This window comes from Muricoccus roseus, from assembly GCF_900141905.1.
GTDB classification, from domain to species: domain Bacteria; phylum Pseudomonadota; class Alphaproteobacteria; order Acetobacterales; family Acetobacteraceae; genus Roseomonas; species Roseomonas rosea.
Genome location: NZ_FQZF01000009.1, coordinates 1 through 55045, shown reverse-complemented (window position 1 = coordinate 55045; position 55045 = coordinate 1). Strand labels below are relative to the sequence as shown.

The following is a 55045-nucleotide window of genomic DNA, read 5'->3' as shown; positions in this document are numbered from 1 at the left end:
CATCTCGGCGAGCGCACCGTGCGCACCATCGCCATGGACACGACCGACGGCCTGGTCCGCGGCACCGAGGTGGTGGACACGGGCAAGGGCATCGCCGTGCCCGTCGGCGAGGGCACGCTGGGTCGCATCGTGAACGTCATCGGCGAGCCGATCGACGAGCGCGGCCCGGTCCCGCACGACAAGACCTACACCATCCACCGCGAGGCCCCCTCCTTCGAGGACCAGGCCACCGCGGCCGAAATCCTGGTGACGGGCATCAAGGTGGTGGACCTGCTCGCCCCCTACCTGAAGGGCGGCAAGATCGGCCTGTTCGGCGGCGCCGGCGTCGGCAAGACCGTGACGATCCAGGAGCTGATCAACAACATCGCCAAGGGGCATGGCGGCGTGTCCGTCTTCGCCGGCGTGGGCGAGCGCACCCGCGAGGGCAACGACCTCTATCACGAGATGATCGACGCCGGCGTCATCAAGCTCGGCGAGAACGGCGGCACCGAGGGTTCCAAGGTGGCGCTGGTCTATGGCCAGATGAACGAGCCGCCGGGCGCGCGCGCGCGCGTCGCCCTCTCCGGCCTGTCCATGGCGGAGTACTTCCGCGATGAGCAGGGCCAGGACGTGCTCTTCTTCATCGACAACATCTTCCGCTTCACCCAGGCGGGCGCCGAGGTGTCCGCGCTGCTCGGCCGCATCCCCTCCGCGGTGGGCTATCAGCCGACCCTGTCCACCGACATGGGCGCGCTGCAGGAGCGCATCACCTCCACGAAGAAGGGCTCGATCACCTCGGTGCAGGCCATCTATGTGCCCGCCGACGACCTGACCGACCCGGCCCCGGCCACCTCCTTCGCCCACCTGGACGCGACGACGGTGCTGAACCGCTCCATCGCCGAGCTGGGCATCTTCCCGGCCGTGGACCCGCTGGACTCCACCTCCCGCGCGCTCGACCCGCGCGTGGTGGGCGAGGAGCACTACCGCGTGGCCCGCGAGGTGCAGCGCGTCCTGCAGACCTACAAGTCGCTGCAGGACATCATCGCCATCCTGGGCATGGACGAGCTCTCGGAAGAGGACAAGCTGATCGTGGCGCGCGCGCGCAAGATCCAGCGCTTCCTCTCCCAGCCCTTCCATGTGGCCGAGGTGTTCACCGGCACGCCGGGCGTCTTCTGCAAGCTCGAGGATACGATCCGCTCCTTCGCGGGCATCGTGGCCGGCGAGTACGACCACCTCCCAGAGGCCGCCTTCTACATGGTCGGCACCATCGAGGAGGCCGTGAAGAAGGCCGAGACGCTGAAGGTTTCGGCGTAAGATCATGGCGACCTTCGACCTCGAGCTGGTGAGCCCGGAGCGCCTGCTCCTCTCGCGTCCCGTCGAGATGGCCGTCATCCCGGCGGTCGAAGGCGATATGGGCGTGCTGCCGAACCATGCCCCGATGATCGTCGCCCTCAAGGGCGGCGTGATCCGGGTGACGGAGGGCGGGCGGGAGACCGAGCGCCTCTTCATCATGGGCGGCTTCGCCGAGATCACCCCGACCCGCGTGACGGTGCTGGCGGATGAGGCGACCCCGGTCGCCACCCTCTCCCGCGCCGCCGCAACCCAGCGCGTCGCCGAGGCGGAGGCCGCTCTGGCCGCCGCCACGAATGACGCGCCGGAGATCCGGGAGAAGGCCATGGACCGCGTGATGGCCGCCCGCGCCATGCAAGAGGCGGCCCAAGCCGCCTGAGGAGGCGGCCCAGGCCGCCTGAACCGGCCCGGCGGGTGGTTGAAACCGCCCGCTCGTGCCGCGAGATGTGTCACGTGCCTGTCATGCCCGACGGGGCGGCCTGACCTCGGGCCGCCCCGTTGCGCTATGATGGGCCGCAGGAATCGCGCTGAAGGCCGGGAAGCACATGAAGCACTGGACCCTCGACCAGATCGCCTGGGACAGCTTCGACCCGTCGAAGGTAGACCCCGAGATCATCCCGCTGGTGAAGGCTGCCGCCCTCGTCGAGAAGAACGGCGTCGATTACGCGGTCTACCTCAACAACGTCTTCGTCGGGGATCCCGACTTCCGCCAGGCCGCCGACAACTGGGCGGTGGAGGAGGTCCAGCATGGCGACGCGCTGGGCAAGTGGGGCGAACTGGCCGATCCCGGCTGGTCTTTCGACGAGGCGTTCAGCCGCTACCGGGCCGGCTACAAGATCGACGTGAAGGCGGACGCCTCCATCCGCGGCTCCCGCACGGGCGAGCTGATCGCCCGCTGCATGGTCGAGACTGGTACGTCCTCCTACTACACCGCGCTGGGCGACAGCACCGAGGAGCCGGTGCTGAAGCAGGTTTGTCGCCTGATCGCGGCAGACGAGTACCGGCACTTCAAGCTCTTCTACGACCATATGAAGCGCTACCTGGCCCGCGAGAAGCTCTCCTTCCCCAAGCGCCTGCGCGTCGCCGCCGGCCGGATCGGGGAATCCGAGGATGACGAGCTGGCCTTTGCCTATCACTGCGGCAACGAGACCGCGGACACGCCCTACAGCCATGACCGCTGCATCACGGGCTATATGGGCCGGGCGATGGCCTTCTACCGCTTCCGCCATATCGAGCGCGGGATGGGCATGATCTTCAAATCCATCGGGCTGGAGCCGCGCGGGCGGCTTTCCGACATGGCGGCCAAGGGGGCCTGGAAGCTGCTGCAATGGCGGCGGGAGAAGTACCGGCAGGCGCTGATCAAGGCCGCCAACGAGAACGCCCCCGCCCGGGGGGCGGCCGCCTGAGATGTCGCGCTCCCCGTCCTCCCCGGCGGGGAGCACGTCGCGGCGCATGATCCTCGGCTCGGCCATGGCGGCCGGGATGAGCGGCTGCGCCCGCGCCCAGCCCGGCAGCCCGGATCTGAACCCTCCGCCCGGCCTGTGGCAGATTGCGCGCGATCGCGGCTTCTCCTTCGGTGCGGCGGTGCAGGCGAACCTCCTGGCCACCGACCCGCTCTATGCCGCCGCCTTCGAGCGGGAGGCCGGCATCCTGGTGCCGGAATTCGAGGGGAAGTGGTCCACCCTTCAGCCGCGCGAGGGCGAGTTCGACTTCGCCGGGCTCGACGCCATCCTCAACTGGGGGCAGGCACGGGGCCGGACGGTGCGCGGCCATGCGCTGGTCTGGCACGACTCCTTCCCCGACTGGGCCGTGGCCGCCATGGGCGAGGGGCAGACGCGCGCCCGTGGCGTGATGGCGGCGCATATCGCGCGCGTGCTGTCCACGACGCGGTTGCGCATCCGGGACTGGGACGTGGTGAACGAGCCCATTGCGGACCCGCCGGGCAGCGACACGCCACAGGCCGAAGGCGAGTTCCGCAACTCCCCGTTCTTCCGCGCCCTCGGGCCCGGCTACATCGAGACTGCCTTCCGCCTCGCGCGGGAGCAGGATGCGACGCTGCGGCTGGTGCTGAACGACTACGGGGTGGAGGAGGACACGCCCTGGGCGGAGGAGAAGCGCCGCCGCCTTCTGAAGCTGGTGCGGGACCTCGTGCGCCGTCGGGTGCCGATCGACGCGGTAGGCATCCAGGCGCATCTGCAGATGAACCGGCCCTTCAACCCCGATGTCTTCGCCCGCTTCATCCGCGACATCCGGGCCGAAGGCCTCTCCGTGCTCGTGACGGAGCTGGACATCCGGGAGGCCAATGCGATCCCCGAGGGCTTCCCGGCCCGGGACGCGCTAGTGGCCGAGCGCGCCGGCGCCTTCATGGCGGCGGCGATCGGCGCGGGAGTGAAGAGCTTCCTCACCTGGGGTTTGGTGGACCGCTACTCCTGGCTGGTCACCGACCCGGCGGTGGCCCGGCCCGACGGCAAGCTGCATCGGGGCCTGCCGCTGGACTGGGAATACAACCGTAAGGAGATGTGGCGGGTCATGGCCCGCGCCTTCGCTGGGTGAGGTCCCGGCCTTCGCGGGCTCCCCGGAGAGGGCGCTGCCCTCTCCGGACCTCACCCGCCAAGGGCCTTAGGCCCTTGGAACCCCGTCTGACTGCCGTGGATAGTCCGGATCCGTGGGGTCTCTGGTTGGCGGGCGCCTGTTCCTGCCTTTGCAGTCGCCTCGGGTCGTGGACCCGAGGCGCACCGTCAGCCGAGCGAATTCAAACTCGAAGAAAAAGATGATGGTGAGGGGTCCGGGGAGAGGAAGAATTCTTTCTTCCTCTCCCCGGGACAGACCGACGGCCCAGAACAGAGGCGCGCCTTCAGCCCGGGATGGCGTAGCGGGCGAAGTCCCGGGCCAGCCGCTCATAGATCGGGCGGCGGAAGGGCACGGCGATGCTGGGCAGCTCAGCGAGCGGGAGCCAGCGCCAGGCGTCGAATTCCTGGTGGGCGTCGGCGTCGAGGCGGATGTCGGAATCCTCGCCCAGGAAGCGCAGGGCGAACCACATCTGGGTCTGGCCACGATACTTCCCGCCCAGCGCCTTGCCGATGAGATGGGCGGGCAGGTCGTAATCCAGCCATTCGGCCATGCGCCCCATCACGGTGGCATTGCGCGTGCCGATCTCCTCGGAGAGCTCGCGCAGCACGGCGCGTTCCGGGTCCTCGCCGGGGTCCAGCCCGCCCTGGGGGAGCTGCCATACGCCGGACCGAGCCTCGCCGGAGGGCTGGTCGGCGCGGCGGGCGACCAGCACCAGGCCTTCGCGGTTGAACAGGCAGGCGCCGACATTCGGGCGCAGGGGCAGTTGGGTCATCTCGGTTCCGGGGTCAGTTCCGGGGAAGGTCCTCGGGGCGGCGGACGAGTGCGGTCACGGGGGCCATGACCAGCCCGCGCTCCCCCAGCCCGGCGGCCCAGGCGGCCACGCGGTCCACCAGCACGGGGGAGACATCGGCGGCAAGGCCGAGGGCCGAGCCACGCTCCCGCGCGATCCGCTCCAGCTCCGCCAGGCGGCGGTCGATCTCGCTGCGCGTGGCGGGCTCGTCCACAACCAGGTCCACGCTGCGGCCCCAGGCGCGGGGCGGGTTGGGCACGCCGGGGCGGGGATCGATGTAGAGGAGCCCGTGCTGCCGCAGCACGTCCTGCACGCCGCCGATGGATTCCGGCAGCGCGGCGAAGCGCTCCCCCCGCATAGGGCCCAGCGCACCGATGGCGCCCACCTGGCCACCGATGCGGGACAGAACCCAGGCCAGCCGGTCGGCATTCTCGGCCAGGGGCAGGGTGGTTAGCAGGGCGCGGTCGCCGGGGTCGTTCATCGGGTAGTTGGCGGGCTCCAGCGGCAGGGCGCTGAGCACCTCCATGCCCCGGGCACGGGCGCGTTCGAGCAGCGGGGCGGGGCGGCTCCCATAGGGCGAGAAGGCAAGGCCGGCTTCCGGCGGCAACCGGCGGATCGCCTCTTCGGAGAGGGCGGCGGAAAGGCCGAGATTGCCCACCACCAGCCCGATCCTGGGGCGGCTTTCCGCCCGGTCAAAGGGACGCGCGTAGTAGCGGATGGAGGTGCGGCCCTCCGGCCCGAGCCGTGGGATGGGCCCGTGGCGGGAGGGTTCCTGCAGGCTGGGATCGGGCGGCGGGATGGGGCGGTCGGCCGGCGCCTCGGCCCGGGTGGCGGGCGCAGGCAGTGGGGGCGGCTCCGGCGCGCTCGGCGGCGCTTCCAACACGGGGGCGGAAGGGGGAGCCGCGACCGGCGGGGCGGGCGGCGGCGCCGCCGGCGGGGCGGCCGGCAGCACCGAAGCAGGAGACGGCGCCGGCGGTGGCGCCGGGGTTGGCGTGGCAGGTGCAGGCGCGGTGGGCGCGGGTGCCGGTGCGGTGGGCGCTGGTGTGGTGGGCGCTGGCGCGGCGGCGGCGGCCCGGGCAGGCGGGGGCGGGCGGGCCGGGGTGGGGTCTGGCGCGGACGCAGCCGGGGGCGGCACGGGCTCCGGCGGCTCTGGCGGCCTGACGGGCGCGGGTGGGGCGTTGTCGTTCGCCGCCTGGGGCGGCGGTGGGATGGGTGCGACAGGATCGCCCGGCGGCGGCGGGGCCGGCGCGGGCGGCGTTCCGGCATTGTCGTTGGCGGCCACGCCGCCATCCGCCGCGCGGGTGAGGGAGGCGGGAATCCCGCCCTCGGGCGGGCCCGCCCGGTGCAGGGCGTAGGCCCCGGCGCCGAGAGCAGCCAGCACGACCAGCCAGAAGACGCCGAGGGCCTTCATGATGGGCTTCGGCGTCTCCGGCGATCAGCGGCTGGCGCGGCGCTGCGGCTGGCCGGCCGCCATGTTGCGCAGCAGCCCGAGCGCCTGCTGGAGCTGGTGGTCCGTCTCCGGCTTGGTCGGGTCGAAGGCGGGGGCGCCCTCGGCCGGGAGGCGCTGGACGGCCTGCACCACGCCCGCAGGCAGGTTCAGCGGCGGCAGCGGCGCAGGCGGGCGGGCATTGGCGCCGGTGGCGCTGCTGTCGTTCCGCAGGGCACGATTCAGATCGGCCTCGCGGTCCCGCTCCCGGTTCTGCTGGGCGTCCTCGCGCTGCGCCAGCACCTCGATGTCGGGCTGGATGCCGGTGGCCTGGATGGAGCGGCCGGAGGGCGTGTAGTAGCGCGCCGTGGTCAGGCGGATGGCGCCGTTGCCCGGCAGGGGCATGACGGTCTGGACCGAGCCCTTGCCGAAGCTCTTCACGCCCATGACGATGGCGCGGCGATGGTCCTGCAGGGCCCCGGCGACGATCTCGCTGGCCGAGGCGGAGCCGGCATTCACCAGCACCACCACGGGCAGGCCGGCGCTGATGTCGCCGCCGCGGGCGTTCCAGCGCTGCGCGTCCTCGGGCCGGCGGGCACGGGTGGAGACGATCTCGCCCTGGTCCAGGAAATCATCCGAGACCTGGATCGCCTGGTCCAGCAGCCCGCCCGGGTTGTTCCGCAGATCGAGGACGATGCCCTTCAGCCCGTTGCTGCCGGCCTGGCTGCGCAGGTTGGACAGGGCGCGGCGGAGGCCGACCTCGGTCTGCTCGTTGAAGGAGGTGAGGCGGATATAGGCGATGTCGTTGCCCTCGAGCCGCGCGCGCACCACCTGCGGGCGGATCGTCTCGCGGGTGAGGGAGAGCTCGATGGGGGTCGCGGTGCCCTCGCGCCGGATGGTCAGGCGGATGGAGGTGCCGCGCTCGCCGCGCATCTGCTCCACCGCCTCCTGCAGGGTCAGGCCCTGGGTGGTCTTCTCGTTGATGTGGGTGATCAGGTCGCCCGGCTTCACGCCGGCCCGCGCCGCGGGCGTCTCGTCGATCGGCGAGATGACCTTCACATAGCCGGCCTCCTGGCTGACCTCGATGCCGAGGCCGCCGAACTCGCCGCGGGTCTGCACCTGCATGTCGCGGAAATTGCGGAGGTTCATGTAGGAGGAGTGCGGGTCCAGCCCCTGCAGCATCCCGTTGATCGCGTTCTCGATGACCTCGCGGTCATTCACCGGCTCCACATATTCGGCGCGCACGCGCTCGAACACGTCGCCGAAGAGGTTGAGGAGGCGGTACGTCTCGGCCCGCGAGCCGTCCTGTGCCCAGGCCGTGACCACGGGCCCGGCGATGGCGCCGGCGGTGAAGGCCGCGGCGACCGAGGCCAGCGCCCGCAAGCGGAAGCGCGGCTTGGACGACACTCCAGCAGGATCACGCATCCGTCACACCCCTCTCGCCGCGGCAGGCCACGGCGCTTCACGATTTTGCCGCGGGGCATCCTGCCCAGCGGTTAAGAATTCCGCCCCGGCCGGCCGGATCGCCCCGGTCGGGTCAACCCCGGCCGGTCCAGCCTGCCGGGTCCACGGCGCGGCCGCCGCGCCGCAATTCAAGGTAGAGCGACGCGCGACCCCCGCCAGACCCCCCGGCGTTACCAAGTGTTCCCACCGCCTCGCCCGCCAGGACGCGCTGCCCGGGCTCCGCGTCCAGCCGGTCGAGCCCGGCGAGGACGAAATGGTATCCGCCGCCGCAATCCACAATCAACATCTGCCCGTAACTTCTGAACGGGCCGGCGAAAACGACACGCCCGCCGCAGGGGCTGACCACCCGGGCGCCTGGCGGGGCGGACCAGGTCTGGCCGTTCGCGCCGCCCTGGCCGAAGGCCTTCTGGATGGACCCGGCCACCGGCGCCCCGCGGGAGGGCGAGGGCTGGCTGGCCGAGGCTTCCCGCGTGCGTTCGCGGGCGGCATCGGCGCTGTCCCGGGCGGCCTCCGCCTCGCGCTCGGCGTCGCGGGCGGCGCGGGCCGCCGCATCCCGGGCCTCGCGCGCCTCGGCCGTGCGGGAGCGGGTCTCGGCCTCGCGGCGCCGGGCCTCGGCGGCACGCTCCCGCGCCTCGGCCTCGCGTTCGCGCGCCGCGGCTTCGGCGCGTTCCCGGGCCTCCCGCGCGCGGGCCTCGCGCTCCAGGCGCTCCACGGCGCCGCGGAGGTCGCGGGCCTGGGCGGCGGCGGCGGCGGCGCGGCGGGTGGCGGCGGCCTCGGCGTCCCGGGCGGCCTCACGGCGATCGCGGGCCTCGGCCAGGGCGGCCTCCACCGCCTCGGCGGCCTCCCGCGCGGCGACGCGGGCGGCGACGAGGCGGGTTCGTTCCGCGGCCAGCGCCGCGGTCGCGCGGGCGGCCTCCTCGCGGGCCCCGCGGTACTCGGCCGCCTCCCGGGCCAGGCGCCGGGCGACGCCGCGCAGGATCAGCGCGCCGCGCAGGGCTTCCTCGGGCGGCGCGGGGACGACGAGGAGCGTCTCGGCCGGCCAGAGGCCGAGGCGGCGCATGGCCGGAATCATCGGCGCCAGGGTCTCGGCGCGGCGGGTCAGGTTCGCCTCGGCTTCGTCGCGGGCGGCCTGGGCGGCCTCCAGCCTTGCCTCGGCCTCCACCACCGCCTCCTCGGCCGCCACGGCGCGGCGCCCGGCCTCGGCCCTTCGCTGTGCCAGGGCGCGTTCGGCCGCCTCGGCGCTGCGGGCCTCGCGGGCGACGGCGGCGGCTTCCCCGCGCGCGCTGCGGGCCTCGCGCTCGGCCTCTCCCAGGCTCTGCCGGTCCGCCTGTGCCTGGGCGCGTGGCACGGGAAGCGCAGGCAGGAGCGCGAGCAGCGCGAGGGCCGGCAGGCCCAGGCGGCGCGCCGGCGCCCGCTTGGCGGGGGCGGTCGGGGCGGCGCGGCGGCCGCGCGGCGTCACCCCGGGCCCGCTTCCATCAGGCTGCGGCCCGTCATGGCGGCCGGCTGCGGCAGGCCGAGCAGGGCGAGCAGGGTCGGGGCGAGGTCGGCCAGCCGGCCGTCATGCAGCGCGGCGCCGGCAGGGCCGCCGAAGAGCACGACGGGCACGGGGTTCAGCGTATGTGCCGTATGCGGGCCGCCGGTGACGGGGTCGCGCATCATCTCGGCATTGCCATGGTCGGCCGTGACGAGGAGGGCGCCCCCCATGTCGCGGATGGCGGACAGGATCCGGCCGAGCCCCGCATCCACCGCCTCGCAGGCCTTGATGGCCGCCTGGAGGCTGCCGGTATGGCCGACCATGTCCGCATTGGCGAAGTTCAGCACGATCAGGTCGTAGCGGCCGGAGCGGATGGCGGCCTCGGCCTTCGCGGACAGCTCGGGCGCCGACATCTCGGGCTGCAGGTCGTAGGTCGCGACCTTGGGGGAGGGGACCATGATGCGGTCCTCGCCGGGATAGGGCGTCTCCTCTCCGCCGTTCAGGAAGTAGGTGACGTGCGGGTACTTCTCCGTCTCCGCCATGCGAAGCTGGGTCATGCCGGCCGCGGAGACGGTGGGGCCGAGCAGGTCGGCCATGGATTGCGGCGGGAAGATCGTGCCGAGGAAGGGCTTCAGCGCCTCCGAATACTCGGTCATGCCCAGGGCGCCGCAGAGGGCGGGGTCGCGGGGGCGCTCGAAGCCCTTGAAATTCGGGTCTACCAGCGCGGCGAGGATTTCCCGCACCCGGTCGGCGCGGAAGTTGAAGCAGAGCACGGCGTCGCCGTCCCTCATGCCGGCATAGCCGGGCAGGACGGTGGCGGGGATGAACTCGTCGGTCTTGCCGGCGGCATGGGCGGCCTGGACGGCCTCGGTCGCGCTGGCGGCGCCGGGCCAGTCGGGCGCGCCCTCGGCCATCACCATCGCGCGCCAGGCCTGGGAGACGCGCTCCCAACGGTTGTCGCGGTCCATGGCGAAGTAGCGGCCGGTGACGGTGGCGATGCGTGCCCCCGGGGGCAGGGCGGCCTCGAAGGTGGGAAGGGTGAAGGCGGCGTCCTTCGGGCCGGTGTCGCGCCCATCGGTCCAGCAATGCACGGCGACCCGAATGCCCTTGACCGTGAAGATCCGGGCCAGGGCGAGGGCGTGGTCCTGGTGCGCGTGCACGCCGCCGGGGGAGGTGAGGCCGCAGAGATGCAGCGTGCCGCCCGTGGCGCGCAGCTTCTCGCCCAGCTCCACCACGCCGGGCAGCCCGGCGATGGAGCCATCGGCGATGGCGGCGCCGATGCGGGGTAGGTCCTGCATGACGATCCGGCCGGCGCCGATATTCAGGTGGCCGACCTCGGAATTTCCCATCTGCCCCTCCGGCAGGCCCACATCGGGGCCGCAGGTGCGCAGGAAGGCATGGGGGCAGCTGGCCCAGATCCGGTCGAAATTCGGCGTGCTCGCCTGGGCCACGGCATTGTCGGCCCGCTCCTCCCGCCAACCCCACCCATCCAGGATGGCGAGCATGACAGGCTTGGGATGCGGCATGGGAACGGCCTCTGCTTGCGCGGCGGTGCCTGCCATAGCGCCGGGGCGGGGGGCTTGACCAGCCGGGGGGGCGAAAGCCACCCCTTCAGGCGCGGGCGGTATAGGCCCGGAAGACCTCCAGCTCGGTCGTGCAGGCGGCATTCGTGAAGCCGGCCTTGCCCAGGGCGCCCAGGATGGTCTCGGCCGGCACGCAGGCCTCGATGGTTTCCCAATAATACTTCATCAGCTCACCCGAGCGGTGGCGCGGGGCGGCCACCCAGCACAGGGCGGGGATGACGGCGCCCATGTAGAAGCGCTCGACCAGATGGGCCAGGCGGCTTTCGGGGCGGCCGATCTCCAGCAGCAGCACCGTGCCGCCCGGCTTCAGCACGCGCCGGTACTCCGCGAAGGCGGCGCCGAGATCGGCCACGTGGCGCAGCGCGTAGCCCATGGAGAGGAAATCCACGCTGTGGTCCGGCAGCGGGATCCGCTCGGCCCGGCCCTGGATGAGGGTGACGCCGGGCAGGACGCGCCGCGCCTCGACCAGCATGCCCTCGCTGGGGTCCAGCCCGGTGACGAGGGCGGGGTTGCCCGTGATGGCCACGGCCTGCCGCGCCACCAGCCCCGTGCCCACTGCCACGTCCAGCACCCGCATGCCTGGCCGCAGCCCGGCGTCCCGCAGGGCGCGGCGGCGGTAGCCCGGGCCGGTGCCGAGGGAGAAGATGCGGTCGATGCGGTCGTAATGCGGGGCCGTGGCATCGAAGAGCGCGCGGACGAAGCCCTCCCGCTCCTCGGCCCTGGTGTAGCGATGGGCCAGGACGGGATGCGGGGCGGTGCCGGCCGTCGGGCCATCGCGTTGCGTCATGCGGGACCCCTTCCGGCCGCTGGAATCCCGAAGGGATCGCAAGCCCGGCCCCTGCATGCAAGGGCCCGGCGCGTCTCAGGGCGGGAGGGCCGGAACCCCGAAGGCCAGGGGGTGGAAATGGAGCACCGCAGCCCAGGCGAGGGTGCCCACCAGGGCCGGCGCCGCCAGTTCCCGCCAGACCAGCCGGTTCCGCCCCGCCACCACCGCGCCGAAGGGCAGGATGGAGGTGCGGGCCGCGAAGCCGGCCCAGGCGGCGGGGTCGCGCGCCGCGACCTTCGCGTCGATCGAGGGCATGCCGAGCAGCGCGGTGAGGAGGAAAGCGCCGAAGAAGACCAGCCCGGCGCTGTCGCCATTCCCCACGACATGCACGGCGGCCCAGAGGGCGAAGGCCCAGAGCATGGGATGCCGCGTGATCCGCAGCATGCCCTGCGGCTCGGCCGAAAGCGCCTCGCCCTGGCCGACGGCGGTCGGGTTCCGGGCCATGAGACTGCCGGCGAAGAGAATGAAGGCCAGGAGCATCACGGGCACCAGCGCCCAGCCCAATGGGCGGGGCGGAACCCAGAGCAACGCGCCCGGAGCGCCGCGCCAGGCAAGGATGAGCAGGGTGATGGCGATGGCGGAGGCGAGGGAAAAAGTCGCGCGGAAGCCGCTCTCGCCAAGCCGGGACACCAGGGCCGCGCGGGCCGAGGTGCCGGCGATGCCGAGATGAAGCCCGATCCAGATCAGCGCGGCGAGGACAAGGGCGAGCATTCCCCAAGCCTGCTCCGAAAAACGCCTGATCGCAATGATTTTACTTTTTTTACAGTCCGGGGACACCTGCCGGCAGGCATTCAGCCCGGCCGCCAGGCCCGGTGATAGGGATGGTTCGCGCGGATGCATTGCGCGCGGAACAAGGCCTCGGCCAGCAGGCCGCGGACGAGCATGTGCGGCCAGGTGAGGCGGCCGAGGGAGATGCGCTGGTCGGCGCGGGCGAGCACCGATTCGTCCAGCCCTTCCGCTCCGCCGATGATGAAGGCGAGGGGGCGGGCGGCCTCGGCCCATTTCCCCGTCAGCACAGCCAACCGCTCGCTGTCCGGCATCTCCCCGCCGAGGTCGAGGGCGATGGCGAGCGCCCCTTCAGGCAGGGCGGCGAGGATGGCCGCGCCCTCCCGCCGCCGGATCTCGGCGGGGGAGCCGCGGCCCTCGGGCAGTTCGCGCAGCGCCAGGGCGGGGCGCAGGCGGGCGTTGTGATGCTCGAAGAGCGCCGCCTCCGGCCCGCCGCGGGCACGGCCCACGGCGAGGAGAAGGGGCGGCGCCATGCGGACTAGTCCTGGTCCTCGTCTTCCTCCGCGGCCCCGTCGCCGTCGCCGTCGCCGTCGGCATCCGCGTCGGTGAGGTCGTCCCCGTCGTTCCACACCTCATCGATCGAGCGCAGCTCGCTATCGCCCTCCTCGTCCCCGGTGGCGCCGGCGGTGCCGGGCTCGGGCATGGAGGATTCCTCGGGCGCGGGACTGTCAGGGCCCCACATGCGCTCCAGCGCGTAGTTGGCGCGGGCCTCGGGCTTGAAGAGGTGGATCACCACGTCGCCGGCATCGAGCAGCACCCAATCCGGGGAGGCCTCGGTGCGCAGGCGGCGGATGCCGTGCTCGGCGAGCGCCTCCTCCACATGCCGGGCCATCGCCTCGATCTGCCGCTCGGCGAGGCCGGTGGCCACGATCATGCGGTCCGCGAAGGCGGAACGGGTGGCGACGTCCAGCACCACCACGTTCTCGGCCTTGTCGTCCTCAAGGCTGGCGACGGCGGCGCGCACGATCTGCTCCAGCCGGTCCGGGCTGGGGGCGATGCGGGGCGCGGCCTTGGCGCCCTTGCGCTTCTTCGGCCCCTCGGCGGCGGCGCGCTTGCGCGGGGTGGGGGCGGAATCCGCCTCTAGCTCCGCGATGCGGGCGGCGTTGGGGTCGGGCGCGGCCTCCGGCGCGCGGCGGGCGCGGGTGGGGCGCGGCGCGGGCTCGGCGGCGCGGCTGCGGGTGGCGGGGCGGGGTGGCGCCTTGGGGGTTGCGGCGCGAGGGGCCGGCGCTGCGCTCCGGGCGGCCGGCTTCGCGCTGCGCGCGGCCGGTGCCTTGCTCGCCGGTGCCTTGCTCGCCGGTGCCTTGCTCGCCGGTGCCTTGCTTGCCGTTGCCCTGGTCGCCGGTGCCTTGCTGGCGGGTGCCTTGGCCGCCGCTGCCTTGTTCACCGGTGCCCTGGTCGCCGTACCGGCGGAGCGGCTGGCCGCCGCCCGCGGCGCCTTGGTCTCGCTGGCCTTGGGCGCGGCGCTGCGGGTGGCGCGGGCGGGTGCTGCGGGCTTGGCGCGGCTCGTGCTGGCCGGGCGGGTGCTCGCCCTCGTTCCGTTCGCGCGGCTCGCGGGTGCCGCGGCCTTGGCGCGGGGGGCCGGCGCGGGGGCGCGGCTCGGCGCACCGGGCTTGGCACGGCTCGGCGCCGCGGAGGTTGCACGGCTGGGCGCCGCGGGCTTCGCGCGGCTGGCGGGTGCGGCGGCCTTGCGCGGAGCGGGCGCGGCCTTGGCGCGGGACGCGGGGGCCGCGGCCTTCGTTCGGGCGGGAGCCGCCACCTTCGGGCGCGCCGGCGCCGCCGCAGCCTTGCGCGCGGGCGCTGCCGGAGTCTTGGCGCGGCTCGGCGCCGGGGTCTTCGCCCGGCTCGGAGCCGGGGCCTTCGCGCGCGTCGCGGCCGGCTTGTCCGCGCGGGCCGCCGGCTTGGCCGGTCTGGCTGCCGGGCGGCTGGTGGTTGCCTTGCCCGCGCCGGTGGTGCCGCGCGTGGGGCGGGAGGGTGTCTTCGGGGTGCGGGCCATGGCTCGCTCCTGTTCTTCGTGGCGCCTCTCGGCGCGAGGTTCAGCCTGTTTCGGCCGGCGCGCCAGAGGCGGGCGCCGGACGGTTCTGGGTTGAATGGTCGGGGCCCGCCGCGGTTGCGCGGGCCAGAAGGGCCCGCTTGGCCCGCAGCGCGCGGATGGCGGTCGCGCTGGCCGGGTGCTCGCGGGCGGGCACCATGCACCAGGGAGCGTGGCCGCCTTTCCCGTTGGATGCATCGGCCAGCAGCGCGCGGCAAGGCCTGCGATGATGCCGCAGCGCCGCGGCCGCCGCGCCGTCCAGCGCACGCCGCGTGTAGCCGGGGCGGGGCAGGACCGCCATGGGGGTGCCGCGGGCCAGCTTCCGCCAGCGCCGCCAGCGGGGCAGCTGGATCATGTTGTCGGCGCCCATGATCCAGACGAAGCGCGCGCGGGGGAAGAGCTGCTTCAGCCGGCCGAGGGTGCGCTCGGTTTCCCGCAGGCCCAGCCGGGCCTCGACATCGGCGGCGATGACGCGGCGGCCGTCGGCGATGCGGCGGGCGGAATCCAGCCGTTCGGCGAAGGGGGCCATGCCGGCCTTGGGCTTCAGCGGGTTGCCCGGGGAGACGAGCAGCCAGACCTCGTCCAGCCTCAGCACGTGCCGCGCCATGTCGGCCACATGCCAGTGGCCGGGATGGGCGGGGTTGAAGGAGCCGCCGAGCAGCCCGATTCGCACGCGCCGCCCATCGCCCCATTTGCCGGGTTGCCGATGCGCGGGGGGCGGGGTGAGGGACGGCGGCTTCTCGCGGCCGGCCGGGGGGACGGGGGGCGGCACGGGGGCTTCTAGCGCCCCCGTCCGGTGGCGGGTGTGTGGATCAGGGCGTTCGCACCGAGACGGTCAGCGGCTGGTCGGCCAGCCCCTCATAGGTGGCGGTGACCGTCCGCCCGGCCTCGGTGGGCAGGGCGGGGGAGAAGCCACCGAGCGAGATGAGGTCCCCTGCGCGCAGGCGGCGGCCCTCCCGCTTCAGATCCTCGACCAGCCAGGGGATGACGTTCAGCGGATGCCCCAGCAGCGCGGTGCCCGGTGCGCGGGACAGCTCCTTCTGCTCGGTTGCCAGCGTCACCGTCATGCTGCCGAGGCGGGCGGCGAAGTCCGGCGTGGCCTGCACCGGAATGGCATCGCCCAGCACGCCGAGCCGCGCGCCGACATTGATGGCGACGAGGTTCGGGCCGTTCATCCCGCCGGGGGCGAGGACGAGGTCGGGCATCTCGATGAAGGGAATCACCTGGTCGAGGTGCCGGAGGATGGCGACATGATCGGCGCCCGCCTCGTTGATGCCCTCGTCCTTCACCCGCACCAGCAGGTCGCTTTCCACATTCGGCACGGCCGCGAAGGCGGCGGGGATCTCGGCCGGGCTGGCCGCCGTGCCGCGGGCGCGGATCGTGGCGTGGAAGATGGTGCCCCGCACCGGATGCGGCACGCCGAAGCGCTGCTGGGCGGCGGCGTTGGTCAGCCCGACCTTGTAGCCCACGGCGGGGCCGTGATGCTGGGCGAGGAGGGCGACGAGCTTCTCCCGCGCGCAGCTCGCATCCTCCATGGTGAGGCCGGCATAGGGCTGGGCGGGGCGCCGGGCGAGGATGTCGGCGCCGAGGCGCGCGACCTCGGCTTCGGAGGGGCAGGCCGCCTGGGCGGTGCCGATGCCGAGGATCATGGCCGTGGCGGCCGCCTTCAGGGCCGTGAGCGCGTGGCGCCGCATGGTGATCTCCTCCCGAAGCCCGGGACCCGCGTTCGGCTGTCCCAGACGCTGCCGGATCAGGGACGAATCTGTCCGGTTCCGATCACATGGTAGCGCCAGGTGCAGAGCTGCTCCAACCCGACCGGCCCGCGGGCGTGCAGGCGGCCGGTGGCGATGCCGATCTCGGCGCCGAAGCCGAATTCCCCGCCGTCGCAGAACTGGGTGGAGGCGTTCCACATGCCGACGGCGGAGCCGAGCCCGTCCAGGAACTGGCGCGCCGCGGCTTCGTCACCCGTGACGATCGCCTCGGTGTGCTCGCTGCCATGGCGGCGGATATGGTCGAGCGCGCTTTCGACGCCGTCCACGACGGCAATGTTCAGGATGGCGTCGAGCCATTCGGTGGAGAAATCGGCCTCCGTCGCGGGCGGCAGCGCCGGCAGGATGGCGCGGGCGGCGGCATCGGCGCGGAAGTCGCAGCCGAGGGCGCGGAGATCCGCCACCAGCTCCGGCAGCAGCGAGGGGGCGATCGCGCGGTCGATCAGCAGCGTCTCCGTGGAGCCGCAGACGCCGGTGCGGCGCATCTTCGCATTGGCCAGCACGCTGCGGGCCATCGCGGGATCGGCCGCGGCATGGATGTAGGTGTGGCAGAGCCCCTCGGCATGGGCGAGGACGGGCACCCGCGCCTCCTGCATCACCCGCGTCACCAGCCCCTTGCCGCCACGCGGGATGATGAGGTCGATCATCCCCGCCGCGGCGAGCATGGCGCCGACGAAGGCGCGGTCCGTGTTGGGGGCCACCTGCACGCAGGCTTCCGGCAGGCCGGCAGCGCGGAGCCCTTCCAGGATGCAGGCATGGATGGCGGCGGCGCTGCGCAGGCTTTCCCGCCCGCCGCGCAGGATCACGGGGCTTCCGGCCTTGAGGCAGAGGGCGGCGGCATCCGCGCCCACATTCGGGCGGCTTTCATAGATCATTCCGACCACGCCGATGGGCTGGGCCACGCGGCGGATGAGCAGCCCGTTCGGGCGTGTCCATTCCGCCAGCACGCGGGCCACGGGGTCGGGCAAGGCGGCCACCTCCTCCAGCCCCTGGGCCATCGCCTCCACCCGGGCGGGGGTGAGGGTCAGCCGGTCGCGGAAGGCATCGGTGAGGTCGGGCGCGGCCGCGAGGTCGGCCGCATTGGCGGCCAGGATCTCCGCCTGGCGGGCACGCAGCGCGGCGGCGGCTTGCAGCAGGGCACGGTCCTTCACCGGCCGCGGGGTGCCCGCGAGCGTCGTGGCGGCGGCGCGGGCGGCCCGGGCGGCCTCCTCCAGCGCGGCGCGGGCGATGGCGGCGGTGTCCTTCGCGGGATCGGCGATGGCGTTCATGCCCGCATCGGTAGCGCCGCGGCGCGGGGAGGGGAAGCGCGGCGGAGGCGTGGCAGGCACGGGACTGCCCCGCCCAGGAGGCTGGACAGGGCCCGGCGCCTGACCGAGAACGGGAACAAGGTCATAAAAATGCAATGGAGGGGATGATGCGTTTCGTAAATCCGGTGCTGGGTCGTCGCGCCCTGGGCGCCATGGCCGCCGCGTCCCTCGCCACCGGCGCGCGGGCACAGGGCGTCTCGGGCAAGGTGACGGTCGTCACCTCCTTCTCCAACGACGTCACCAGCCCGTTCAAGCGTGCCTTCGAGGCCGCGCATCCCGGCACCACCCTCGAGGTCCAGAACCGCAACACGACGGCCGGCGTGCGCTTCGTGCAGGAGACGCGGTCCAACAATGCCGTGGACCTGTTCTGGGCCTCCGCCCCGGATGCCTTCGAGGTGCTGAAGCGCGCGGGGCTGCTGGATGTGTACCGGCCGAACGCCCAGGGCATTCCGGACCGCATCGGGCCCTATCCGATCAACGACCCCGAGGGCTATGTCACGGGCTTCGCGGCCTCGGGCTACGGCATCATGTGGAACGAGCGCTACATGCGCGCGAACCGGTTGCCCGAGCCGAAGGAATGGGCGGACCTCGCGAAGCCCGCCTATCACGATCACATCATCATCACCGCGCCGTCGCGTTCCGGCACCACGCATCTGACGATCGAGACGATCCTGCAGGGCGAGGGATGGGAGAAGGGCTGGGCCACCATCAAGGGCTTCTCCGGCAATCTCCGCCAGATCACCGAGCGCAGCTTCGGCGTGCCGGATGCGGTGAATTCCGGGCAGGTCGGGATCGGCATCGTCATCGACTTCTTCGCCTTCTCCGCGCAGGGCGCGGGCTTTCCGGTGAAGTTCGCCTATCCCTCGGTCACCACCGTGGTGCCGGCGAATATCGCGCTGGTGAAGAACGCCCCGAACGCGGCGGGTGGCCGCGCCTTCATCGACTTCCTGCTCTCCACGCGCGGGCAGGAGATCCTGCTGGAGCCGACGATCCGGCGCCTGCCAGTGAACCCGGCCGTCTATGCCAAGGCGCCGGCCGGCTATCCCAACCCGTTCACCGGCTCCATCGGCATGCCCAGCCTCACCTTCGACGTCTCGGTCTCGGAGAAGCGCTACGCGGTGGTGGATGCGCTCTACGACCAGCTGGTCGGGACGAATCTGGAAGGGCTGAAGCGCGCGGCCAAGGCGATCGGCGAGGCGGAGACGCGGCTGGCGCGGCGCGACAACGCCCAGGCCCGCGCCCTGCTGGAGGAGGCGCGCGCGCTCATCTCGGCCATGCCGGTGACGGCGGAGGAGGCGGCATCGGCCGAGGTGGCGGGCGCCTTCTCCGGCCGCGGCGGGCCGGGGCCGCGCCAGGCGGAGCTGGAGCAGCGCTGGGCCGCCTTCGCACGGGAGAAGTACACGGCCGCCGCGGCCAAGGCGGCCGATGCCGCGAAGGCGGCGGGCTGACCGGGTGACCACGCCGGCCACGGCCGCCATCGAGGCCACAGCCGCCACCCCGCCCCGCGGCGCCCGGCTGCGCCGCTGGGCGGCGCGCCCGGGGGAGGCGGTGGCCTTCGGGCTGGTGGCGCTCTTCCTCCTGCTCTTCCTGGTCGTGCCGGTCCTCACCGTCATCACGGTCGCCTTCCAGGACCGCGCGACGGGCGGCTTCACCCTGGCCCATGTCGGCGACTTCCTCTCCAACGACCTGTTCATGCGGAGCTTCTTCAACTCCCTCTATGTCTCCGGCATGTCGGTGGTGGTGGCGAGCCTGATCGCGCTGCCGCTCGCCTATTTCACCACGCGCTTCGAGTTCCGCGGGGCGGTGCTGGTGCAGACGCTGGGCGTGCTGCCGCTGATCATGCCGCCCTTCGCCGGGGCGGTGGCGATGGGGCTGCTGTTCGGCCGCACGGGCAGCGTGAACCTGCTGCTGGGCGATCTCCTCGACATCAACATCCCATTCATGGAGGGGCTGAACGGGGTGATCTTCGTCCAGTCCATCCACTACTTTCCGTTCATCCTGCTGAACCTCGTCGCCAGTCTGCGGAACATCGACCGGGCGATGGAGGAGGCGGCGCAGAATCTCGGCTCGCACGGCTTCCGGCTGTTCCGCCGCATCGTGCTGCCGCTGGCCATGCCGGGCTATGTCGCCGGCGCCAGCCTCGTCTTCATCAAGGTGTTCGACGACCTCGCCACGCCGCTGCTGCTGAACGTGCGGGAGATGCTGGCGCCCCAAGCCTATCTGCGGATCACCTCCGTGGGGCTGGAGGACCCGATCGGGTACGTCATCTCCGTCGTGCTGATCCTCTTCTCCGTGCTGTCGCTCTGGATCTCCTCCCTCGCGCTGCGCGGGAAGGACTATGCGACGGTCCAGCGGGGCGGCGGCGGGCTGGCGCGGCGGCGCATGGGCAAGGGGCAGGCGGTGGCGGCCTATGCGCTGATCCTCGCCATCCTCGGGCTGGTGCTGGCCCCGCATCTCGGGCTGTTCCTGCTCTCCATCGCCACCGTCTGGTCCTTCGCGCCGCTGCCGGATGGCTACACGGCGGCGCATTACGCCCGCGTCTTCGCGGAGAGCTCCCAGTACATCGCCAACACGCTGCTCTATGCCGGGCTGGCCGGGCTGATCGACGTGATCGTGGGCACCACCATCGCCTATCTCGTGCTGCGCACGCGCATGGCCGGGGCGCGCTGGCTGGACTACCTGGCCATGTCGGCGCTGGCGGTGCCGGGGCTGGTGCTGGGCATCGGCTATCTCCGCACCTTCTTCGGCGTCACCCTGCCGGATGGCACCTCGCTGGCGGCCTTCTGGGGGATGATCGTGCTGGCGCTCGCCATCCGCCGGCTGCCCTATGCGCTCCGGGCCTGCACGGCGGCGATGCAGCAGATCAGCGCGAGCCTGGAGGAGGCGGCCGAGAATCTCGGCGCGCGGCGCCTGCGGGTGGTGCGGCGAATTGTGCTGCCGCTGATGACCGGCGGGCTGGCGGCGGGCTTCGTCACCTCCTTCGCCACGGCGGCGGTGGAGCTTTCGGCGACGCTGATGCTCGTGCAATCCAGCTCCGACGCGCCGCTGGCCTATGGGCTCTATGTCTTCATGCAATCCCCGGCCGGGCGCGGTGCGGGCGCGGCGCTGGGCATCATCGCCGTGGTGATCGTGGGGCTGTCCACCTGGCTGTCGCATCTGGTGGCCGAGCGTGGCGCGGGAAGGACATCGGCATGAGTGAGATCCTGGCCCGCGAGCCCGCGGGCATCCGGGTGGAGGGGGTGGACCTCTCCTATGGCGCGACCCGCGTGCTGCGCGATGTGAACCTGGAGATCCGGCCGGGCGAGTTCTTCGCCTTTCTCGGCCCCTCCGGCTGCGGCAAGACCACACTGCTGCGGCTGATCGCCGGCTTCAACACCGCCCAGCGCGGGCGTGTGCTGGTGGGCGGGCAGGATATTTCCGACCTGCCGCCCTGGAAGCGGGACGTGGGCATGGTGTTCCAGTCCTACGCGCTCTGGCCGCATATGACCGTGTGGCGGAACGTCGCCTTCGGGCTGGAGGAGCGCCGCGTGCCGCGCGCCGAGATCGGGCCGCGGGTGGAGGCGGCGCTGAAGCTGGTGGGGCTGGACGGGATGGGCGACCGCCGCCCGGCGCAGCTCTCCGGCGGGCAGCAGCAGCGCGTGGCGCTGGCGCGCACGGTGGCGGTGCGGCCGAAGGTGCTGCTGCTGGACGAGCCGCTCTCCAACCTCGATGCCCGGCTGCGCGTGCAGGTGCGGCGCGAATTGCGCGAAATGCAGCAGCGGCTGCGGCTCACCACCATCTTCGTCACCCATGACCAGGAGGAGGCCAACACGGTCTGCGACCGGATCGCGGTGATGAACGAGGGGGTGGTGCAGCAGGTCGGCACGCCGATGGAACTCTACGACCACCCGGCCAACCTCTTTGTCGCGGGCTTCCTGGGCACCGCCAACATCATGCCGGGCCAGCTTATGCGGGACGGCGCGGCGCAGGCCTTCGAGATCGACGGCGGCACGCGCATCCCGCTGCCCGCCGGGCTTGAGGCGCCGCCGGGTGCGCGGCTGATGTTCCGCCCGCAGGACGTCGCCCTTCTGCCGCCCGGCGCCGAAGCCCCGGGGCGCCGGCTGCTGGAAGGCGAGGTCACCCACCGCGAATTCCTCGGCGCCAGCATCCGCTACGGCGTGCGGGTGGCCGGGGCGGAAGTGCTGGTGGATGCGCCGCATACGGGCGGGGAGGGACACCTGCCCGTGGGGGCACGCGCGGCACTGGCACTGGACGCTGCGCGGGTGAAGCTGCTTCCGGGGTGAGGGTTGATTCTGGACTGTTGGTTTGTCCCGGGGAGAGGAAGAAGGAATTCTTCCTCTCCCCGGACCCCTCACCTTCTTCTTTTTATGAAAGTTTGGAATCACTCGGCTGACGGTGCGCCTCGGGTCCATGACCCGAGGCGACTGCAAGGGCAGGAAGTGCGCCCTCAGCTAGAGACCCCTTTGATCATCGTATCCACGGCAGTCCGATGGGGTTCCAAGGGCCTGAGGCCCTTGGCGGGCGAGGGCGGAGCCCTCAACGGAAAAACCTCCACAAGCCTCAGGACATGGTTTCCTGCACGCGCAGCACGGCCTGGGAAAGGTGGTCCACCAGCGGATCCTGGATGCCGAGGCTCCGCAGCCCGTCCCGGGTTTGGAACAGGTATTCGGAGGAGCTGCCGAGTTGCCCGCGCGCGGTGGCCAGGCGGCGCACGATCTCTTCCTCCGGCAGGTCCGCGTATTGCGGGCCGTGGGGGTTGATGGTGAAGGCGATGCCGTGGCCGAACACGGCGCCTGCTTCGTCCCGCAGCGGCGTCCAGTGCGGGATATAGGCGCCGGTCAGCATCTCCCGCCGCCAGACGATCGCGAGTTCCTCCTCCAGCACCTCCTCGGCGATGCGGAAGGCGACGCCGGTGCAGCGCCCGCCCTTGTCCAGGGCGAGGACGAGGCCGGGATTGTCCGGCGTGCCGCGTCCGGCGGGGGTGGAGAGGCAGAAGGCGCGCTTCCAGCCCTCCACGAGGGCGACCCTGCTTTCGGCGTAGTGGATGGTCGGGTTCCAGATGAGGGAGCCGTAGCCGAAGAGCCAGACGGCCTCGGCATCGGCCGGCCGGGCGGCCAGCGTGTCTGCCAGGGATTGCTCGCGCTGCGCGTCGGTCAGAAGGGTGCGGACGCCGGTTTCGCGCACCATGCGTTCCACGGCGCCGCTGAGCAGGTGCTCGCGCGTCATCAGGTTCGGCGGGGCGGGCGCGGTGCCCGCCAGGGATTCCTCCGGCCCGGCCGGTCCCCGTCCGGTTCCCGCCGGGGGCGCCGGGTCCTTGTCCTGCATTCCGCCCGAAGCTCCTTCAGCCCTGCGCAATAGCTTGGCCGGGGGGCCGCTTTACGCCCGGCCCGCCGCCTTCCAAGACTTGGGGCATGACGCCGCTCCGGTCCACCCGTCTCGATTCCTGCCTGGCGGCCCTGCCGCGCGCCTATCCCGGCCCCGGCGGGGCTGTGGCGGTGCTGAAGGAGGGGGAGGTGTTGCTCCGCCATGCCTGGGGCTGGGCGAATGCGGAGCGGCGCATCGCCTTCACGCCGGCCAGCCTGTTCCGCATGTGCTCCATCACCAAGCAGTTCACCTGCGGGGTGCTGCTGGATGCCTTCCCCGACCCCGGGGTGCTGGATTCCGATGTGGCGGCGCGGCTGCCGTTGCTGGAGGAGGCCGCGCCCGGCGCGCTGCATCTCTGCCACAACCAGTCCGGGCTGCGGGACTACTGGGCGGTGGCGATGCTGCATGGCTCGCCGGTGGAGGCGCCCTTCGGCGATGCCGAGGCGGCGCGCGTGATCGGCGGAACGCGGTCCCTGCATTTCGCGCCCGGCACGCGCTACTCCTATGTGAACCAGAACTTCCGCATCCTCTCCGACATCCTGGAGGAGCGGACGGGGCGCGGCTTCGGCGAGCTGCTGCGCAGCCGGATCTTCGAGCGGGCGGGGATGGGGAGCGCCTTCCTTGCGGCCGATACCCGAGCCATGCCGGATGGCACGGAGGGATATGAGGGCAGCCAGGCCACGGGCTTCCGCGCCGCGGTGAACCGGGTGCTCTGGACCGGTGATGCGGGGTTGGGCGCCAGCCTGGACGACATGATCGCCTGGGAGCGGCAGGTGGATGCGACGCGGGACGATCCGGACGCGCTCTACAACCGCCTCGCCGCCCCCGTTCATTTCTCGGGTGGTGCGCCGGCCGAATATGGCTTCGGCCTCGGGCGCGGGGTGGAGTTCGGGCGCGCGCTGACGGGGCATGGCGGCGCGCTGCGCGGCTGGCGCAGCCACCGGCTCTATGTTCCGTCCGAGCGTATTTCTGTCGTGGTGATGTTCAATCACCTGTCAGACGCGCATGCCGCGGCGCTGGACCTGCTGGCCGCGGTGCTGGGGGAGGAGCGGCCGGCGGCGCCCCAAGGCCTGCCGGTGCCGGGCTGGCTGGGCGCCTATATGGAGCCGGAAACCGGGCTTTCCGCCCGCATCGACATGGCATCGGAGGGTCAGGTTCGGCTGCGCTTCGGCCATTCGGCGGAGAGGCTGGACCTGCAGGCGGACGGGACGGCGGGCGCTGGCCGGACGAGGCTGCGCCCCGGCCCTGATGGGCTCTGGATGGACCGGCCGCAGGAGAACCAGTCCTCGCTGCTGCGGCCCTGGGAGGGCGCGGGGCGCCCGGATGTGGCGGGGCGCTACCGCTGCGCAGAGCTGGAGGCCGAGCTGTCGGTGGTGGATGCCGGAGGCGCCCTCTATGGCGGCTTTTCCGGCTTCCTGGGGCAGGGGCGGATGGAGCTGCTGGAGCCGATCGGGGCCGATCTATGGGCGCTGCCCTGCCCGCGGGCGCTGGATCACACGCCGCCGGGCGACTGGACCCTGGCCTTCCGGCGGGATGGTGCGGGGCGGCCGGACGGGGTGACGGTCGGGTGCTGGCTCGCGCGGGGGCTGGATTACGCGCGCTTTGCCTCGAGCGTGTGACGCGCCGTTCATCTTACGCAGCAGCCCAAGAAGAGCTGAAGGTCTGAATGAGCGATTTCCGCCCCGGTCCCAATGCTGTTGGCCCCGCCGAGTATTCCACTGGAACCTGGGTGCGCTGCTTCGTCATCACCGCGCTGGGTCTCGCGCTCTACTGGGTTTGCAGGGCCGCTGCGGAACTGATCGCGGGGCCCGGCTGGGGAACGGCATTCGGGCTCCCCTATGCGCGTGTGCTGGGGCACTTTCTGTCCTTCGGACCGGCGTTTGCCGTTGGGCGCCTGTTGTCAGCCGATCGGCGCAGCGCAGCGCTTCCGCCCATCGTTCCTACCCTCGCTGCAGCCGATACGATCCTGGTCGCGGCGAAGACGCGCCAGGATCCTGTGGGACCCGCCAGTCTGCTCGATCATGTCCTCCGTGGAGCCCTGTTCTACTTCATGTATGCAGGCCTGAAGGGCCGCTTACCGCGGCCCTGAGAGGCGGCCAGCGGTCATTCCTTATCGGATAGGTAGAGCTAGCGAGGGGGCATTCGCCCGAATGAGGGCGTCCGCAGATCCGCAACACGCTCTGGCCCGGGGCTGAATGCCCGGGCGGAATGGAGAGCATAGCCGGTCGGCATTGGAGGTTCGGGGCGGGAGGGATCAGGTTCTGGGTCACGGAAGCGGCGCCCCTGCCGCGGAACACAGAGCTGAAAGGGAACCTCCCATGCGCAAGATGATCGCCACGCTGAGCCTCGCCACCGCCCTGGTCGCGGGTGTGGCCGCCCCCTCCTTCGCCGAGGGCGACTATGTCTCTGGCCCGACCGCCTCGGGTGCCTTCAGCCAGGCGGATGCGAGCCGCACGCCGCTGGCCGGCAACAACAGCCGGGGCGCGAACTTCGACATGTCCCGCCAGGGCGCCTGATCCGGCCGCGCGCTTGGTCTGATCTGACGGTCTGTCCCGGGGAGAGGAAGAAGGAATTCTTCCTCTCCCCGGACCCGTCGAAGGCAGTGCCTTCGACCATCACTTTCTTTTTCAAGTTTGGAATGACGGGGCTGTCGGTGAGCCTGAGGTCTTGGACCTCAGGCGACTGCAAAGGCAGGAAGAAGCGCCCTCAACAGGAGACCCCTTTGATCCGGGGCATCCAGGGCAGTCAGACGGGGTTTGGCGGGTGAGGGCGGAGCCCTCTCTTCAGGCTGTGCCCTTCACAGGACCCGAGGAGAGACGCGCCTGACAGCCTCGCCGTCCCCTCGTTTCCGGAGCCTTCAGACGAGGACGAGGTCGTCGCGGTGGATGATCACGTCCCGCCCGCGCCAGCCGAGGATGGCTTCGATCTCCGCGCTGCGGCGGCCCGCGATCTTGCGGGCGCTTTCGGAATCATAGGCGGTCAGGCCGCGCGCCAGTTCCCGCCCGTCGGGCGTGCGGATGCTGACGGCGTCGCCGCGGTCGAACACGCCTTCCACCTCCCGGACGCCGGCGGGCAGCAGCGAGCTTCCCTCCGCCAGCGCCTTCGCCGCGCCGTCATCGACCACGAGGCGTCCATGGGGGGCGAGGGAGCCGGCGATCCAGCTCTTGCGGGCGGAGCGTCCCTCGGGCGCGGCCAGGAACCAGGTTGAGCGGGCGCCGTCCAGCATGGCGGAGAGGGGATGCGGAGCCTTGCCGAGCGCGATGGCCATCGCGCAGCCCGCACCGGTCGCGATCCGGGCCGCGATCAGCTTCGTGCGCATGCCGCCGGAGGAGTAGCCGGGTGGCGGGTCGCCGCCCATGGCCATGATCTCCTCCGTCACGCGCTCCACCACGGGCAGGTGCCGCGCGTCGGGATCGCGTCGCGGATCGGCGGTGTAGAGGCCGTCGATGTCGGAGAGCAGGACGAGCGCATCGGCTTCGATCATCTCGGCGACGCGGGCGGCGAGGCGGTCATTGTCGCCGAAGCGGATCTCGGCGGTGGCGACCGTGTCGTTCTCGTTGATGACGGGGACGCAGCCGAGATGCAGCAGGGTCTTCAGCGTCTCGCGTGCATTCAGGTAGCGCCGGCGGTCCTCGCTGTCCTCGAGGGTCAGCAGCACCTGGGCGGCGGTCATGCCATGGGCGGCCAGGGCATGCTGCCAGGCGCCAGCGAGGCGGATCTGGCCCACGGCGGCCGCGGCCTGCTTCTCCTCCAGCCGCAGCGCGCGGCGGGTGAGGCCGAGGGCGTGGCGGGCCAGCGCGACGGCGCCGGAGGAGACGAGCACCACCTCCGCGCCGCCCGCCCGCAGGCGCGCGGCATCGGCGGCCACCGAGGCCAGCCATTCGGCGCGGGGCGCGGCCGTCTCCGGGTCCACCACCAGGGCGGAGCCGATCTTCACGACGATGCGCCTGGCGCTGGCGAGGGACGGGTTGGCCATGCCAGCGCGTTACCACGGGCCGCCGGGAGGGGCGACAGGGCTGAGCACGGGGCGCCCCCGCGCCCGGTTCAGGGCTGGCGCGGGTCCTCCCCGGGGTGAATGGCTTGGTCCTCGGCAGTCTCCATCTTCTCCTCGGCGGGGCGGGTGGTCTTGCGGACCTCTTCCTCCGGTGCGACGCGCTGGCGCTCGAAGCGCAGGCGGCGTTCCTCCTCGGTTTCCTCGCTCTCGCTCGTGGGGTTCTCGCTCATGGGCTTGGCCCTCCTCGGGGACGGAACGCGGGGAGGGGGAGGGGGTTCGGGCCCGTCTCAGCTCCGCCTCAGGCGCCGGTAGGGGCGGGACGGTCCTCCAGCGAACTGCGGAGCGTCTGCTCGGGCAGGCCCATCACGAGGAAGAAGGCCGCGCTCATGACCACGCCGCTGAGGCTGAAGCAGCCGGTGAGGGCCGTCCGATAGGCCTCGGACAGCAGGGCGTGCTGCTCGGGCGTCAGGGCGGCCAGGGCGGCGGCGCCGCCGCGGGTCATGGCCTCCACATCCACCGGGCCGGCGAGCCGGGCGGAGAGGATGGCGCCGGAAGCGGCCACTCCCACCGCCCCGCCGAGGGAGCGCACGAAGGTCATGGCCCCCGTGGCCGCGCCGAGTTCCTTATGGGCCACGGCGTTCTGAACGGCGGTAGTGAGGTTAGGCATGCCCATCCCCATGCCGAGGCCGAGGGCGCCCATGGCGATAAGGAAAAGCGCCGGCGGGGCGGCGAACCAGGAAAGGCCGGCCAGCCCGGCCAGCGCCACCGCTTCCAGCCCCAGCCCCCAGAGCAGAAACCCCTTGTTCCGCCCGAGCCTGGAGGCTGCCCGGCCGCCGAGGACGGAGGAGAGCACCATGCAGCCCACCTGGGGCAGCATCATCATCCCGGCCCTCGCCGGGCTCATCCCGAGGACGAGCTGGAAATAGAGCGGCAGGAAGACGGTCGAGCCCAGCATGGCGAAGGTCATCATGCCGCTCACTCCCACCCCGCGGGCGAAGACGGGGTTCCGGAACAAGCCGAGGCGGATCAGCGGGTCCTCCGCCCGGCGCTCCCGCCAGAGGAAGGCGGCGAAGAGGGCGAGGACCACCGCGGCCATGCCCGCGGAAATGGCCGAGACCCAGGGGAACTCGGTGCCGCCCCAGGCCAGGAACAGCAGCAGGGTGGCGGTGAAGCCCGCCATGAGCAGCGTGCCCGCGATGTCCAGCGGCTGGCGGCGGCCGGAGGGCGGGGTGCGCAGCCCGAAGCCGATGAGCAGCAGCGCCACCGCCCCGAGCGGCAGGTTTACGTAGAAGACCCAGCGCCAGGACAGGGCCGAGGTGATGATGCCGCCGAGCAGCGGCCCGGCCACGCTCGCCAGGGCGAAGGTGCCGGTGAACAGCCCCTGGTAGCGCGGCCTTTCCCGTGGCGGGACCACATCGCCGATCGAGGCCTGGGCCAGGACCAGCAGGCCTCCCGCGCCGAGCCCCTGCAAGGCGCGGAAGAGGATCAGCTCCCCCATCGAATCCGAGGTGCCGCAGAGCAGCGAGCCCGCGAGGAAGATGACGATGGCCACCAGGAACAGACGCCGCCGCCCGAAGGTGTCCGACAGCTTGCCGTAGAGCGGCGTGGTAACGGTGGAGGAGAGCATGAAGGCCGTCACGACCCAGGAGAGATGCGCCATCCCCCCGAGATCGGAGACCATGCGGGGCAGGGCCGTGTTGACGATGTTCTGATCGAGCGAGGCGAGCAGGATGCAGAGGATGGCCCCGGTGAAGACGGTGCGGCGCGAGGCCGGGCGCGTGGGGGGAATTGCCTGGGCCTCCGGCCGGGGAGCGGTATCGGGCATTCACGAAGGGTTCCGGGAGCAGAGCGGCACAACCTGCTCTTAACGCCGCCGGCAGGCGAGAGGTCGTGACCCCGGCGCGGCTTGCGCCCGGTCCGGCTGCGGGAGGATGCTCCGCCCCCGCCAACGCGGCCCCTTCTGGATCGTTCAGACCGACGTGATGAGCTTCCACGCCCTCTACCGCCACGGCTTCGCCCGGCTCGCCGCCTGCACCACGCGCGTCAGCCTGGCCGACCCGGATGCGAATGCCACCGCCATCCTCGCCGCGGCGCGGGACTGCCACGCGCGGGGGGCCGCCGTGGCGGTGTTCCCCGAGCTGGGGCTGTCCGGCTACGCGATCGACGATCTCCTGCTGCAGGACGTGCTGCTGGATGCGGTCGAGGCGGCCGTCGCGCGGCTGGTCGCGGAATCGGCCGGGCTGCTGCCGGTGCTGCTGGTCGGCGCGCCGGTGCGGCATGACGGGCGCCTGTACAACTCCGCGCTGGCGATCCATCGCGGGCGGCTGCTCGGCGTGGTGCCGAAGATCCATCTGCCGAACTACCGCGAGTTCTACGAGCGTCGGCATTTCGCCTCCGGGGCCGGGACGGAGGGGCGGACGATCCGCATCGGCGCGCTGGAGGCGCCCTTCGGCCCCGACCTGATCTTCGACGCCGAGGACATCCGCGGCCTGACGGTGCATGTGGAGATCTGCGAGGATCTCTGGGTGCCGGACCCGCCGAGCAATGCGGGGGCGCTGGCGGGCGCGGTGGTGCTGGCCAACCTGTCCGCGAGCAACATCACCATCGGCAAGGCGGACACGCGCCGGCTGCTCTGCGCCTCGCAATCCGCGCGTTGCCTGGCGGCCTATGTCTATGCCGCGGCGGGCGCGGGCGAATCCACCACCGACCTCGCCTGGGACGGCCAGGTTTCCATTTTCGAGAACGGCGCGACGCTGGCCGAGAGCGAGCGTTTCCCAGCCGGCCAGCAGATCGTCTTCGCCGATACCGATCTCGACCTGCTGCGGCAGGAACGCGCGCGGCAGGGCACCTTCGACGACAACCGCCGCATCAACGGCAAGCCCTTCCGACGCGTCGCCTTCCGGCTCGACCCTCCGATGGAGGATATCGGGCTGGAGCGGCGGGTGGAGCGGTTCCCCTTCGTGCCTGCCGATCCGAAGCGCCTGCACCAGGATTGCTACGAGGCCTATGCGATCCAGGTCTCGGGCCTCACCCAGCGGCTCGGCGCGATCGGCAATCCGAAGATCGTCATCGGTGTCTCCGGCGGGTTGGATTCGACGCAGGCGCTGATCGTCGCCGCGCGCGCGATGGACCTGATGCAGCGCCCACGCACGGACATCATCGGCTTCACCATGCCGGGCTTCGGCACGAGCGAAGGGACCAGGTCCAGCGCGCACCGGCTGATGGCCGCGCTGGGCATCACCGCGCGCGAGCTCGACATCCGCCCCGCCGCGACGCAGATGCTGAAGGATCTCGGCCATCGCTTCGCGGGTGGCGAGCCGGTCTATGACGTGACCTTCGAGAACGTGCAGGCCGGGCTGCGGACCGACTATCTTTTCCGTGCTGCCAACAACGAAGGCGGCATCGTGCTCGGCACGGGCGATCTTTCGGAGCTGGCGCTGGGCTGGTGCACCTATGGCGTCGGCGACCAGATGTCGCATTACAACGTCAATGGCGGCGTGCCGAAGACGCTGATCCAGCATCTCATCCGCTGGGTGGCGGAGGAGGGGATCTTCGAGGCCGCGGTGTCCGACGTTCTGCGTGACGTGCTGGAGACGGAGATTTCGCCCGAGCTCGTGCCCGCCGATGCGAGCGGCGCCATCCAGAGCACGGAAGCGAAGATCGGCCCGTACGGGCTGCAGGACTTCAACCTGTTCTACATTCTCCGCTACGGCTTCCGGCCTTCGAAGATTGCCTTCCTGGCGCTTCGGGCCTGGGGCGATGCCGCGCGGGGCGACTGGCCGCCACATTTCCCCGAAGCCCGCCGTGCGGAATATGACATCGCGGTCATCCGGCAATGGCTGGAGGTTTTCCTCGCCCGCTTCTTCGGTTTTTCCCAGTTCAAGCGCTCGGCCCTGCCGAACGGGCCGAAGGTTTCGGCGGGCGGTTCCCTCTCCCCGCGCGGGGATTGGCGGGCGCCTTCGGATGGCTCGGCGGCGGCTTGGCTGGCCGAGTTGCGCCGCAACGTGCCCGAGTCGTGACGGGGGCGGGTGTGGCGCGGATGCCAATTTTGCCCGGCCCCATTGAGGAATCGCGCCATCCCTATTGTTGACTTCCGCGCTTCGTGGTGATTTCGGCGACCACGCGCAACAGACAGGCGGATCACATGGCAAAGGCAGCGGCACCCAAGAAGCCCGCGGCGAAGGCTCCGGCGGCGAAGGCCCCCGCGAAGGGTGCGGCGAAGGCCGCGACCTCGGCGGTGGTGAGCCTGAAGCAGCTCGCGGCTTCCCTGGCGGAAAGCCACGAGATGCCCAAGAAGCAGGCCGAGACGATCGTCAACGACTTCGTCCAGTCCCTCGCCGACCACCTCAAGGAAGGCGCGAAGATCCGCATCAACGGTCTCGGCATCCTCGAGGTGAAGTCGCGCCCCGCCCGCATGGGCCGCAACCCCGCGACCGGCGAGCAGATCCAGATCGCCGCTTCCAAGAAGATCGCCTTCCGCCCCGCCAAGGAGCTGAAGGAGGCCGTCTGACGGTCCCTGCGGCGCTCCCTGGAGCGCCGCGCCTGCCGGTGGCGCCCCTTCGGTGCCGCAGGTGCGGCCTGGCCCCATGCGAGCCAGGCCGCCGCCTCCCGCCGCGGGTCCGATGGGCCGGCAGGGCGGGGGAAGATCCGGGCGGGCGCCCGGCGCGGCTTTCTGGCCGCACCCTCGAAGCTCTCGTCTTTTCGCCCCTCCGGGACCTCCGGGCGGGGCCAACTTCGGCTGCGCGGGCTTGCCGCAGCCGGGCGTGGCGATTATCTCCGTGCCGAGACGGCCGCCTTCTCCTCGGCTCCGGCCATGCGGCCCCCATCGCCATCCCTTTCGAGTTCTGACCCCTGCCGTCCATGACGACCCGTACCGATCCAGCCGTCACGGCGGAAACCGATCGCGCGTCCGCGCCCGAATCCGTCCAGTGGCACCACGCCGCCTTCTGTCGCCTCGGCCTGCCGGTCGAGCCGCTGACCGAGGCATGGCGGCGGGACGGCGCGGGCGCCGCGCTCCGCATCGCCCCCGCCGTGGCCGGCGAATCCCTGCCGGATGGCCCGGGGCTGCGCCTGCTGCTCGCCTATCTCTGCGACAGCGCGCTGCGTGCCGGCAGCCCCTCCGTGGCGCTGGGCGCGGATGCGGCGGAGCTGGCAGCGCGGATGGGGCTGGGGGAGGGGGCCGTCGCCCCGCTGGCCGAGCAGGTGGAGCGGCTGGTGGGCGCGCGGATCACCGTTTCGGTGGATGACGGGCCGGAGCTTTCGGTCCTAGATGCCCGTAGCCGCCCGCGCGGCGGGGGCTGGCCCGCCCAGGTGAAGCTGAACGCGCGTTTCCTGGTGAGCCTGGCCGAGCACCCGGTGGCGCTGGACCGCGCGATCCTGCGCGGCCTCTCGGCTTCGGCCGAGGCGATGGACGCCCATGCCTGGACGCGCGAGGCCCTGGCGCGGGGCGGGCCGGATGCCACCGTGACCACGCCCTGGCCCGAATTGATGACGCGCTTTGGCGCGCCGGGCGCCGATGCCGCCTCCTTCCGGGCCGCCTTCGAATCCGCCCTGCGCCTGGTCTTTGAGGCCGATCTGTCGATCGAGCTGGCCGTGGACGATGAGGGCGTGAGCGTGCGCCATGCCCAGCCCGCCGAGGCCGTGGCGGCCGGGGCACCGGCAGCGGCGCCGCCCGTGCCCCCGCCGGCACCGCTGCCCGAGCCGGCCCGGCCTGAGCCGGCGCAGGAGGCACTCCCGCAGCCGCCGACCGGCCCGCGCCCCGGCGAGGATACCCGCCGGGAGGGCCGGACGCGCGACGACCGCGCCCGGGACGACCGCCCGCGCGACGAGCGGCGCGATGACCGCCCGCGTGAGGACCGCCCTCGCGAGGATCGGCCGCGCGAGGATCGGCCGCGCGAGGATCGGCCGCGCGAGGACAGGCAGCGGGACGACCGGCCGCGCGAGGACCGGCGTCCGCGCCGCGAGGAGGCGGCCGAAGGGAGTGGTCCGACGGATCAGATCATGGACGACATGATCCGCATCCGCTCCCACCTGACCGGCCTGCCCCAGGTGGTGTGGCTGCGCCGCGGGCACGGAGACGAGAACATCCTCGTCGGCGTGACCCCCGGCACGCGGCTGGATACGGACCGGCTGACCGTGCTGATGGTGGAGCCGATGGTGATGCAGGTGAGCGGCGGCCTGGGGCAGAGCGACTTCGAGCGCGTCTCGGCCTGGGTGATGGCGAATCGCGACCTGATCGACGAGTTCTGGGAAGGGGGCATCTCCTCCGCCGAGGAGGTGATGCGCCGGGTCCGCAAGGCGCCGGGTCCGACCTGGCGTTAGGGTCCGGCCCGCGCTGACGGGGACGTGTCCGGCCCGGAGGTCGTCACGCCTCTGCAAATTTCGTCCGTCGGCACGAATTGAGGGGAGATGGCCCCTGCCTTCCTCAACCGAATCGGCACCGCTAACCCGGGCCATGAGGTGCATGACACCTTCCGCGCCTTCGCGGAGGGGCTGATCCCCGAGGGCCGGGAGCGCCGGCTTTTCTCGCGCATGGCCGACCGGTCCGGCATCAGCCGCCGCTGGAGCGTGCTGCGCCCGGATGGCCGGCCAGGATATGTGGATGCGGAGGGCTTCTACGAAGCCGGTCGTTTCCCGACCACCCGGGCGCGGATGGCGCGCTGGGAGGCGGAGGCGCCGGCCCTGGCCTTCCGGGCGCTCGAATCGCTCGGGCCCGTGGAGGGCATCACCCATCTCATGGTCGCCTCCTGCACCGGCTTCGCGGCGCCGGGGCTGGACCATGCGATCAGCGCGCGCCTCGGCCTGGATGAGACGGTCGCGCGGACGAATATCGGCTTCATGGGCTGCCAGGCCGCCATCGTGGCGCTGCGCCTGGCGCGGGATGCCGTGCGGGCCGACCCCGCCGCCAGGGTGCTGGTGGTGAATTGCGAGCTTTGCACCCTGCATCTGCAGGAGAGGCCCGAGGTGGAGCAGCTCCTCTGCTTCCTGCTGTTCGGGGATGGATGCTCCGCCGCGCTGGTGAGCGCCGATCCCGAGGGGCTGCGGCTCGATGGTTTCCGCTGCGCGCTGCTGCCGGAGGCGGAGGAGCAGATCGCTTGGCGCGTGGGCGACAACGGCTTCGACATGGTGCTCTCCGGCGAGGTGCCGAAGAGCCTCGCCCGCGCGCTGCCGCCGCGCCTTCCCGCGCTGCTGGACGGCGCGCCGCCGGAGGCTTTCGACCTCTGGGCCATCCATCCCGGCGGGCGTTCCGTGCTGGACGCGGTGGAGGAATCCTGCGGCCCGCCGCAGGGCGCGCTGGCCGCTTCGCGCGCGGTGCTGGAGGCGCATGGCAACATGTCTTCCCCCACTATCATGTTCGTGCTGCGCGACATGCTGGAAGCGCGCGAGGCCGGGCGGCGCGGCATCGCCATGGCCTTCGGCCCCGGACTTTCGGCCGAGACCATGCGCTTCGCGACGGTCTAGCCGTGCTGCGCGCGCGTTCCTCCGCGCCGGAGATCATGGATGACGCGGCGCAGGACTTCGCCGCCTTCTCCGCCGCGCTGCGCGACCTCGAGCGCATCAACCGCATGAGCCTGGCTTATTGCCCGACGCTGCGATGGCTGGATGCGCTGGCGCGCCGCACGGGGGCGCGGCGGATGCGCGTGCTGGATGTCGGCGCGGGCGGTGGCGACATGCTCGCGCGGGTCGCCGCCTGGGGTGCGGCACGCGGGGTCGCGCTGGAGCTGGTCGCGCTGGACCGTTCGCCGCATGCGGCCGTTCACGCGCGCGCGCGGCATCCGGGCCTGCCCGTGCGCTGGATGACCGCGGATCTCTTCGCGCTCGATCCCGCGGAGCGCTTCGATGCGGTGATCTGTGCGCTGTTCACCCATCACCTGGATGACGAGACTCTTCTGCGCTTCCTGCGCTGGATGGAGGCGCGGGCGGAGCTCGGCTGGTTCATCAGCGACCTGCACCGGCATCCGCTGCCCTGGGGCGTCGTCTGGGCCGGGGTGCGGCTGCTGCGGATGGACCCGATGGTGGTGCATGACAGCACCGTCTCCATCGCCCGTGGCTTCTCGCGCGCGGATTGGGAGGGGCTGATCGCGCAGGCGGGCGTTTCGGCGCGCCTGGGCTGGGCCTTTCCCTTCCGCTGGACCGTCTCGGGCGGTGCGGCGTGACGGATGCGCTGGTGGTCGGCGGTGGGCCGGCGGGGGCGGCGGCGGCCATCACCCTCGCGCGCGGCGGCGCCTGCGTGACGCTGGTGGAACGCGAGGCGGGCGCGCGGGAGAAGGTGTGCGGGGAATTCCTCGGCCCCGATGCGGCGCGGCTGCTCGAAGGGCTTGGCCTCTCCCTGCCGGGGCTGGGCGCGGCGCCGATCGAGGGGGCGATTCTGGCCAGCGGTCCGCGCGAGGCGTGCTGGAGCCTGCCCTTCAGGGCCTGGAGCCTTCCGCGCGCGGTGCTGGACGAGGCGCTGCTGGGGCTGGCGCAGGGCGCCGGCGCGCGGGTGTTGCGCGGGCGCGCCGTGGCCGGTGCGGCGCGTGAGGGCGCGGCCTGGTCCGTCCGGCTTTCGGACGGGGCCGCGCTGCAGGCCGGCGCGCTGGTGCTGGCGACCGGCAAGCATGAGTTGCGCGGCCATGCCCGACCAGTGCCGGGCGGCGCGATCGGGCTGAAGCTGCCGCTGCGCCTGGAGGAGCCCCTGAAGGATACGGTCGTGCTGCTGCCCTCCGCGGGCGGATATGCCGGCCTGCAGCCGCGCGCGGGTGGTGGCGCGAATCTCTGCGCCGCGCTGCGGGCCGCGGGGGCGGAGGCGCGTGACCCGGCGGCGCTGCTGGCGCGCGTGGCGGCGGGGTCGGCGCGGGCGGCCGCGCTGCTGCGGGGCGCCGAGCCGCTGCTGCCCCGGCCGATGGCCGTCGCGCGCGTGCCCTATGGCTTCCGCCACCGTGACGCCGGCGCCGCGGAGCCCGGCCTGTACCGCATCGGCGACCAGTTCGCGGTGGTGCCCTCCCTCGCGGGGGATGGGGTGGCGATGGCGCTGGAGGGCGGGGCGGCGGCCGCGCGGGCGATCCTGGCGGGGCAGCAGGCCGGCGCCTTCCATGCGGCGTTGAACCGCCGCTTCGACCGGCCGATGCGCTGGTCCGGGCTCGTCGCGCGCGGGATGGAGGCGGCGCCCGGCGCGCTCGCCCTGGCCGCCGGGGCGATGCCGGGCCTCGCGCGCCTCGCCGCCGCCCGCATGCGCTTGCCTGGGGCTGGCGGCTTCACCCCGGCTTAACCGCGCCGCGCCATCCTGCCGGCGGCCGCATGGCCTTCACCGGAGGGTAGGCCAGGATGGCATCCCATGTCGTCGCCTTCGTGGGCGAGAACGAGAACGGCATTCTCGCTGATTTCAGCCGCGCGATCATGGAGCCGCTCGCGCCCATGGGGCTGCAGGGGCATCTGATCGACCTGCACGAACCCGGATGGGCGGACCGGCTGCAGCCGCTGGCGCGGGAGGGCATCGCCTTCGCCTGGGGCGCGGCCGGCATCGGCTCGCGGCTGGATGTCGGCGGCGAGAATCTCTGGGAGCTGCTGCAGGTTCCCTTCGTCTCGGCGCTGGCCGACACGCCCTGCCAGCTTCCCACGGCGCATCGGGTTTCCTCCCGCTTCGTGGCCAATGGCTACATGTTCCGGGATTGGCTGGATCTGCAGCGGCGCTTCATCCGTTCGCCGCAGATTTCGGCACTGCTGCCGCATGGCGTGCTGCCGAACCCCGCGCGGGACGACATTCCCTGGTCACGTCGGCCGCATCGCATGGTCTTCGTGAAGACCGCCGACGATCCCGTGCGACGCCGGGCCGAGTGGAACGGCTGGCCCGCGCCGCTGCGTGCCGTGCTGCATGATGCGGCGGAGATCGCGGCGCTCCGCCCGACCGGCGACATCACCGACATCGTGCTCGATGCCGCCATGGCGCGAGGCCTGTATCTGGAAGAGCGATTGGAAATACTCTTCGCGCTCACCTTCCAGGTGGATCTCTACATCCGCGGCCTTCGAGCGGATGCCTTTGCCCGTGCGCTGCTGCCGCTGGATGCCGTGATCATCGGCCGTGGCTGGGATCATCTCGATATGGCCAGTGCCCGCGCGACCTGGCGGGCGGCCATCCCCGCGGGGGAGTTGCCCGCGCTCTATGCCGCGACGCAGTTTCTGGTCAGCACCAATCCGAACTTCAGCCATGGCGTACATGAGCGGATACCCAACGGATTCGCCGCGCGGGCCTGCGTCGTCTCGGATCAGAATGCGTTCACGCGTGGGCGCCTCGCCGGGATTCCGAGCTTCTTCGGCTGCGAATGGACAGCGCATGACCTGGCCGAGCGGATCGCCGCCCTGTTTCACGACCCGACGGATCACGGGCCGCTGACCGATGCCGCGCTGGCGATGGCGGAGGAGGAGTTCGGCCCGGAGGGCTTCCTGCGCGGGATGATCGACCTTGCGGGCCTCGTCCAGGCCGGAAACCGGTTGGAAAGGTTTCCTTCCTAGCCTTCGACCCGGCCGTCCGCCCAGGCGGGCGGCGCCCGGTCAGGATGATCAGGAGCGCCATCATGCCCTTGGACGCCACCCGTCCGCTCGGCCCCACCCGCCCGTCGCGCATGTCGGCGCGGCAGGAGAGCCCGATGATGGCGCGCGGCTTTGCCGCCCCCGCCATGCCCGTCGCCCGCCCGCGCCTGCCGGACGCGCGCGCCATCCTGCCCTATCTGCAGGAGATCGACGCGAATCACTGGTATGCGAATCACGGACTTCTCTGGCTGCGCCTGCAATCTCGGCTGGCCGCGCATTTCGGCGTGGCGCCGGAATCGGTGGCGCTGACGGCGAATGCGACGCTGGGCCTGGCGCTCGCGCTGCGCGCCAGCCTCGTCGCGCCCGGGCGCAAATGCCTCATGCCCGCCTGGACCTTCGTCGCCACCGCCGGCGCCGCGCGGGAGGCCGGGCTGGTGCCGCATTTCGCCGATGTGGATTCCAGCAGCTGGGCGCTGGACCCGGATGCGGTGGAGGCACGGCCCGACCTGGACGAGATCGGTGCCATCCTCGTCGTCGCCCCTTTCGGGCGCCCGTTGGATACGGCGCGGTGGGATGCGCTGTCCGAGCGGACCGGCATTCCCGTCATCATCGACGCGGCGGCGGCCTTCGATGCCCTGCGGGTGGGCGGGCCGATGCCGGTCGGGCGCTGCCCCGTCATCGTCAGCCTGCACGCCACCAAGGCCTTCGGAATCGGGGAGGGCGGGGTGGTGCTGTCGCAGGATCCGGACTGGATGGAGCGGCTGCGCCGGCTCTGCAGCTTCGGCTTCCTCGGCTCGCGGGAGGCGGTGCTGGCCGGGACCAATGCGAAAATGTCGGAATATGCGGCGGCCATTGGCCTCGCCGCGCTGGATGTTTGGCCCGAGACGCGCGCGGGCTGGCTTTCCCTCACGCGGCATTACGCCGAGGCGCTGGCGGGCGATCCGCGCCTCGCGCCCTCTCCCGGCTTTGGCGGGGATTGGGTCAGCGCCACGCTTTCCGTGCTCTGGCCGGCCGACCGGCTGGATGGCATCGCCGAGCTGGAGCGGGAGGGAATCAGTACGCTGCGCTGGTGGGGGGAGGGGTGCCATCGCCACCCCGCCTATGCCGATTGCCCGCGCGATCCGCTGCCCGCCACGGAATCCATCGCGCGCCGCGCCATCGGCCTGCCCTTCTGGCGCGACATGACGGCGACGCAGGTGGACTATATCTGCGGCGTGGCGCGTCGGGTCGCGGGGCCGGGGGCCTTGCCGCTGCGCCCGCGCAGGACGGTCCAGGCGCTGCGCGCCCTGGCCTGAGCGCGTGGCGGCGACGCATCCCTATGCCGGCATGTCCTATGCCGGCACGATGGCGCATCTCGGCCGCCCGTTCTGGGTCGCGCCCTGGCGCAACGCCATGCTCCTGCGTGAGGCACCGGGCGGGGCGCTGGATGCCGCCGCGCCCTATCCGCTCGGCGTGCTGGAGGAGCGGGCGGAGCTGGCCGCGGGGATGGGGGTTCTGCGGGAGGCAGGGGCGGTCAGCGTGGTGCTGGTCGCGGACCCCTTCGCGGCGCCTTCGCCGGACTGGCTGCGGCGCGGCTTCTCCCGCGTGGTCCCGTTCAAGACCCATTGGGCCGTGGAGCGCGCCGCGGGCGCCTTCGCGCCGACGGCGCATCATCGGCAGCGCATCCGCATCGCGGGCCGCCGATGCCGGATCCGACGGGCCCGTCTGCGGGACCATCTGGAGGATTGGTGCCGCCTTTATGCCGACCTGTCGCGGCGGCATGGCATCACCGGGCTGCACGCCTTTCCCCGCGCCTGCTTCGAGGGACTTGCCGGGATCGAGGGGCTGCATGCCTTCGTCGCCGAATCCCTGACGGGCGAGGTGATCGCCATGCATCTCTGGATGGATGACGGGCGGACGGCCTACAGCCATCTCGCGGCCACCAGCGCGGCGGGATACGCCGCCAAGGCGCCTTTCGGCCTCTATGCCGCGGCCATCGAGCATTTCGCGGCGCGTGAGGCGATCGATCTCGGTGGTGGCGCGGGGCTGGCCGACCGGGCCGATGACGGGCTCGCCCAGTTCAAGCGCGGCTTCGCCAATGCCGCGCGCATGGCGCATCTCTGCGGCGAGGTGCTCGACGAGGCCGCCTATGCCCTGCTTTCCGCCGGGCGGGACACCACCGGCTATTTCCCGGCCTACCGCGCGCCCTCGGCCGTGAAGGGAGGTTCGACGCCTGCCTCATGCACGGTCGAGGCCCGAGGCGGCGGCTGAGGGAACCGAGTGAAGGGGCTCAGTGATGCCCCTGGCGCTGCGTCTGGATCGCGATGATGGAGGGCGCTTCCACCACCCGGTTGCGGCCCGTCCGCTTCGCCTCATGCAGAGCCGCTTCGGCCGCGTCGACAAGCACGGAGGCGTCGGGCAGCGCGCCGGGTAGGGGCTGGGTCGCGGCCAGGCCAAGGCTGGCGGTGAGAGAGCCGGCTCTCGCCGCCCGATGGGGAATGGCGGTGGCGGCCACGGCCAGCCGCACGCGTTCCGCCACGTCCTGCGCGCCGGCCATGTCGGTCCTTGGCAGGATCACCGCGAAGCGGTCTCCGCCATGGCGTGCCGCGACGTCGGCCGGCCGGCGGATGGCGGCATCGACGGCGCGCGCCACGGCGCGCAGCGCATCGTCGCCCGCCGCATGGCCGTTTTCCTCGTTGAAGCCGCGGAAGTGGTCGAGGTCCAGCAGCAGGACGGCGACCCAGCCTCCCTCCCGGCTGCAGCGGCTCCACTCCGCCGCCAGCAGGGCGTCGAAGCGCTGGCGGTTCGCCAGGCCCGTCAGCGCGTCGGTCATCGCCAGGGCGCTCATCCGCTCCTCGATCGCCTTGCGCCCGGTGGCGTCGCGGAGGACGGCGAGGCAGGAGCCGGGGGCCGCCGCCTGATGCGCCCCGAGCCCGCGCAGGCTGGCATCGATCCAGGCCGGGCTGCCATCCGGCCGGGTCACGCGGAGAAGGATCTCCTCCTGCGCGCCGGGCTGCCGCACGGCTTCGAGGGCGGCGCGCAGGACCGGGCGGTCCTCCGGATGGATGACGTCCTCCATGAAACGGCCCAGCAGCGCGCGGGCGGGGAGGCCCAGAACGCGGACCGCGGATGGCGAGACATAGTCGACGCGGCCATCCGGCCCGATCTGCGACAGCATGTCGCCTGAATGCTCGGCTACCAGTTGCGCCCAGGAATCGCCTTCCGCCGCGCGGTGCTCGGCGTCCCGCCGCAGGCGGGACTGCCGGATGAAGCCGAGGCCGAGGAGCAGGAGAAGTCCCCCGACGGGGATGGCGGAGGCGGCGCGGAGCACGGCGCCGCTGGTCCAGCGGGCGAGAACATCCTCCACGCCGAAGCCGATGGCGACGGCGATGGGGTAGCCCTCCGCCACACGGTAGGCGCCCACCCGGTCCACCTCGTCCACCGGGGAGGCGAAGTGGAAGTGTCCCGAGCGGAGCGGCGCGATCGGCTCCCGGAAGGGAGTCCGGTTGAGGACCGGGCTGCCCAGCACGGCCTCGTCCGCCGGGACGCGGGCCAGCAGCCGCCCGTCGGTGCGGAGGAGGGCGACCATCCCGCCCCGGCCGAGGTCATAGCCGCCGAATTCCTGCGTGAAGGCGCCGATTTCCAGGGCCGCGACCACCACACCGCCGAGGTGGCCGGAGGCGTCGGCGTAGCGGCGGGACAGGGGGATGATCCACTGCCCGTCCAACCGGCTGCGAATGGCTGAGCCGACCTGCAGGCCGAGCCCCGCATCCTCCCGATGCGCGCGGAAATAGCCGCGGTCGGCGATGCTGGTCCCCATGGCGGCGCCGACGAAGGAGGTGAACAGCAGGGTGCCGTCCGCCCCGTAAACCGAGATGTTCCGCAAGGCGGAGGGGGCATGGAGCTGCCGACGCATCAGCCACCCGACCCGTGTCAGGCTGGCCGGGCCAGTGCCCTCCGTTTCGAGCTGCTCCGCGATGGCGGCGGTGATGCTGCTGGCCTGGGCGAACTCGGATTCCGCGGTGCTGAGGAGGGCGCGGGCGAGATTGGCGGCCGCGATCTGAGCCTCTTCCAGGCGGGCCTCGCGGGCGGTCCAGATCTGCCACCCTTCGCTGCACAGAAGGATGAGGGTGAGAAGGATGAGCGCTGGATAGGCGAGGCGTGACCGAAGGCCGGCGGGGCCGGAAGGCGAGACGCTGGAAGTCAGGGGCAAGACGCTGTCCCTCGGCACGCGGCGCATTGGTCCGCCCCCTCGCACCCGGTTCTGGCCACGGCCGGGATGAGGGCGGGGACCGCGCAGCTTCTCGCCGTCGGCGAGGCAAAACCAGATTGTCTGCCCTTATAGGTTGAGCCTGGCCGCCTGGCACCTCCTTTCGCAGGCGGGACGGGTATGGATCAACGGCCGGCTTCCTTCTGCGTTACGCCTCGCATCACGGCAGACGAGGTGACAGGTCATGGCCACGGGCATGGGAAGTGGGAACAAGGCGCAGAGCACCGGCGCCCCGGCGGCGCGCGCGCCGGATGGCATGCTGGCCCTGCTGTTGGTTGGCGTTCTGGTGGTCGGCGGTTTCGCCGCCTTCGCGCTGATCGCCTCGATCGGCTGAGCCGGCGGCCGAGCGGGGCGGCTGAGCGGGGCCGCCCCGCCAGCCTGGCCGGCTCAAACTCACGCGAGGCCATCCCAGGTTATTCCAGACGCGGCTCCCGGGTGGCAACGCCGGGGCCCTTGCCGAGGATCAGCCCATGCCGGACGCGAACCGCATCCGCGAGCGTGCCTACCAGCTCTGGGAAAGCGCCGGACGGCCGGATGGGCAGCATGATGCGCATTGGGCACAGGCCGAGCAGGAGATGGCCGCCGGCGAGGAGGCTTCGCCGACCATGACGGCGCCGGATGATGGCGGCGCCTCCCCAGGGGAAGCGGCGGCCGCGGCGAAGGCTGTCGAGGGGCCGGACGGCCGGCAGGGTCAGGCAGCCTCGCTCGGGAATTCCGTCACCCTCCGCTGATCGGAGCCGCGGGTCCGACAGGACTTTATCCGCGCGGCCCGGCGTGCCGGCGGGTGCCGATGCCTTCATGCAGGAACGAGGACCGCCATGGCGAAGAAGGTTGGCGATTTCTTCTGGGAGCGGCTGCACGCCTGGGGGGTGCGCCGTGTCTTCGGCTATCCTGGGGATGGCGTGAACGGGCTGCTCGCCGGTCTGCAGCGCTTCGGGACGGACAAGATCGAGTTCGTCCAGGCCCGGCATGAGGAGATGGCGGCCTTCATGGCCACCGCCCATGCGAAGTTCACCGGCGAGGTGGGCGTGTGCATCGCCACCAGCGGGCCGGGCGCGACGCATCTGATCACCGGCATGTACGACGCCGCCTCGGACCATGTTCCCGTGCTGGCCATTGCCGGGCAGTCGGCGCGCATGGCGGTGGGCGGGCATTACCAGCAGGAGGTCGACCTCCTCTCGGCCTACAAGGATGTGGCCGGGGCCTTCGTGCAGCAGGCCATGGTGCCCGCGCAGATGCGGCACCTGGTGGACCGTGCCATGCGCACCGCCATGGGCGAGCGGCGGGTGACGGCGCTGATCGTGCCGAACGACCTGGCGGACGAGCCCTATGAGGACCCGCCCCATGCGCACAGCACCATCCATTCCGGCGTGGGCTGGACCCCGCCGCGGGTGATCCCGCGCGACGAGGACCTGCGCCGCGCGGCCGCCGTGCTGAACGAGGGCAAGAAGGTCGCCATGCTCGTCGGCGCCGGCGCGGCGGGTGCGGTGGAGGAGCTGATCGCGGTGGCGGACCGGCTCGGCGCCGGGGCGGCGAAGGCGCTGCTGGGCAAGGCCGTGCTGCCAGACGACCTGCCCTGGGTGACCGGCACCATCGGCCTGCTGGGCACGCGGCCGAGCTGGGACCTGATGCAGGAATGCGACACGCTGCTGATGGTGGGGTCGAGCTTTCCCTGGTCCGAGTTCCTGCCGAAGGAAGGCCAGGCGCGCGGCGTGCAGATCGACCTGCAGCCCGCCATGCTGAGCCTGCGCTACCCAATGGAGGTACCGCTGACGGGCGATGCCGCCGAGACGCTGCGCGCGCTGCTGCCCTTGCTGGAGCAGAAGACCGATACGGGATGGCGCGACGGCATCGCCGGCTGGAACGAGGACTGGCGGGAGCTGCTGGAGAAGCGTGCCCAGGCCTCGGCGGACCCGGTGAACCCGCAGCTTCCCTTCCAGGAACTGTCCAAGCGCTTGCCGGAGCGCGTGATCCTGACGAGCGATTCCGGTTCCTGCGCGAACTGGTTCGCGCGCAACCTGCAGATGCGGCGCGGGATGATGGCCTCGCTCTCCGGCGGGCTCGCCAGCATGGGCGCCGCGGTGCCCTATGCGATCGCGGCCAAGATGGCCCATCCGGACCGGCCGGTGATCGCCATGGCGGGCGACGGCGCCATGCAGATGAACAACATGGCCGAGCTGATCACCGTGGCGAAGTACTGGCGCAGCTGGTCCAACCCGACCTGGATCTGCCTTGTGCTCAATAACCAGGACCTGACGGAGGTGACCTGGGAGCAGCGGGTGATGGAGGGCATGCCGAAATTTGAGGAGACGCAGCGGATCCCGGACTTTCCCTATCATCGCTTCGCCGAGCTGGCCGGGCTGCGCGGCCTCTTCGTGGAGGACCCGGCGAAGGTGGCCGGGGCGCTGGACGAGGCGCTGGCCTCGGACCGGCCGGTGGTGCTGGAGGTGCGGACCGACCCCAACGTGCCGCCGCTGCCGCCGCACACCACGCTTCAGCAGGCGGGCAGCTTCGCCTCGGCCCTGCTAAGGGACCCCGAAAAGGGCAGCGTGATCCTGGATACCGCGCGGCAGGTGGTGAACGCCGTCCTGCCGGGAAAGAAGGGGTAAGGCGGCCGGGCGGTCAGCCGCCCAGCCGCTCGGCATGCCAGCCATCCCGCAGGAGATGCTCGGCGAGGGCCACGGCGTCCAGGCTGGCCCGCTCCACCGTCACTTCCCGCTTTTCCAGATCCACCTGGGCCTCGGCCTGCGGGTCGGCATCGCGGATGGTGGCGGCGACGCCCTTGGCGCAGCCGCCGCAGGTCATGTTTGGGATATGGAAGCGGATCATGGCGTGCTCCTCATGCTATGGGCCGCTTCCACAGATGGGCCTTCCCACCGTGTCAGGGTCAAGGGCCGGAGGGGTGGGGACGGTTCGCGGGCCGGTCCCCGCTACCGTGGCCGCGCAGGGCTGCCCCGTCGAGCAACGCGATGACCTCCGAGTCCTCGGTCTGGCGGAAATCCTCGTAGAAGCGCCCGACGGCCATGAAATCCGCGGGCGTGTGCAGGAACACCGCCTCGTCGCAGAGCGTGCCCAGCGGACCGGCCAGCTCGGGAGGCGCGACGGGTATGGCGAGCACCACGCGCCGGGCCTCGCCACCCGCGGCGAGGGCACGAAGCGCGGCGCGCATGGTGGCGCCGGTGGCGATGCCGTCATCCACCAGGATGACGGTCCGGCCCCTGATCGGGACGGGCGGGCGGCCGCGACCGTAGACCATCCGGCGCCTCTCGATCTCGGCGAGCTGCCGCGCGGCCTCCTGCTCGATATGGTCATCGGGGATGCGGAGCTGCCGGATGATCTCCTCGTTGCGCAGGATCTCCGGTTGCGGGCCGCCGACCACGGCGCCGGCGGCAAGTTCCGGCTGGCCCGGGGACCCGATCTTGCGCACCAGCAGCAAGTCGAGCGGCGCGCCGAGCGCGGTGGCGATCTCGGCCGCGACGGGAACGCCGCCACGCGGCAGGGCGAGCACGACCGGATGCTCGTCATGCAGGTGGGAGAGGCGCCGGGCGAGTTGCCGCCCGGCATCGGCACGGTCGTGGAAGCGCATGGCGGGGCTCCCCTGTGCTGGCGAATGGCCTGCCGGATAACCGGGGATGGCGGATTTGGTTCCCGCCCGCGAGGCTTCGGCTTCCTGTCCGGCCGGGCGGCGCGTTCCGCCTCCGCGGGCCGTTTTCCGTCCCGGCGCAAGCCGCTTTCCCGCCGCCGCCCCCCTGCCGGATCGGCGGCCGACAAGGGCAGCGTGCCCGCTACTCCGCCACGGATCGGCCGGCGCCGGAGGCCATCCAGCGGCGTGAGAACTGGTGCCACAGATCGGGTTCCCCGGCCGGCTCCGCCGCTGGCCGGAAGGAGACGGCCGCCGGGGGCAGGAGGCTATCAAAGGAAGCTGCCGCGCCTGGGGGCCGGAATGGCTCCCCTGGCGGTGGGAACGGGAGTGCGCGGCCGGTCGGCCAGGTGATGCGGATCATGATGGGGGGTCCTTCGGCACCGCCGCTTCGCCCACCTTGGCGTGAAGCGGCGGGTCCATCCTCGGCATCAGCCGTCTTTGCCGGGTTCCGCCGCTGCGTCGTGTTGGCCGCCCCGGCTCCAGGCCCTGGACGGGACGGGGCCGGCGATGAAATCCGCCTCCGGGGCGGCGGGATGGGCCGCCCCGCCGACGAGGGCCGAGGCAAGCGCGCCCAGGGTGAACAGTTCGAACATGATCGATCTCCCGTGAACCGGCGCCGCGCGGGCTAGGCGCCCTGGCGGCTCATATCGAAGTTGGCGCCGCCCTTCGGGCTGGTGTCGGCCAGCGGGGTGCGGCTGTCGGGCTGCGGCCAGGTGGGAGAGGAGCTGGGACCCGCGACGTAATCCTCGCCCTCGGCGAAGGACGGGGTGGCCGCGCCGGCGATCAGCGTGACGGCCAGGACGGCGGCGAAGAGCTTGCGCATGATGTGTCTCCGTTGGGTGTCGCGGCGAAGCGCCGCGGCTCGTTGGGGGAGAATTGGTCCGTCGCGCGCTGCCTCTCCAATGCCGGTCGTTTATGGTCTGCATGCACCGGCGCTATGCGGGGCGGTGCTAGGGCGATGCCGATGACGGGGGCTGGCGCGCCTCCGGTGGCGATGTCCGGCGGGTTTTTGGCCCCGCTGGAACGGATCGCGAACTCGTGCTATGGGATGCAGGCCCCCCCGGCGACCCACCCCGGCCCGAACCGAGGACGAGATCATGGCCCAGAAGCGCTCTCCGTCGCCCCAGCGGGCGGCGATGCAGCGGATTGTCGAGGTGCTGGCGCGCGGCGCCGGGCCCGAGCGTATGGACCGCGAGGTGGATGCGATCGTGGTGCAGCTGCGCGCCGCCGGCGATGCCGAGGAGGTGCAGACCTGGCTGGAGGAGCTGCGCGACGGCTTCGCCGAGAATGCTGAATCCGCCGCGGAGGCGGTGGATGAGATCGAGAGCACCGAGAAGGCCGCCCGCCGCAATGCGGAGCGGGCCGCCGCGGCGATGGGGGCCTGCCGTGACGCCTTCACCCGGCATCTCAGAACGCCTGTGGCCGCGTGATCGGCGGAAGGGTGCCGCAGTTGGGGGGCGTGGGCGCTTGCGGCCACTGAGAGCGGTGCCGCTTGCCCCGCGGTGGCCGCGGGCCATGGCCGTGAGTGAACTTCCCCTTCCGGCCCCGTGCGAGGCCCGGCTTCTCGCAGATGCGTCCGGGCGGGCCTCGTGAAACTTTCCTGTGAAGGTTCGCGCGCAAACTCTTGCATTTAAGGGGCGTTAAGCTGGGCCGACACGATATTGCACCGCATCATGGTGCCGGAAAGTGAGGCGCAGATTTCCCGTCAGCGGACCAATCTTCTGGAAGAAGCAGCGGCCTGCGAGCATCTGGCCCGGCTGACACACTTCAGGCCCGAGCGTGAGGCGCTGCTCCGCCGTGCGGAGATGTTCCGGCGGGAGGCGGATGGCCTGGAGATCAGCAGTGCCCCATCCCACGCGCTGGAGCGTCCGTCATGGGCGTGCCTGGCCGAGGTGCGGCCGGCGTTCCAGGGCCGGGCGATGCGGGCCGGGGTGAGTTCTTCCGTGTGACCGGAGGGGGAGGGGTCAGGTGGCCGCTTCCCGTTGGGGGCTGATGAGGTCGGCAGCGGGGGAAACCGAGGAACGATCGGGGGCGGGTGAGCCGATCTATGCGGGTGTGCTGGCGGAGAAAGTGCGACTCGGTACAGGCGGTCTCCAGGCTGGAGCCTTGGAGAGCAGGCCGAGGGTTCGGCGAAGCGGTGGCCCCACCCGGCAGAACCCAGGACGCGCCGGGATGCACGCGGTGCAGCCAGTAGCCGACCGGCTCGCCAGCCTCACCGAGGCCAATGCCCTGCAGGGTGGGGACGCCCTCGATGACGCCCTGCCGCGCCGTGTCGAGGTGATCGCTCTCCAGCAGCTGGAGCCGCAGGCCGATAAGGTTCGCCGGCGTGATATCGGCCGGCAGCAGGCGCACGAAGCATTCGCCGCTCTCCACCACCGCGCGCATGACCAGCGCCTGGAGGCCATAGAGATCGAGCCGCCCCTCGGCATCGCAGGCGGTGCTGTCGGACCAGCGGCGCCGGGCCTCGGCATGTGGCTTGTCCGGCCAGCGGGTGGTGATGCCGGCACCCACCGCGTTGCCGGTCCAGAGATCGACGATGCGGGCGGCATACGGGTGTTTGCGGACAGCGTCGCGGGCGCGTCGTGCGACGGTAGATGCGGCGGCGCCGACCTCGGCTGTGGCGCTGCCGCCGGAGGCCGCCCAGCTCGAGGCGCGGCTGTCCTGGGCCGCGGCATAGCCGCGGAGTGCATGCTAGGCATCGCGGAAGCGGCCCATCATCAGCTTCCCTCGCGAGAGAAGCTGGCGAAGGTCACGTTGGGGCGACGCGCGGCGCTGTTTTCCGCCGCGTGCAGGACGGAGAGCGCACGGCCGAGCTCATCCAGCGAGCGGTATTCCACGGTGCGGCCATCGAAGGTCACGCGGGTGGTGCCGCCGGTGAAGGCGGCGGCCAGCACGGCGGCACGCGTGCCGACAGGCTGCGCCAGCGCCCAGGCGAGGACGGTCGGATCCATGAACGTCCTCCTTTCAGCGAAGCCAGCCATTGCGTGGCGCGAGCCAGCCGCGCGGGCGTGTGGTGCTGGCGGCAGGCGCAGCACCATCGGCAGGGGTGGGTGCGGCGGGTTCCGCGGCGGGGAGCGACAGCGCATCCGCCATCCGCGCCCAAGGCCCGTCGCCCCAACCGTCCATGCCGAGCGCGGCGGCAGCGGCGCGGGCATAGACCCGGCAGTCCAGCGCCTCGTTGCGCTCGCGCGTCTTGACCCATTCCAGCCGGCGAAGCCCGTTGCGGCCGGCGCGGGCGACGAACTGCTCAGCCGTGAGCTGGCGGCAGAACTCCTCACCGGCCGCGTGTAGCGGCAGGTGGACAAAGCCTGGCGGGAACGGATCGCCGCTTTCCGCGGTCGGCCGCTCCAGCTTCAGCCGGCCATAGGTCTCGCCCTTCAGGAAGGAGGACCCCACCGGCCACACCTTCAGTCCGCCCAGCTTGCGGCCGTTCCGCCGCACCTCCGTGGCCGAGGGCTGGCCGATCGCAGCCCGCAGCCCGTCCTGGCCCTTCACGGCAATGGCGCGGCCGGCACCGGCCCGCCGCACGAAGGCATAGACCTCGGCGGTGGTCATGCCGTCGCCACTGTCGATCGCCGTCATGGCGAGGCCGAGCCGGTGGCCAGACGCGTGCCGCCAGGTCTCGCCCAACATGCCGCGCAGCTCGTCCCAGACCGCCGCCTCGAAGGGATTGCCCACCAGGATGCGGTGCTCGATCAGCCAGGACCGCCGATCCTGCGCCGAGGCCCAAATGCTGGCCTCGAGGCGGTCGCGCTGCACATCCACGCCGGCGGTCAGCAGCAGCCCCTCGGCCGCGACCGTGCCAGGGGCCCATTCCTCCCGCCGATCGTAGAGCCGCTGCCAATCCGGTGCCTCGCCACTCTCCTGCCAGGTCTCGCCCAGGACCGTGTTCTTGAAGGTTTTGATGGCGCGGTCGTCGCCCTCGTCTTCTCCAGATTGTCAGGGGTGCCCGGCTGACCGCCCGGGCGGCGGATGCACAAAATGAGGGTAAGCGAACGATCCGTGCCGGGCGGCTCGGCACCTCGTCTTCGCTACTGAGGAGCCTTGATGGCTGAAGACATTCCCCCAGGCAGCGCCCGGGTACTCGCTCTTCGCCCGATCCTCGATCCGAGGAATGGCACGGAGGTCACGCTGGTCAGCTATGAGACCCAGCTCGGCCGCTTCTATGCTCTGCTGGAGCCAAGCGGGCCGCATAAGTCAGAGATCCATCGGGCCGCGAGAGAGCGGACTGTGGTGCCGATGCTTCTCCTCAGCGACGGCTGACCTGTGCTGAAGTGCCTGAATGATTGAGATAGTCCGTCCACCGCTGCCGGCGGGCTACGTCAGGATCCTCAGTGTCAAGGATATGAAGGATCCTTGGACAGGCGAGCAGAAGGTCGCCGTGCTCTACGAAGAGGCTAGCCGCAGCTGCCTCGTCATGATGACGAAGGAGCGTTGCGCCGAGTTGCGGCTGCGCAAGGTGGCCAGCGAGGGCTGGATGATCCCGAAGCCTCACTGGCGGCACATGTCGGGCGACCCGCAGCACTCGGGATCGGGAGCCTGAGACACAGGCGCTACAGCCGCGGTCCTGGCTCTCGCCTATACGGCATGTGAATGGTGATCGCTCAGCTCCAATCTCGACATTGGGACGCCGCGCAGCGATCGAGGCCGGCCTTCACGTCGTCCGCGTCGGTTCACAATACCCGCCGAATGCGAGCCGATCTATGTTCGCTCGCAATCTTAGATGTCGAGCCTTACATTTGAGCCCTGAACACGAGGGAACAGATGGAATTCCATTGACCGGAGCAGATCGCGATCCCTACCGTGCCCTCTGTTGCGACTTGGCAAGGAGGAGCATGCTATGCCTAGCTCTTGGATTGCTGGCTCGTCGTTTCGAGAGAGCTGTCTCAGCGATACTTTCCGCAGAATGCGACAGGTCGCCTCACTGGCGAGGCTTGCGATCGCAGCGTTCCTTTTCATGGCGGGGAGTCCAGCTCGAGCGGATTGGGTCCGCTGGGACATTCAACTCGATCACGTGTTCGATCGCTTGAAGAATGGCACGCTCCTAATGCCGCCAACCGATGCGCTCGGGGCGACACCAAAGCAGATCGGCTTCTTCCAGGTTGATGCGGGACGACTGGCAAGTCCCGGCGGATGGAGCATCTCAGCAAATTCGATGCAGCCCCAGGTGGATTGGCAAGGCCTGGGACTGAACGACTTCCAGGTAACGCCTGGCACGTTCAACATCGGGCTGGATCACCTTATGCCCGCATCCCCCTCGCCCAGTTTGCTCTGGGAGCTGGAAATCGCCGTCCCGCGGATCCAGGATCCCACAAATCCACCACAGGACGCTCGACCGGTCGTCTTCAATCTGACCCTGGATCTCCGTCCTCTTGGATTCGACCTCATGACGCTGGCCTTGGGAAGCTGGCCTAACCCACCATTCGCTAGCACTCCGGCTGGAGGAATGACGGGCGAGTATGAGAAGGAGGGCATTCGCTACGAAGGATCATCCATCTTCCCTTGTGTTCCCGGGCAGGGACCAGGCGGAGTTCAGTACGGCTCCTGCCTTCTCGTCGCTAACTTGACGGAGCCGAGATACGTCCCGACGCCCGAACCTGCGACACTTGCAATCCTTGGTACAGGGCTGCTTGGGCTTGTTGGTCTTACTCGCGCGCGACGCAAGGATGCCGCCTAACACAGAGCTTTACGGGATGCGGCGATGCTCGGCCTTCAACACTCGGGCCAACATCGCCGCATCAGATCTACAATGCAGGCCTCATTACACTGGCAGAGACATTCATTTCGTCTACCACCCACTTTACACCGTCGATGCGGCTGGCGAGCACGCACATACCCCTTCTGATCTCGTCCGATCGAACGATGCCATACAGCCGTACAACTCCATCCCGGACATCGACGAACACGAAGGCGCCCTCTGACCAGGGCTGCCGTCCGCGCTCAACTTCGATCGCTCGCAGAATCCGCTCGTCCTCGATCTTGGTACCCGCCTTGATCGTCGCTGGCGGGTCTAGAAGTGCCTTCAGAAGGTCCGCCCTCGAAACCAGTCCTACTAGACGCCCCTGACGCAGCACTGGCATCCGCTTCAGCCGCTTCTCTTCAAGCACATGTGCAACGCAGGCCGCGTAGATGGCTGCCGTGGGCGTGAAGGGCGCCGCGATCCACGCCGCGGCCGACATCGCTCCCCAGAGGCCGGAGAGCCAGCCGGCGCAGATCCAGCGCGGCCATTTCAGATAGGGCACGCCGCGGTCGCTCGCGATGGCGGCACCGCACTGGAAGGCACCGCCGCCGATGCCGGCCCATTTCCAGAAGTCCTCCGGCCGCACCTCGGAGAGGACCACGATGGAGCCGAAGGCCGGGCCGTCGCACCAGTCCACCCAGAGCAGGAGGAAGAAGACGGCCGTGAAGAAGCCGAAGATGACCTCGAACACCCATGGCTCCCGCTCGAAGAGGAAGCGGAAGGTGCGATAGGCAAGCCGCATAGGGGTGGGCATGGACCTCTCCACCTGTCAGACGCTTACCGCGGCAGCGGCCCGGAACAGGTCGTCCAGCTGCTGCTCGGTAAGCTTCAGGACGGTGGCAAGGTCCGCGATGAGGGGACTGGCCCGCACGAAGCTGGCCTTCACCCAGGCCTCCCGGAGCGTCACCGCGCCGAGGGTGTCGCCGGCCTCCTCCATGGCGGCCGCCTTAGCCTCCACCGCCGCGGCCGCCGCATCGAACAGGCCGGCATGGCGGAGGGCGGTGTGGGCCTGAAAGTTGGTCACCTCGGGCGGGACCGGCGCGGCATCCCCCATCCAGGAGCCGTGCAGCACCCGGGACAGCTGCGGGCCCATGGAGAGCACGCCGGGGGGCAGGGGGAGGGGCTCCGGCGCCCGCACAGTGGCGTAGGCGACGCCATCCAGCACGAGCGGGCCGATGACATTCGCCTGGCCGGCCAGGGCGGCAGCCATGGCGGCGGGCGGGCCGTACCAGGCGTGATCGATGAAGGTGTCGCTCATGGTCGCTCCTCTAGGCGGCCAGGGCCTGGAGCGGCGCGCCGATGCGCTGCACCGCCAGCAGGTCCAGGGTGTCGAATTCCACGATGGCGGGGAACACCGCGTCTCCGTTGCGGGAGGACATCCAGCCCCGGTTCATCCCGATCGGCAGCTGGAGGCCGGCGAAGGAGAGTGGCGCGCGGGCATCGATGGTGATGAAGCATCCCGCCGGGCCCCAGCTCATGGCGAAGCGGTGGAGGGTGTTCGCTTGCACCCAGCCGCTCGCGGCGTCCTGCAGGTTCGCCCCGGCGCGCTGGCCCTGCGCCACGATTGCGCCGCCCGTCGCCACCCGGAACCAGATCCCGTTGGCGCTGGTGCCGTCCGTGATGCTGAGGACGGCCTGATAGGCAGCGGCCGGCACCGGCAGCAGGAAGGCCCCGTACAGCGTCCCCTGGGCGGCCGGAACCGCGAAGGTGGCGAAGTCGGCCGCGCGGGTGGCGGCCGAGCCCGCCGTGGTGATCCAGGAGGTGGGGAAGGTCCCTGCCTCCAGATTCGCGGAGCGCACGTCGCCGGTGACCGTGAGGGTCAGCGTGCCGGCGGCGGGCGTGAAGGCGAGGGACACGCGGTCATTCGCCCCAGTGCCGGTCAGGGAGCCGCTGGCGGCCTCGGACAGGGTCACGGTGCCGGTGCCCTCGAACGCCAGGACATGGGCTTGGGCCGTGACGCCGACGGACTGGGTCGCCAGCGCTGCCGAGTTCAGCAGCAGGTTGGTCCGCTGCAGGCCCTCGGTCAGCGTGCGGCGGGCAGGCCCCGTGCGGCGCAGGGCATTAGCGCCATAGCTCTCCCAGCCGGCGCCGCCGACCGGCCGCGCATTGGCCGCTGAGGCGCGGGCGATCTGCCCCGCGAAGCTGCTCGGCGCGACGATGCGCGTCACATCGCCCGCGTCGAACATGCCGCGCAGCGCCGGCCGGAGGACCGGCCGGAGAACCGGCCGCAGCGTCACGAGCCGAAGACCTTGTAAGCCACCAGACCGGCGCCGGTCAGCACCAGGCGGAACTCGCTCTTGCCGCGGTATCCCGCCTCGCCCTGCATGGAGCCGGCGGAGGTCAGGGTCGCGCCCGTGTCCACGCCGTTGCCGGTGTCGCCGGCAGCCCGCTCGTGGAGCCGCCAGGGTACCGGTGCCACCATCGCGCCAGATGCGGAAGGGGCCGGTCGGCGCGAACCAGTCAGAGTTGGGGCTGGCAGCCGTCAGGCTGCCCTCCGGGATGGCCATGCCATGCTCCTGCGATGTGGGTGGTGGTGAAGGGCCGGGCGTCAGCCCACGACGCGCAGCGTGCCGTCGCCGGCCTTGTAGAGGTTGCCGGGCACCATGCCGGCGGCCTGGGCGGCGGTGTCGTCGGGGTAGGTCGGGATGGTCGGGAGCCGCACGCCCCGGTTGTCCACGATGAACTGCCCGACGCCGGCGATGGCGAAGCCGATCAGGTTCGCGCCGAAGTACATGCCGTGGTTGTCGCTGCCCCGCCGGCCGACCGCGACGCTGGTGGCCGAGCCATCAGCGAGATTGATGCCGTGGGAGTAGTCGCGGCGCCGGGTGGCCTGGCTGACGCGCACCTCATAGCCGCCCGTCCCGCCGAGCAGGAATTGCGGGATGAAGCCGCCGATCAGCTCGTTGTCCACCATGGTGGTGTTGATGCCCTGATCCACGCCCAGGCCGCGCCAGCCGGTCGCCCGGTTGTTGATGAGGCGGTTGTTCTGGGACTTGATCGTCGCATCGTCCTGGGCGTTGGAGACGGCATAGGCATAACCCGAGGAGGGGTAGTTAGCGGCGACTGTGGGGTGGATGCCCGTGCTGTTGTTGTGGACCACGATGCAGTCCTGCGCGCCCTGGAGCACGACGATATAGGGCGACATCACCGCGACCGGCGTGACCCCGTCCGCCAGGAAGGCGCCCGCCTCGATCGAGAGGTTGTCCTGGACGGTGATGTTGCGGCCCTGGTCCACGCGCGCCAGGTCGGGGTGGCGGCCAGCTTCATCTCGGAGGTGGCGGGTGGGCGGCGGAACTTCACCGACCGCATCCTCGCCGCGATGGGCCTGCGGAAGGTGGTGGTCTACCGGCCGATCGGCGCCGCCGGCGCGGCCGCGCTTTCCTCCGGGCTGACCCGGACGGACCACAAGACGCTCCTCTGGCTCCGAGCGGACGGGAGGCCGCGCCAACGCAGCGAGAGGACAGGGGAATGGCGCCCGGGCCTGGCGGATCTCCGCCGCATGCGGGCCCTGCGCCTGGCCATGGAGATGCTGGACGGCTGGGCCGCCACCGAGGCGGGCCTTGCGGCGCGCGCGGAGCTGGCCGCGCCATGGGAGGAGGAAGGGGGAGGGGAAGGCAATGCCTGACGGGAGCAGCAATCTGCATCAGCTCGACACATCACCGGTTTTGGTTGTGTCAGACCCGTTCTTACGTGTCCGGGAGGTGATGGTCAGCACGGGCCTTGGGAGGTCCAGTAAATACCGCCGCGTTGCAGCTGGTACCTTCCCCGCTCCAAAGCAGATCGGGGGAGGCCAGGTGCGCTGGCGCACCTCCGAAGTGGAACTTTGGAAGGCGGAGCGGCACCCCGCTGGAGCTAAAGTCATTCCGCCATGCTTGGACCCAAAGCTTAGCAGGTCGCTGAATTACTCGGCGTTCTGGAGCGTTTTCCCGTCGGAGGGACCAGCGGCTTTGCGCGTCCGGCCCGTTCCTACGAGCGGCATGGACGCCGGATGCCGGTTTTCGGCTTCATGCTGCCAGCAGCCGGGGCAGTCGGGCCAGGTTGTTGGCGACCATCGTCAGGATGAAGCGGGATCGCACGCGTTCGATGCGACGATAGACGGTCTGGGCCATGCCGCCGACGGTCTTGGCCCAGCCGAAAGCCTCCTCGATGCGCTTGCGGTGTTTCTGGGACAGGGCATGGCTCTCGTGCCGGGTGG

The 55045-nt window shown here is 71.5% G+C and carries 55 protein-coding genes and 4 pseudogenes (1 of these 59 cut by a window edge); 29 read left to right on the top strand and 30 right to left on the bottom strand.

Translation table 11 applies throughout. The features are described from left to right. The 4 genes from atpD to BUB97_RS09115 form a co-directional block, all read left to right on the top strand. Positions 1–1293, top strand: partial view of a F0F1 ATP synthase subunit beta gene (gene atpD, locus BUB97_RS09130; RefSeq protein ID WP_073133865.1) — the 3' portion only. The gene continues 138 nt to the left of window position 1, outside the view; 1293 of the gene's 1431 nt are visible here — the last part of the coding sequence; its start codon lies off the left edge, out of view; its stop codon occupies positions 1291–1293. A gap of 4 nt (positions 1294–1297) precedes the next feature. Continuing rightward, the gene (atpC, locus tag BUB97_RS09125) at positions 1298–1708 is read left to right on the top strand and encodes an ATP synthase F1 subunit epsilon (protein WP_073133863.1); all 411 of its coding nucleotides are present in this window, start codon (positions 1298–1300) and stop codon (positions 1706–1708) included. Between the two features lie 166 nt (positions 1709–1874). Continuing rightward, positions 1875–2735 carry a ferritin-like domain-containing protein gene (locus tag BUB97_RS09120; protein ID WP_073133861.1) on the top strand — a complete coding sequence of 287 codons (861 nt, stop codon included), beginning with the start codon at positions 1875–1877 and terminating at the stop codon, positions 2733–2735. 1 nt (position 2736) lies between these two features. Beyond that, positions 2737–3882, top strand: a complete 1146-nt coding sequence (locus tag BUB97_RS09115; RefSeq protein ID WP_073133859.1) for an endo-1,4-beta-xylanase — start codon at positions 2737–2739, stop codon at positions 3880–3882. Positions 3883–4183: 301 nt separating this feature from the next. On the opposite strand, the gene BUB97_RS09110 is transcribed toward BUB97_RS09115, so the two are convergent. The 12 genes and pseudogenes from BUB97_RS09110 to BUB97_RS09055 form a co-directional block, all read right to left on the bottom strand. Then, positions 4184–4672: an RNA pyrophosphohydrolase gene (locus tag BUB97_RS09110; RefSeq protein WP_073133857.1), complete on the bottom strand. Its 489-nt coding sequence runs from the start codon at positions 4670–4672 to the stop codon at positions 4184–4186. Positions 4673–4685: 13 nt separating this feature from the next. Further along, positions 4686–6101, bottom strand: a complete 1416-nt coding sequence (locus BUB97_RS25790) for a divergent polysaccharide deacetylase family protein (RefSeq protein WP_139281317.1) — start codon at positions 6099–6101, stop codon at positions 4686–4688. 24 nt (positions 6102–6125) lie between these two features. Beyond that, entirely contained in the window at positions 6126–7523 is a 1398-nt protein-coding gene (locus BUB97_RS09100) for a S41 family peptidase (protein ID WP_245818252.1), read from the bottom strand. A gap of 130 nt (positions 7524–7653) precedes the next feature. Further along, on the bottom strand, positions 7654–9039 hold the full coding sequence (locus tag BUB97_RS09095) for a murein hydrolase activator EnvC family protein (RefSeq protein ID WP_073133851.1): 1386 nt from the start codon (positions 9037–9039) through the stop codon (positions 7654–7656). Beyond that, entirely contained in the window at positions 9036–10580 is a 1545-nt protein-coding gene (gpmI, locus tag BUB97_RS09090; protein WP_073133849.1) for a 2,3-bisphosphoglycerate-independent phosphoglycerate mutase, read from the bottom strand. The genes BUB97_RS09095 and gpmI overlap by 4 nt, the downstream gene beginning before the upstream one ends. A gap of 85 nt (positions 10581–10665) precedes the next feature. Beyond that, positions 10666–11424: a class I SAM-dependent methyltransferase gene (locus BUB97_RS09085; RefSeq protein ID WP_073133847.1), complete on the bottom strand. Its 759-nt coding sequence runs from the start codon at positions 11422–11424 to the stop codon at positions 10666–10668. A 75-nt stretch (positions 11425–11499) separates the two neighbouring features. Continuing rightward, entirely contained in the window at positions 11500–12174 is a 675-nt protein-coding gene (locus BUB97_RS09080) for an NnrU family protein (protein WP_073133845.1), read from the bottom strand. Positions 12175–12254: 80 nt separating this feature from the next. Beyond that, positions 12255–12722, bottom strand: coding sequence for a 23S rRNA (pseudouridine(1915)-N(3))-methyltransferase RlmH (locus BUB97_RS09075; protein ID WP_073133843.1), 468 nt, complete (start codon positions 12720–12722; stop codon positions 12255–12257). 179 nt (positions 12723–12901) lie between these two features. Then, positions 12902–13342, bottom strand: a pseudogene (gene rsfS, locus BUB97_RS26825) (ribosome silencing factor); the annotation flags it as partial. Positions 13343–14282: 940 nt separating this feature from the next. Next, complete coding sequence (locus BUB97_RS09065) at positions 14283–15050, bottom strand: nicotinate-nucleotide adenylyltransferase (RefSeq protein WP_073133839.1); 768 nt, start codon at positions 15048–15050, stop codon at positions 14283–14285. Between the two features lie 40 nt (positions 15051–15090). After that, positions 15091–15972, bottom strand: a complete 882-nt coding sequence (locus tag BUB97_RS09060) for a 2-keto-4-pentenoate hydratase (protein ID WP_086062043.1) — start codon at positions 15970–15972, stop codon at positions 15091–15093. Positions 15973–16028: 56 nt separating this feature from the next. After that, complete coding sequence (locus tag BUB97_RS09055) at positions 16029–17315, bottom strand: glutamate-5-semialdehyde dehydrogenase (protein WP_073133837.1); 1287 nt, start codon at positions 17313–17315, stop codon at positions 16029–16031. Between the two features lie 143 nt (positions 17316–17458). Here BUB97_RS09055 and BUB97_RS09050 point away from each other — a divergent pair, with 143 nt between their 5' ends. From BUB97_RS09050 to BUB97_RS09040, 3 genes are read left to right on the top strand one after another with little or no spacing between them, the layout of a single operon-like run. Further along, positions 17459–18802: an ABC transporter substrate-binding protein gene (locus BUB97_RS09050; protein WP_086062058.1), complete on the top strand. Its 1344-nt coding sequence runs from the start codon at positions 17459–17461 to the stop codon at positions 18800–18802. 4 nt (positions 18803–18806) lie between these two features. Continuing rightward, positions 18807–20549 (top strand): ABC transporter permease, encoded by a 1743-nt coding sequence (locus BUB97_RS09045; RefSeq protein WP_245818251.1) that lies wholly within the window; start codon positions 18807–18809, stop codon positions 20547–20549. Further along, a complete protein-coding gene (locus tag BUB97_RS09040) occupies positions 20546–21637 on the top strand; it encodes an ABC transporter ATP-binding protein (RefSeq protein WP_073133835.1) in 1092 nt (363 codons plus the stop codon). Before BUB97_RS09045 ends, BUB97_RS09040 begins: the two co-directional genes overlap by 4 nt. Before the next feature lie 277 nt (positions 21638–21914). Here BUB97_RS09040 and BUB97_RS09035 read toward each other — a convergent pair whose 3' ends face one another. Further along, complete coding sequence (locus BUB97_RS09035; RefSeq protein WP_086062041.1) at positions 21915–22679, bottom strand: gamma-glutamylcyclotransferase; 765 nt, start codon at positions 22677–22679, stop codon at positions 21915–21917. A gap of 86 nt (positions 22680–22765) precedes the next feature. Between BUB97_RS09035 and BUB97_RS09030 the strand changes: the two genes are divergently transcribed. From BUB97_RS09030 to BUB97_RS09020, 3 genes are all read left to right on the top strand, one after another. Next, a complete protein-coding gene (locus BUB97_RS09030; protein ID WP_073133833.1) occupies positions 22766–24337 on the top strand; it encodes a D-aminopeptidase in 1572 nt (523 codons plus the stop codon). Between the two features lie 47 nt (positions 24338–24384). Beyond that, positions 24385–24807: a hypothetical protein gene (locus BUB97_RS09025; RefSeq protein WP_139281316.1), complete on the top strand. Its 423-nt coding sequence runs from the start codon at positions 24385–24387 to the stop codon at positions 24805–24807. Positions 24808–25036: 229 nt separating this feature from the next. Next, a complete protein-coding gene (locus tag BUB97_RS09020) occupies positions 25037–25234 on the top strand; it encodes a hypothetical protein (RefSeq protein WP_073133828.1) in 198 nt (65 codons plus the stop codon). Between the two features lie 341 nt (positions 25235–25575). Here the strand turns inward: BUB97_RS09020 and proB are convergent, their stop codons facing one another. From proB to BUB97_RS09005, 3 genes are all read right to left on the bottom strand, one after another. Then, positions 25576–26694 (bottom strand): glutamate 5-kinase, encoded by a 1119-nt coding sequence (gene proB, locus BUB97_RS09015; RefSeq protein WP_073133826.1) that lies wholly within the window; start codon positions 26692–26694, stop codon positions 25576–25578. Positions 26695–26762: 68 nt separating this feature from the next. Further along, positions 26763–26942 (bottom strand): hypothetical protein, encoded by a 180-nt coding sequence (locus BUB97_RS09010; protein WP_073133824.1) that lies wholly within the window; start codon positions 26940–26942, stop codon positions 26763–26765. Positions 26943–27010: 68 nt separating this feature from the next. Then, complete coding sequence (locus BUB97_RS09005) at positions 27011–28537, bottom strand: MDR family MFS transporter (protein WP_073133822.1); 1527 nt, start codon at positions 28535–28537, stop codon at positions 27011–27013. Between the two features lie 157 nt (positions 28538–28694). Between BUB97_RS09005 and BUB97_RS09000 the strand changes: the two genes are divergently transcribed. From BUB97_RS09000 to BUB97_RS08955, 9 genes are all read left to right on the top strand, one after another. Further along, complete coding sequence (locus BUB97_RS09000) at positions 28695–30731, top strand: NAD(+) synthase (protein WP_073134086.1); 2037 nt, start codon at positions 28695–28697, stop codon at positions 30729–30731. A 125-nt stretch (positions 30732–30856) separates the two neighbouring features. After that, positions 30857–31222 carry an HU family DNA-binding protein gene (locus BUB97_RS08995; protein ID WP_086062057.1) on the top strand — a complete coding sequence of 122 codons (366 nt, stop codon included), beginning with the start codon at positions 30857–30859 and terminating at the stop codon, positions 31220–31222. A gap of 350 nt (positions 31223–31572) precedes the next feature. After that, positions 31573–33033 (top strand): replication protein RepA, encoded by a 1461-nt coding sequence (locus tag BUB97_RS25470; RefSeq protein ID WP_086062040.1) that lies wholly within the window; start codon positions 31573–31575, stop codon positions 33031–33033. A gap of 87 nt (positions 33034–33120) precedes the next feature. Next, positions 33121–34173 (top strand): type III polyketide synthase, encoded by a 1053-nt coding sequence (locus BUB97_RS08980; protein ID WP_073133820.1) that lies wholly within the window; start codon positions 33121–33123, stop codon positions 34171–34173. Between the two features lie 35 nt (positions 34174–34208). Next, positions 34209–34868: a methyltransferase domain-containing protein gene (locus BUB97_RS08975; protein WP_073134080.1), complete on the top strand. Its 660-nt coding sequence runs from the start codon at positions 34209–34211 to the stop codon at positions 34866–34868. After that, the gene (locus tag BUB97_RS26180; protein WP_073133818.1) at positions 34865–35959 is read left to right on the top strand and encodes an NAD(P)/FAD-dependent oxidoreductase; all 1095 of its coding nucleotides are present in this window, start codon (positions 34865–34867) and stop codon (positions 35957–35959) included. Before BUB97_RS08975 ends, BUB97_RS26180 begins: the two co-directional genes overlap by 4 nt. A gap of 56 nt (positions 35960–36015) precedes the next feature. Further along, positions 36016–37200 carry a hypothetical protein gene (locus BUB97_RS08965; protein WP_086062038.1) on the top strand — a complete coding sequence of 395 codons (1185 nt, stop codon included), beginning with the start codon at positions 36016–36018 and terminating at the stop codon, positions 37198–37200. A 62-nt stretch (positions 37201–37262) separates the two neighbouring features. Further along, positions 37263–38513 carry a DegT/DnrJ/EryC1/StrS family aminotransferase gene (locus tag BUB97_RS08960; RefSeq protein ID WP_245818250.1) on the top strand — a complete coding sequence of 417 codons (1251 nt, stop codon included), beginning with the start codon at positions 37263–37265 and terminating at the stop codon, positions 38511–38513. Positions 38514–38517: 4 nt separating this feature from the next. After that, entirely contained in the window at positions 38518–39468 is a 951-nt protein-coding gene (locus tag BUB97_RS08955) for a GNAT family N-acetyltransferase (protein ID WP_073133816.1), read from the top strand. Between the two features lie 19 nt (positions 39469–39487). Here the strand turns inward: BUB97_RS08955 and BUB97_RS08950 are convergent, their stop codons facing one another. Then, a complete protein-coding gene (locus BUB97_RS08950; protein ID WP_073133814.1) occupies positions 39488–41410 on the bottom strand; it encodes a sensor domain-containing diguanylate cyclase in 1923 nt (640 codons plus the stop codon). Between the two features lie 241 nt (positions 41411–41651). On the opposite strand from BUB97_RS08950, the gene BUB97_RS26175 reads away from it, so the two are divergent. The 3 genes from BUB97_RS26175 (at position 41652) to BUB97_RS08940 (ending at position 44076) form a co-directional block, all read left to right on the top strand. Continuing rightward, positions 41652–41801: a hypothetical protein gene (locus BUB97_RS26175; protein ID WP_175562596.1), complete on the top strand. Its 150-nt coding sequence runs from the start codon at positions 41652–41654 to the stop codon at positions 41799–41801. A 136-nt stretch (positions 41802–41937) separates the two neighbouring features. Beyond that, a complete protein-coding gene (locus tag BUB97_RS08945) occupies positions 41938–42198 on the top strand; it encodes a DUF2934 domain-containing protein (protein WP_073133812.1) in 261 nt (86 codons plus the stop codon). 87 nt (positions 42199–42285) lie between these two features. Continuing rightward, positions 42286–44076, top strand: a complete 1791-nt coding sequence (locus tag BUB97_RS08940; protein WP_073133810.1) for a thiamine pyrophosphate-requiring protein — start codon at positions 42286–42288, stop codon at positions 44074–44076. Between the two features lie 13 nt (positions 44077–44089). Here the strand turns inward: BUB97_RS08940 and BUB97_RS08935 are convergent, their stop codons facing one another. The 4 genes from BUB97_RS08935 to BUB97_RS08925 form a co-directional block, all read right to left on the bottom strand. Then, the gene (locus BUB97_RS08935; RefSeq protein ID WP_217659605.1) at positions 44090–44296 is read right to left on the bottom strand and encodes a heavy-metal-associated domain-containing protein; all 207 of its coding nucleotides are present in this window, start codon (positions 44294–44296) and stop codon (positions 44090–44092) included. 58 nt (positions 44297–44354) lie between these two features. Further along, complete coding sequence (locus BUB97_RS08930; RefSeq protein ID WP_073133807.1) at positions 44355–45053, bottom strand: phosphoribosyltransferase; 699 nt, start codon at positions 45051–45053, stop codon at positions 44355–44357. 485 nt (positions 45054–45538) lie between these two features. Then, positions 45539–45703, bottom strand: coding sequence for a hypothetical protein (locus tag BUB97_RS26170; protein ID WP_175562595.1), 165 nt, complete (start codon positions 45701–45703; stop codon positions 45539–45541). A 32-nt stretch (positions 45704–45735) separates the two neighbouring features. Beyond that, positions 45736–45933 (bottom strand): hypothetical protein, encoded by a 198-nt coding sequence (locus BUB97_RS08925; protein WP_073133805.1) that lies wholly within the window; start codon positions 45931–45933, stop codon positions 45736–45738. Positions 45934–46207: 274 nt separating this feature from the next. Between BUB97_RS08925 and BUB97_RS08920 the strand changes: the two genes are divergently transcribed. Beyond that, a complete protein-coding gene (locus BUB97_RS08920; RefSeq protein WP_073133803.1) occupies positions 46208–46540 on the top strand; it encodes a hypothetical protein in 333 nt (110 codons plus the stop codon). 231 nt (positions 46541–46771) lie between these two features. Beyond that, positions 46772–47059, top strand: coding sequence for a hypothetical protein (locus BUB97_RS26165; protein ID WP_175562592.1), 288 nt, complete (start codon positions 46772–46774; stop codon positions 47057–47059). Here BUB97_RS26165 and BUB97_RS26820 read toward each other — a convergent pair. From BUB97_RS26820 to BUB97_RS08905, 3 genes and pseudogenes are all read right to left on the bottom strand, one after another. Continuing rightward, positions 46947–47756 (bottom strand): annotated as a pseudogene (locus BUB97_RS26820) (phage portal protein); the annotation flags it as partial. The gene BUB97_RS26165 and the pseudogene BUB97_RS26820 sit on opposite strands and share 113 nt — an antisense overlap. A 71-nt stretch (positions 47757–47827) precedes the next feature. Continuing rightward, the gene (locus BUB97_RS08910) at positions 47828–48061 is read right to left on the bottom strand and encodes a phage head-tail joining protein (RefSeq protein WP_073133801.1); all 234 of its coding nucleotides are present in this window, start codon (positions 48059–48061) and stop codon (positions 47828–47830) included. A gap of 13 nt (positions 48062–48074) precedes the next feature. Beyond that, positions 48075–49028 (bottom strand): annotated as a pseudogene (locus tag BUB97_RS08905) (terminase gpA endonuclease subunit); the annotation flags it as partial. 129 nt (positions 49029–49157) lie between these two features. Between BUB97_RS08905 and BUB97_RS08900 the strand changes: the two are divergent. The 3 genes from BUB97_RS08900 to BUB97_RS25465 all read left to right on the top strand — a co-directional run bounded on the left by BUB97_RS08900 (position 49158) and on the right by BUB97_RS25465 (position 50787). Then, positions 49158–49373 carry a hypothetical protein gene (locus tag BUB97_RS08900; protein ID WP_073133799.1) on the top strand — a complete coding sequence of 72 codons (216 nt, stop codon included), beginning with the start codon at positions 49158–49160 and terminating at the stop codon, positions 49371–49373. A 19-nt stretch (positions 49374–49392) separates the two neighbouring features. After that, positions 49393–49653, top strand: a complete 261-nt coding sequence (locus BUB97_RS08895) for a hypothetical protein (protein ID WP_073133797.1) — start codon at positions 49393–49395, stop codon at positions 49651–49653. Between the two features lie 363 nt (positions 49654–50016). After that, positions 50017–50787 (top strand): PEP-CTERM sorting domain-containing protein, encoded by a 771-nt coding sequence (locus BUB97_RS25465; RefSeq protein WP_175562594.1) that lies wholly within the window; start codon positions 50017–50019, stop codon positions 50785–50787. Positions 50788–50854: 67 nt separating this feature from the next. Here the strand turns inward: BUB97_RS25465 and BUB97_RS08885 are convergent, their stop codons facing one another. The 5 genes from BUB97_RS08885 to BUB97_RS08865 all read right to left on the bottom strand — a co-directional run bounded on the left by BUB97_RS08885 (position 50855) and on the right by BUB97_RS08865 (position 54085). Continuing rightward, positions 50855–51604, bottom strand: a complete 750-nt coding sequence (locus tag BUB97_RS08885; protein ID WP_073133793.1) for a BON domain-containing protein — start codon at positions 51602–51604, stop codon at positions 50855–50857. Between the two features lie 15 nt (positions 51605–51619). Continuing rightward, entirely contained in the window at positions 51620–52108 is a 489-nt protein-coding gene (locus BUB97_RS08880) for a hypothetical protein (RefSeq protein WP_073133790.1), read from the bottom strand. A 10-nt stretch (positions 52109–52118) separates the two neighbouring features. Then, positions 52119–53087, bottom strand: a complete 969-nt coding sequence (locus tag BUB97_RS08875; RefSeq protein ID WP_073133788.1) for a hypothetical protein — start codon at positions 53085–53087, stop codon at positions 52119–52121. Continuing rightward, positions 53084–53272 (bottom strand): hypothetical protein, encoded by a 189-nt coding sequence (locus BUB97_RS08870; RefSeq protein WP_073133786.1) that lies wholly within the window; start codon positions 53270–53272, stop codon positions 53084–53086. Before BUB97_RS08870 ends, BUB97_RS08875 begins: the two co-directional genes overlap by 4 nt. Before the next feature lie 126 nt (positions 53273–53398). After that, positions 53399–54085 (bottom strand): hypothetical protein, encoded by a 687-nt coding sequence (locus BUB97_RS08865; protein WP_073133784.1) that lies wholly within the window; start codon positions 54083–54085, stop codon positions 53399–53401. Positions 54086–54100: 15 nt separating this feature from the next. Between BUB97_RS08865 and BUB97_RS08860 the strand changes: the two genes are divergently transcribed. Both BUB97_RS08860 and BUB97_RS27220 read left to right on the top strand, forming a co-directional pair. Next, a complete protein-coding gene (locus tag BUB97_RS08860; RefSeq protein WP_073133782.1) occupies positions 54101–54475 on the top strand; it encodes a hypothetical protein in 375 nt (124 codons plus the stop codon). Continuing rightward, positions 54468–54665, top strand: a pseudogene (locus BUB97_RS27220) (helix-turn-helix transcriptional regulator); the annotation flags it as partial. The gene BUB97_RS08860 and the pseudogene BUB97_RS27220, both read left to right, overlap by 8 nt. A gap of 189 nt (positions 54666–54854) precedes the next feature. Here the strand turns inward: BUB97_RS27220 and BUB97_RS08850 are convergent. Next, the coding region (locus tag BUB97_RS08850; RefSeq protein WP_175562593.1) for a transposase at positions 54855–55045 on the bottom strand (191 nt) is incomplete at its 5' end.

Coding starts and splice junctions, on each gene's coding strand:
- atpC (WP_073133863.1), top strand. CDS start 1,298: ATGGCGACCTTCGACCTCGAGCTGGTGAGCCCGGAGCGCCTGCTCCTC.
- BUB97_RS09120 (WP_073133861.1), top strand. CDS start 1,875: ATGAAGCACTGGACCCTCGACCAGATCGCCTGGGACAGCTTCGACCCG.
- BUB97_RS09115 (WP_073133859.1), top strand. CDS start 2,737: ATGTCGCGCTCCCCGTCCTCCCCGGCGGGGAGCACGTCGCGGCGCATG.
- BUB97_RS09110 (WP_073133857.1), bottom strand. CDS start 4,672: ATGACCCAACTGCCCCTGCGCCCGAATGTCGGCGCCTGCCTGTTCAAC.
- BUB97_RS25790 (WP_139281317.1), bottom strand. CDS start 6,101: ATGAAGGCCCTCGGCGTCTTCTGGCTGGTCGTGCTGGCTGCTCTCGGC.
- gpmI (WP_073133849.1), bottom strand. CDS start 10,580: ATGCCGCATCCCAAGCCTGTCATGCTCGCCATCCTGGATGGGTGGGGT.
- BUB97_RS09085 (WP_073133847.1), bottom strand. CDS start 11,424: ATGACGCAACGCGATGGCCCGACGGCCGGCACCGCCCCGCATCCCGTC.
- BUB97_RS09080 (WP_073133845.1), bottom strand. CDS start 12,174: ATGCTCGCCCTTGTCCTCGCCGCGCTGATCTGGATCGGGCTTCATCTC.
- BUB97_RS09075 (WP_073133843.1), bottom strand. CDS start 12,722: ATGGCGCCGCCCCTTCTCCTCGCCGTGGGCCGTGCCCGCGGCGGGCCG.
- BUB97_RS09060 (WP_086062043.1), bottom strand. CDS start 15,972: ATGCGGCGCCACGCGCTCACGGCCCTGAAGGCGGCCGCCACGGCCATG.
- BUB97_RS09055 (WP_073133837.1), bottom strand. CDS start 17,315: ATGAACGCCATCGCCGATCCCGCGAAGGACACCGCCGCCATCGCCCGC.
- BUB97_RS09050 (WP_086062058.1), top strand. CDS start 17,459: ATGATGCGTTTCGTAAATCCGGTGCTGGGTCGTCGCGCCCTGGGCGCC.
- BUB97_RS09040 (WP_073133835.1), top strand. CDS start 20,546: ATGAGTGAGATCCTGGCCCGCGAGCCCGCGGGCATCCGGGTGGAGGGG.
- BUB97_RS09035 (WP_086062041.1), bottom strand. CDS start 22,679: ATGCAGGACAAGGACCCGGCGCCCCCGGCGGGAACCGGACGGGGACCG.
- BUB97_RS09030 (WP_073133833.1), top strand. CDS start 22,766: ATGACGCCGCTCCGGTCCACCCGTCTCGATTCCTGCCTGGCGGCCCTG.
- BUB97_RS09025 (WP_139281316.1), top strand. CDS start 24,385: ATGAGCGATTTCCGCCCCGGTCCCAATGCTGTTGGCCCCGCCGAGTAT.
- BUB97_RS09020 (WP_073133828.1), top strand. CDS start 25,037: ATGCGCAAGATGATCGCCACGCTGAGCCTCGCCACCGCCCTGGTCGCG.
- proB (WP_073133826.1), bottom strand. CDS start 26,694: ATGGCCAACCCGTCCCTCGCCAGCGCCAGGCGCATCGTCGTGAAGATC.
- BUB97_RS09010 (WP_073133824.1), bottom strand. CDS start 26,942: ATGAGCGAGAACCCCACGAGCGAGAGCGAGGAAACCGAGGAGGAACGC.
- BUB97_RS09005 (WP_073133822.1), bottom strand. CDS start 28,537: ATGCCCGATACCGCTCCCCGGCCGGAGGCCCAGGCAATTCCCCCCACG.
- BUB97_RS09000 (WP_073134086.1), top strand. CDS start 28,695: ATGAGCTTCCACGCCCTCTACCGCCACGGCTTCGCCCGGCTCGCCGCC.
- BUB97_RS08995 (WP_086062057.1), top strand. CDS start 30,857: ATGGCAAAGGCAGCGGCACCCAAGAAGCCCGCGGCGAAGGCTCCGGCG.
- BUB97_RS25470 (WP_086062040.1), top strand. CDS start 31,573: ATGACGACCCGTACCGATCCAGCCGTCACGGCGGAAACCGATCGCGCG.
- BUB97_RS08980 (WP_073133820.1), top strand. CDS start 33,121: ATGGCCCCTGCCTTCCTCAACCGAATCGGCACCGCTAACCCGGGCCAT.
- BUB97_RS08975 (WP_073134080.1), top strand. CDS start 34,209: ATGGATGACGCGGCGCAGGACTTCGCCGCCTTCTCCGCCGCGCTGCGC.
- BUB97_RS08965 (WP_086062038.1), top strand. CDS start 36,016: ATGGCATCCCATGTCGTCGCCTTCGTGGGCGAGAACGAGAACGGCATT.
- BUB97_RS08960 (WP_245818250.1), top strand. CDS start 37,263: ATGCCCTTGGACGCCACCCGTCCGCTCGGCCCCACCCGCCCGTCGCGC.
- BUB97_RS26175 (WP_175562596.1), top strand. CDS start 41,652: ATGGCCACGGGCATGGGAAGTGGGAACAAGGCGCAGAGCACCGGCGCC.
- BUB97_RS08945 (WP_073133812.1), top strand. CDS start 41,938: ATGCCGGACGCGAACCGCATCCGCGAGCGTGCCTACCAGCTCTGGGAA.
- BUB97_RS08940 (WP_073133810.1), top strand. CDS start 42,286: ATGGCGAAGAAGGTTGGCGATTTCTTCTGGGAGCGGCTGCACGCCTGG.
- BUB97_RS08935 (WP_217659605.1), bottom strand. CDS start 44,296: ATGATCCGCTTCCATATCCCAAACATGACCTGCGGCGGCTGCGCCAAG.
- BUB97_RS08930 (WP_073133807.1), bottom strand. CDS start 45,053: ATGCGCTTCCACGACCGTGCCGATGCCGGGCGGCAACTCGCCCGGCGC.
- BUB97_RS26170 (WP_175562595.1), bottom strand. CDS start 45,703: ATGTTCGAACTGTTCACCCTGGGCGCGCTTGCCTCGGCCCTCGTCGGC.
- BUB97_RS08925 (WP_073133805.1), bottom strand. CDS start 45,933: ATGCGCAAGCTCTTCGCCGCCGTCCTGGCCGTCACGCTGATCGCCGGC.
- BUB97_RS08920 (WP_073133803.1), top strand. CDS start 46,208: ATGGCCCAGAAGCGCTCTCCGTCGCCCCAGCGGGCGGCGATGCAGCGG.
- BUB97_RS08910 (WP_073133801.1), bottom strand. CDS start 48,061: ATGGATCCGACCGTCCTCGCCTGGGCGCTGGCGCAGCCTGTCGGCACG.
- BUB97_RS08900 (WP_073133799.1), top strand. CDS start 49,158: ATGGCTGAAGACATTCCCCCAGGCAGCGCCCGGGTACTCGCTCTTCGC.
- BUB97_RS08895 (WP_073133797.1), top strand. CDS start 49,393: ATGATTGAGATAGTCCGTCCACCGCTGCCGGCGGGCTACGTCAGGATC.
- BUB97_RS25465 (WP_175562594.1), top strand. CDS start 50,017: ATGCGACAGGTCGCCTCACTGGCGAGGCTTGCGATCGCAGCGTTCCTT.
- BUB97_RS08885 (WP_073133793.1), bottom strand. CDS start 51,604: ATGCCCACCCCTATGCGGCTTGCCTATCGCACCTTCCGCTTCCTCTTC.
- BUB97_RS08880 (WP_073133790.1), bottom strand. CDS start 52,108: ATGAGCGACACCTTCATCGATCACGCCTGGTACGGCCCGCCCGCCGCC.
- BUB97_RS08870 (WP_073133786.1), bottom strand. CDS start 53,272: ATGGTGGCACCGGTACCCTGGCGGCTCCACGAGCGGGCTGCCGGCGAC.